Source organism: Exiguobacterium sp. UBA6309, assembly GCF_002439205.1.
Taxonomy (GTDB): Bacteria; Bacillota; Bacilli; order Exiguobacteriales; family Exiguobacteriaceae; genus Exiguobacterium_A.
In genome coordinates this window covers 90,468-146,620 of record NZ_DJTL01000005.1, presented here as the reverse complement: position 1 = coordinate 146,620, position 56,153 = coordinate 90,468, and the positions used below count along the sequence as shown (strand labels likewise).

General features: G+C 47.9%; 62 protein-coding genes, 3 pseudogenes and 1 riboswitch. Of the genes and pseudogenes, 15 read left to right on the top strand and 50 right to left on the bottom strand.

Going from position 1 to position 56,153, the window contains the following annotated elements; translation table 11 throughout:
* Positions 1-50: 50 nt before the first annotated feature.
* From B3M90_RS00885 to B3M90_RS00870, 4 genes and pseudogenes are all read right to left on the bottom strand, one after another.
* Positions 51-212, bottom strand: a pseudogene (locus tag B3M90_RS00885) (ATP-binding cassette domain-containing protein); the annotation flags it as partial.
* Between the two features lie 106 nt (positions 213-318).
* On the bottom strand, positions 319-600 hold the full coding sequence (locus B3M90_RS00880; protein ID WP_290782181.1) for a hypothetical protein: 282 nt from the start codon (positions 598-600) through the stop codon (positions 319-321).
* Positions 601-703: 103 nt separating this feature from the next.
* On the bottom strand, positions 704-1,501 hold the full coding sequence (locus tag B3M90_RS00875; protein WP_214855541.1) for a transporter substrate-binding domain-containing protein: 798 nt from the start codon (positions 1,499-1,501) through the stop codon (positions 704-706).
* A complete protein-coding gene (locus B3M90_RS00870; protein WP_290782179.1) occupies positions 1,494-2,324 on the bottom strand; it encodes a transporter substrate-binding domain-containing protein in 831 nt (276 codons plus the stop codon). The genes B3M90_RS00875 and B3M90_RS00870 overlap by 8 nt, the downstream gene beginning before the upstream one ends.
* 262 nt (positions 2,325-2,586) lie before the next feature.
* Here B3M90_RS00870 and B3M90_RS00865 point away from each other — a divergent pair, with 262 nt between their 5' ends.
* Complete coding sequence (locus tag B3M90_RS00865) at positions 2,587-3,225, top strand: SDR family oxidoreductase (RefSeq protein ID WP_290782177.1); 639 nt, start codon at positions 2,587-2,589, stop codon at positions 3,223-3,225.
* A gap of 59 nt (positions 3,226-3,284) precedes the next feature.
* Here the strand turns inward: B3M90_RS00865 and B3M90_RS00860 are convergent, their stop codons facing one another.
* The 3 genes from B3M90_RS00860 to B3M90_RS00850 form a co-directional block, all read right to left on the bottom strand.
* Positions 3,285-4,295, bottom strand: coding sequence for an ABC transporter permease (locus B3M90_RS00860; protein WP_290782174.1), 1,011 nt, complete (start codon positions 4,293-4,295; stop codon positions 3,285-3,287).
* 70 nt (positions 4,296-4,365) lie between these two features.
* Positions 4,366-4,788 carry a MarR family winged helix-turn-helix transcriptional regulator gene (locus B3M90_RS00855; protein ID WP_053453045.1) on the bottom strand — a complete coding sequence of 141 codons (423 nt, stop codon included), beginning with the start codon at positions 4,786-4,788 and terminating at the stop codon, positions 4,366-4,368.
* A gap of 75 nt (positions 4,789-4,863) precedes the next feature.
* On the bottom strand, positions 4,864-5,589 hold the full coding sequence (locus tag B3M90_RS00850; RefSeq protein ID WP_290782169.1) for a nuclease-related domain-containing protein: 726 nt from the start codon (positions 5,587-5,589) through the stop codon (positions 4,864-4,866).
* Between the two features lie 138 nt (positions 5,590-5,727).
* On the opposite strand from B3M90_RS00850, the gene B3M90_RS00845 reads away from it, so the two are divergent.
* A complete protein-coding gene (locus tag B3M90_RS00845) occupies positions 5,728-6,033 on the top strand; it encodes a hypothetical protein (RefSeq protein ID WP_290782202.1) in 306 nt (101 codons plus the stop codon).
* Between the two features lie 52 nt (positions 6,034-6,085).
* Here B3M90_RS00845 and B3M90_RS00840 read toward each other — a convergent pair whose 3' ends face one another.
* From B3M90_RS00840 to B3M90_RS00780, 13 genes are all read right to left on the bottom strand, one after another.
* On the bottom strand, positions 6,086-6,625 hold the full coding sequence (locus B3M90_RS00840; RefSeq protein ID WP_290782166.1) for a class I SAM-dependent methyltransferase: 540 nt from the start codon (positions 6,623-6,625) through the stop codon (positions 6,086-6,088).
* Positions 6,626-6,730: 105 nt separating this feature from the next.
* Complete coding sequence (locus tag B3M90_RS00835; protein ID WP_290755621.1) at positions 6,731-7,468, bottom strand: Bax inhibitor-1/YccA family protein; 738 nt, start codon at positions 7,466-7,468, stop codon at positions 6,731-6,733.
* A 57-nt stretch (positions 7,469-7,525) separates the two neighbouring features.
* Positions 7,526-8,317, bottom strand: a complete 792-nt coding sequence (locus B3M90_RS00830; RefSeq protein WP_290755619.1) for an aminoglycoside N(3)-acetyltransferase — start codon at positions 8,315-8,317, stop codon at positions 7,526-7,528.
* A 13-nt stretch (positions 8,318-8,330) separates the two neighbouring features.
* Positions 8,331-11,336 (bottom strand): AAA family ATPase, encoded by a 3,006-nt coding sequence (locus B3M90_RS00825; RefSeq protein WP_290782165.1) that lies wholly within the window; start codon positions 11,334-11,336, stop codon positions 8,331-8,333.
* Entirely contained in the window at positions 11,318-12,439 is a 1,122-nt protein-coding gene (locus B3M90_RS00820; RefSeq protein WP_290782163.1) for an exonuclease SbcCD subunit D, read from the bottom strand. Before B3M90_RS00820 ends, B3M90_RS00825 begins: the two co-directional genes overlap by 19 nt.
* A 136-nt stretch (positions 12,440-12,575) precedes the next feature.
* Positions 12,576-12,932: a hypothetical protein gene (locus B3M90_RS00815; RefSeq protein ID WP_290749475.1), complete on the bottom strand. Its 357-nt coding sequence runs from the start codon at positions 12,930-12,932 to the stop codon at positions 12,576-12,578.
* A gap of 122 nt (positions 12,933-13,054) precedes the next feature.
* Positions 13,055-14,062 (bottom strand): ThiF family adenylyltransferase, encoded by a 1,008-nt coding sequence (locus B3M90_RS00810; RefSeq protein WP_290755613.1) that lies wholly within the window; start codon positions 14,060-14,062, stop codon positions 13,055-13,057.
* Positions 14,059-14,823 carry a thiazole synthase gene (locus B3M90_RS00805; protein ID WP_290782160.1) on the bottom strand — a complete coding sequence of 255 codons (765 nt, stop codon included), beginning with the start codon at positions 14,821-14,823 and terminating at the stop codon, positions 14,059-14,061. Before B3M90_RS00805 ends, B3M90_RS00810 begins: the two co-directional genes overlap by 4 nt.
* 2 nt (positions 14,824-14,825) lie before the next feature.
* Positions 14,826-15,026, bottom strand: coding sequence for a sulfur carrier protein ThiS (thiS, locus tag B3M90_RS00800; RefSeq protein WP_056060674.1), 201 nt, complete (start codon positions 15,024-15,026; stop codon positions 14,826-14,828).
* Positions 15,023-15,967 carry an FAD-dependent oxidoreductase gene (locus B3M90_RS00795; protein ID WP_290782157.1) on the bottom strand — a complete coding sequence of 315 codons (945 nt, stop codon included), beginning with the start codon at positions 15,965-15,967 and terminating at the stop codon, positions 15,023-15,025. The genes thiS and B3M90_RS00795 overlap by 4 nt, the downstream gene beginning before the upstream one ends.
* Entirely contained in the window at positions 15,964-16,557 is a 594-nt protein-coding gene (locus B3M90_RS00790) for a thiamine phosphate synthase (RefSeq protein ID WP_290782154.1), read from the bottom strand. The genes B3M90_RS00795 and B3M90_RS00790 overlap by 4 nt, the downstream gene beginning before the upstream one ends.
* A gap of 82 nt (positions 16,558-16,639) precedes the next feature.
* Positions 16,640-16,742: riboswitch (TPP riboswitch) on the bottom strand.
* Between the two features lie 56 nt (positions 16,743-16,798).
* Positions 16,799-18,019, bottom strand: coding sequence for a beta-N-acetylhexosaminidase (gene nagZ, locus B3M90_RS00785; protein ID WP_290782152.1), 1,221 nt, complete (start codon positions 18,017-18,019; stop codon positions 16,799-16,801).
* Positions 18,016-18,441 carry an OsmC family protein gene (locus B3M90_RS00780; protein ID WP_023467853.1) on the bottom strand — a complete coding sequence of 142 codons (426 nt, stop codon included), beginning with the start codon at positions 18,439-18,441 and terminating at the stop codon, positions 18,016-18,018. Before B3M90_RS00780 ends, nagZ begins: the two co-directional genes overlap by 4 nt.
* Positions 18,442-18,631: 190 nt before the next feature.
* On the opposite strand from B3M90_RS00780, the gene B3M90_RS00775 reads away from it, so the two are divergent.
* Both B3M90_RS00775 and B3M90_RS00770 read left to right on the top strand, forming a co-directional pair.
* Complete coding sequence (locus B3M90_RS00775) at positions 18,632-19,816, top strand: MFS transporter (protein WP_290782150.1); 1,185 nt, start codon at positions 18,632-18,634, stop codon at positions 19,814-19,816.
* 127 nt (positions 19,817-19,943) lie between these two features.
* On the top strand, positions 19,944-20,432 hold the full coding sequence (locus B3M90_RS00770) for a DoxX family membrane protein (protein ID WP_290782147.1): 489 nt from the start codon (positions 19,944-19,946) through the stop codon (positions 20,430-20,432).
* Between the two features lie 28 nt (positions 20,433-20,460).
* Here the strand turns inward: B3M90_RS00770 and B3M90_RS00765 are convergent, their stop codons facing one another.
* The 8 genes from B3M90_RS00765 to B3M90_RS00730 all read right to left on the bottom strand — a co-directional run bounded on the left by B3M90_RS00765 (position 20,461) and on the right by B3M90_RS00730 (position 25,581).
* A complete protein-coding gene (locus B3M90_RS00765; RefSeq protein ID WP_290782144.1) occupies positions 20,461-20,754 on the bottom strand; it encodes a hypothetical protein in 294 nt (97 codons plus the stop codon).
* An 80-nt stretch (positions 20,755-20,834) separates the two neighbouring features.
* On the bottom strand, positions 20,835-21,926 hold the full coding sequence (locus tag B3M90_RS00760) for a hypothetical protein (RefSeq protein WP_290782142.1): 1,092 nt from the start codon (positions 21,924-21,926) through the stop codon (positions 20,835-20,837).
* Between the two features lie 10 nt (positions 21,927-21,936).
* Complete coding sequence (locus tag B3M90_RS00755) at positions 21,937-22,752, bottom strand: hypothetical protein (protein WP_290755597.1); 816 nt, start codon at positions 22,750-22,752, stop codon at positions 21,937-21,939.
* A complete protein-coding gene (locus B3M90_RS00750; RefSeq protein ID WP_035408568.1) occupies positions 22,749-23,426 on the bottom strand; it encodes an ABC transporter ATP-binding protein in 678 nt (225 codons plus the stop codon). The genes B3M90_RS00755 and B3M90_RS00750 overlap by 4 nt, the downstream gene beginning before the upstream one ends.
* Positions 23,419-23,799: a GntR family transcriptional regulator gene (locus B3M90_RS00745; protein WP_290755595.1), complete on the bottom strand. Its 381-nt coding sequence runs from the start codon at positions 23,797-23,799 to the stop codon at positions 23,419-23,421. Before B3M90_RS00745 ends, B3M90_RS00750 begins: the two co-directional genes overlap by 8 nt.
* Before the next feature lie 155 nt (positions 23,800-23,954).
* Positions 23,955-24,143, bottom strand: a complete 189-nt coding sequence (locus tag B3M90_RS00740; protein ID WP_035408570.1) for a hypothetical protein — start codon at positions 24,141-24,143, stop codon at positions 23,955-23,957.
* 13 nt (positions 24,144-24,156) lie between these two features.
* Positions 24,157-25,032, bottom strand: a complete 876-nt coding sequence (locus B3M90_RS00735) for an SDR family oxidoreductase (protein WP_035408573.1) — start codon at positions 25,030-25,032, stop codon at positions 24,157-24,159.
* 87 nt (positions 25,033-25,119) lie between these two features.
* The gene (locus B3M90_RS00730; RefSeq protein ID WP_214855495.1) at positions 25,120-25,581 is read right to left on the bottom strand and encodes an NUDIX hydrolase; all 462 of its coding nucleotides are present in this window, start codon (positions 25,579-25,581) and stop codon (positions 25,120-25,122) included.
* 334 nt (positions 25,582-25,915) lie between these two features.
* On the opposite strand from B3M90_RS00730, the gene B3M90_RS00725 reads away from it, so the two are divergent.
* Both B3M90_RS00725 and B3M90_RS00720 read left to right on the top strand, forming a co-directional pair.
* Positions 25,916-26,656 (top strand): peptidoglycan DD-metalloendopeptidase family protein, encoded by a 741-nt coding sequence (locus B3M90_RS00725; protein WP_290755592.1) that lies wholly within the window; start codon positions 25,916-25,918, stop codon positions 26,654-26,656.
* 256 nt (positions 26,657-26,912) lie between these two features.
* Positions 26,913-27,857 (top strand): peptidoglycan DD-metalloendopeptidase family protein, encoded by a 945-nt coding sequence (locus B3M90_RS00720; protein WP_290782140.1) that lies wholly within the window; start codon positions 26,913-26,915, stop codon positions 27,855-27,857.
* 42 nt (positions 27,858-27,899) lie between these two features.
* Here the strand turns inward: B3M90_RS00720 and B3M90_RS00715 are convergent, their stop codons facing one another.
* Both B3M90_RS00715 and brnQ read right to left on the bottom strand, forming a co-directional pair.
* Positions 27,900-29,009 carry a glycerol dehydrogenase gene (locus tag B3M90_RS00715; RefSeq protein ID WP_214855490.1) on the bottom strand — a complete coding sequence of 370 codons (1,110 nt, stop codon included), beginning with the start codon at positions 29,007-29,009 and terminating at the stop codon, positions 27,900-27,902.
* A gap of 154 nt (positions 29,010-29,163) precedes the next feature.
* Positions 29,164-30,504 carry a branched-chain amino acid transport system II carrier protein gene (gene brnQ / locus B3M90_RS00710; RefSeq protein ID WP_290782137.1) on the bottom strand — a complete coding sequence of 447 codons (1,341 nt, stop codon included), beginning with the start codon at positions 30,502-30,504 and terminating at the stop codon, positions 29,164-29,166.
* Between the two features lie 279 nt (positions 30,505-30,783).
* On the opposite strand from brnQ, the gene B3M90_RS00705 reads away from it, so the two are divergent.
* Positions 30,784-31,716 (top strand): DUF2268 domain-containing protein, encoded by a 933-nt coding sequence (locus B3M90_RS00705; protein WP_290782135.1) that lies wholly within the window; start codon positions 30,784-30,786, stop codon positions 31,714-31,716.
* Positions 31,717-31,773: 57 nt separating this feature from the next.
* Here the strand turns inward: B3M90_RS00705 and B3M90_RS00700 are convergent, their stop codons facing one another.
* The 6 genes and pseudogenes from B3M90_RS00700 to B3M90_RS14515 form a co-directional block, all read right to left on the bottom strand.
* On the bottom strand, positions 31,774-32,964 hold the full coding sequence (locus B3M90_RS00700; protein WP_290782133.1) for an acetyl-CoA C-acetyltransferase: 1,191 nt from the start codon (positions 32,962-32,964) through the stop codon (positions 31,774-31,776).
* Between the two features lie 13 nt (positions 32,965-32,977).
* On the bottom strand, positions 32,978-33,754 hold the full coding sequence (locus tag B3M90_RS00695; protein WP_290782131.1) for a 3-hydroxybutyrate dehydrogenase: 777 nt from the start codon (positions 33,752-33,754) through the stop codon (positions 32,978-32,980).
* 5 nt (positions 33,755-33,759) lie between these two features.
* A complete protein-coding gene (locus B3M90_RS00690) occupies positions 33,760-34,422 on the bottom strand; it encodes a 3-oxoacid CoA-transferase subunit B (protein ID WP_290782128.1) in 663 nt (220 codons plus the stop codon).
* 13 nt (positions 34,423-34,435) lie between these two features.
* Positions 34,436-35,137 carry a CoA transferase subunit A gene (locus B3M90_RS00685; RefSeq protein ID WP_290782125.1) on the bottom strand — a complete coding sequence of 234 codons (702 nt, stop codon included), beginning with the start codon at positions 35,135-35,137 and terminating at the stop codon, positions 34,436-34,438.
* Between the two features lie 25 nt (positions 35,138-35,162).
* Positions 35,163-35,870, bottom strand: a pseudogene (locus B3M90_RS14520) (GntP family permease); the annotation flags it as partial.
* A gap of 86 nt (positions 35,871-35,956) precedes the next feature.
* Positions 35,957-36,602: pseudogene (locus B3M90_RS14515) on the bottom strand (GntP family permease); the annotation flags it as partial.
* 237 nt (positions 36,603-36,839) lie between these two features.
* Here B3M90_RS14515 and B3M90_RS00675 point away from each other — a divergent pair.
* From B3M90_RS00675 to B3M90_RS00660, 4 genes are read left to right on the top strand one after another with little or no spacing between them, the layout of a single operon-like run.
* Positions 36,840-37,397 (top strand): LytS/YhcK type 5TM receptor domain-containing protein, encoded by a 558-nt coding sequence (locus B3M90_RS00675; protein ID WP_290782124.1) that lies wholly within the window; start codon positions 36,840-36,842, stop codon positions 37,395-37,397.
* Between the two features lie 17 nt (positions 37,398-37,414).
* A complete protein-coding gene (locus B3M90_RS00670; protein WP_290782122.1) occupies positions 37,415-37,954 on the top strand; it encodes a GGDEF domain-containing protein in 540 nt (179 codons plus the stop codon).
* A gap of 55 nt (positions 37,955-38,009) precedes the next feature.
* Positions 38,010-38,177: a hypothetical protein gene (locus tag B3M90_RS00665; protein WP_197026221.1), complete on the top strand. Its 168-nt coding sequence runs from the start codon at positions 38,010-38,012 to the stop codon at positions 38,175-38,177.
* Between the two features lie 13 nt (positions 38,178-38,190).
* Positions 38,191-38,595, top strand: a complete 405-nt coding sequence (locus B3M90_RS00660; RefSeq protein ID WP_290782119.1) for a DUF350 domain-containing protein — start codon at positions 38,191-38,193, stop codon at positions 38,593-38,595.
* A 613-nt stretch (positions 38,596-39,208) separates the two neighbouring features.
* Here the strand turns inward: B3M90_RS00660 and B3M90_RS14510 are convergent.
* From B3M90_RS14510 to trhA, 5 genes are all read right to left on the bottom strand, one after another.
* The gene (locus B3M90_RS14510) at positions 39,209-39,499 is read right to left on the bottom strand and encodes a DUF4306 domain-containing protein (RefSeq protein ID WP_414655220.1); all 291 of its coding nucleotides are present in this window, start codon (positions 39,497-39,499) and stop codon (positions 39,209-39,211) included.
* Between the two features lie 429 nt (positions 39,500-39,928).
* Positions 39,929-40,189 (bottom strand): hypothetical protein, encoded by a 261-nt coding sequence (locus B3M90_RS00655; RefSeq protein WP_214855450.1) that lies wholly within the window; start codon positions 40,187-40,189, stop codon positions 39,929-39,931.
* A gap of 21 nt (positions 40,190-40,210) precedes the next feature.
* Positions 40,211-40,909 (bottom strand): ribose-5-phosphate isomerase RpiA, encoded by a 699-nt coding sequence (gene rpiA, locus B3M90_RS00650; protein ID WP_290782117.1) that lies wholly within the window; start codon positions 40,907-40,909, stop codon positions 40,211-40,213.
* A gap of 42 nt (positions 40,910-40,951) precedes the next feature.
* Positions 40,952-42,676 (bottom strand): M3 family oligoendopeptidase, encoded by a 1,725-nt coding sequence (locus B3M90_RS00645; RefSeq protein WP_290782114.1) that lies wholly within the window; start codon positions 42,674-42,676, stop codon positions 40,952-40,954.
* A gap of 119 nt (positions 42,677-42,795) precedes the next feature.
* Positions 42,796-43,443: a PAQR family membrane homeostasis protein TrhA gene (gene trhA / locus B3M90_RS00640; protein ID WP_053453003.1), complete on the bottom strand. Its 648-nt coding sequence runs from the start codon at positions 43,441-43,443 to the stop codon at positions 42,796-42,798.
* 112 nt (positions 43,444-43,555) lie between these two features.
* On the opposite strand from trhA, the gene B3M90_RS00635 reads away from it, so the two are divergent.
* The gene (locus B3M90_RS00635; protein WP_214855441.1) at positions 43,556-44,071 is read left to right on the top strand and encodes a DUF1836 domain-containing protein; all 516 of its coding nucleotides are present in this window, start codon (positions 43,556-43,558) and stop codon (positions 44,069-44,071) included.
* 54 nt (positions 44,072-44,125) lie between these two features.
* Positions 44,126-45,091: a DUF4003 family protein gene (locus B3M90_RS00630; protein ID WP_290782111.1), complete on the top strand. Its 966-nt coding sequence runs from the start codon at positions 44,126-44,128 to the stop codon at positions 45,089-45,091.
* Positions 45,092-45,169: 78 nt separating this feature from the next.
* On the opposite strand, the gene B3M90_RS00625 is transcribed toward B3M90_RS00630, so the two are convergent.
* From B3M90_RS00625 to B3M90_RS00610, 4 genes are all read right to left on the bottom strand, one after another.
* Positions 45,170-45,439 carry a hypothetical protein gene (locus B3M90_RS00625; protein WP_035408622.1) on the bottom strand — a complete coding sequence of 90 codons (270 nt, stop codon included), beginning with the start codon at positions 45,437-45,439 and terminating at the stop codon, positions 45,170-45,172.
* Between the two features lie 61 nt (positions 45,440-45,500).
* Positions 45,501-47,255 carry a bifunctional diguanylate cyclase/phosphodiesterase gene (locus B3M90_RS00620; RefSeq protein ID WP_290782108.1) on the bottom strand — a complete coding sequence of 585 codons (1,755 nt, stop codon included), beginning with the start codon at positions 47,253-47,255 and terminating at the stop codon, positions 45,501-45,503.
* A gap of 32 nt (positions 47,256-47,287) precedes the next feature.
* Positions 47,288-48,922 carry a sensor histidine kinase gene (locus B3M90_RS00615; protein WP_251137916.1) on the bottom strand — a complete coding sequence of 545 codons (1,635 nt, stop codon included), beginning with the start codon at positions 48,920-48,922 and terminating at the stop codon, positions 47,288-47,290.
* An 82-nt stretch (positions 48,923-49,004) separates the two neighbouring features.
* Positions 49,005-49,436: a YaiI/YqxD family protein gene (locus tag B3M90_RS00610; RefSeq protein ID WP_214855434.1), complete on the bottom strand. Its 432-nt coding sequence runs from the start codon at positions 49,434-49,436 to the stop codon at positions 49,005-49,007.
* 124 nt (positions 49,437-49,560) lie between these two features.
* On the opposite strand from B3M90_RS00610, the gene B3M90_RS00605 reads away from it, so the two are divergent.
* Both B3M90_RS00605 and B3M90_RS00600 read left to right on the top strand, forming a co-directional pair.
* Positions 49,561-51,306, top strand: coding sequence for an ABC transporter ATP-binding protein (locus B3M90_RS00605; protein ID WP_214855431.1), 1,746 nt, complete (start codon positions 49,561-49,563; stop codon positions 51,304-51,306).
* Positions 51,303-52,184 (top strand): NAD(P)-dependent oxidoreductase, encoded by an 882-nt coding sequence (locus B3M90_RS00600; protein WP_290782105.1) that lies wholly within the window; start codon positions 51,303-51,305, stop codon positions 52,182-52,184. Before B3M90_RS00605 ends, B3M90_RS00600 begins: the two co-directional genes overlap by 4 nt.
* A 52-nt stretch (positions 52,185-52,236) precedes the next feature.
* On the opposite strand, the gene B3M90_RS00595 is transcribed toward B3M90_RS00600, so the two are convergent.
* The 5 genes from B3M90_RS00595 to B3M90_RS00575 form a co-directional block, all read right to left on the bottom strand.
* Positions 52,237-52,866: a DUF975 family protein gene (locus tag B3M90_RS00595; RefSeq protein WP_214855425.1), complete on the bottom strand. Its 630-nt coding sequence runs from the start codon at positions 52,864-52,866 to the stop codon at positions 52,237-52,239.
* A 186-nt stretch (positions 52,867-53,052) separates the two neighbouring features.
* Positions 53,053-53,715 (bottom strand): copper homeostasis protein CutC, encoded by a 663-nt coding sequence (locus B3M90_RS00590; RefSeq protein ID WP_214855422.1) that lies wholly within the window; start codon positions 53,713-53,715, stop codon positions 53,053-53,055.
* Between the two features lie 25 nt (positions 53,716-53,740).
* Positions 53,741-54,505 carry a DeoR/GlpR family DNA-binding transcription regulator gene (locus tag B3M90_RS00585; RefSeq protein WP_056060593.1) on the bottom strand — a complete coding sequence of 255 codons (765 nt, stop codon included), beginning with the start codon at positions 54,503-54,505 and terminating at the stop codon, positions 53,741-53,743.
* A 192-nt stretch (positions 54,506-54,697) separates the two neighbouring features.
* Positions 54,698-55,312 (bottom strand): glycerol-3-phosphate 1-O-acyltransferase PlsY, encoded by a 615-nt coding sequence (gene plsY, locus B3M90_RS00580; RefSeq protein ID WP_035408639.1) that lies wholly within the window; start codon positions 55,310-55,312, stop codon positions 54,698-54,700.
* Positions 55,313-55,329: 17 nt separating this feature from the next.
* The coding region (locus B3M90_RS00575; protein WP_290782102.1) for a M15 family metallopeptidase at positions 55,330-56,153 on the bottom strand (824 nt) is incomplete at its 5' end.

Below are 56,153 nucleotides of genomic sequence, written 5' to 3'. Positions count from 1 at the left end.
AATATGAACGGATTCAATCGTTTCCTGCTCGTCCTAATCGGTATTCTCAGTTTAATCAGCGTCGTCAGCATCTGAACAGTCGTCGATTTCCCGGCACCGTTTGATCCAAGAAAGGCGAAGATTTCCCCTGCTTGCACGTCAAAGGAAATCCCTTTGACGACATCCTTTCCATCGTACGTCTTCGTCAAGTTCACGACATGAATCATCTTCATTCCTTCTTTCCATGAATTCAAAGTCATGTCCAAGATTTTCCTATTTTATCTGTTCGAAAAATCAAAAAAGACACCTGAATCGGTGCCTCGATTCAATCACTAACGATTACGCTACAATCTGGTATACACCATATACGGCACCTGCAGACAAGGCAAGCGTTACGACTACCGACACCAGCATCATCTTAAACTTAACTCCTTTTAAGCGAACGGCTCGCGCTAACACGAGACTAAACGATAGTACCGCGCCACTCGTAAATACAAGTGCTCCAGCAAACAATAACGTAGGATTAATCCAAACATCTCCGATGACGAGCCATGTGTAAGTGACACAGGCTAAAAGAGCGGTCATGATGAGCCATTGTTTCGATGTTCTCTTTTTCAACATATCGGTTTCCTCCTGGTTTGCTTCTACATACTTGTTCGACTTTTCCCATCAGATTCCTGTCATTAAAAAATCGTGCCTCCTGCTATCAGGAGGCACGATCCACTTATGACGCCACTTGCCATTTCTCTTTTAATTGCTCCATCTCTTCCTGTCCTTCGTACGACTGCATCCAGAGGTTAAAGACATCGACGACGTCCGCTTCTGACTCCCGGACGAGGTAGCTTTTCTCCGCCGGAATCCACTTTTCTTGAATTCTTGGTGCCGCGAGTCGTTGATCGAGTGCTTCATAATGAATCGCCTCGACCGTATCAGTGATCATGACATCAACTTCACCTGAGGCAACCGCATGCGGGATGTCGAGGTTTTGCTCATACATGACGATGTTCGCCTTCGTAAACGTCTTGCGGACGAATTGTTCATTCGTTCCGCCTGGATTTAGACCAATCGTCACGTCCGGTCGATTGATCTGTTCAATCGAAACGAGGCGTCCGGCATCTTCTTTACGGACGAGCGGTGTCTTTTGGAATGACAGGTAACTTGACGTGAAGTCGCCAATGATCTCGCGCTCGATGTTTTTCGTCACTCCCCCGACGACCATATCGAATTTCCCGCTAGCGAGATCAGCAGACAGCGTCGGCCATGTCGTCGGGACGAACTCCACATCGATGCCGGTCGTCTTCGCGAAAGAACGGATCACTTCGATATCGAATCCTTCGTACTCGTTCGTCTTCCGGTTCAAGTAGGTGAATGGTTTATAATCGCCGGTCGTTCCGACGACGATTTTTTTCGTCGCAAAGACGTTCTTTGCTTGTACACGTCGTGGTTGCTCCGTTTGCCAAAGTGTTAGTAAGCTGGCAAACAAGACGCCACCTCCGACGACGATCCATCCCCATTTACTCATGTGCTCCCGCTCCTTTCGCTCCGACCGTCTCCCGCGTCGAGACGATGTTCCATATTTTCTTTAGTTGTTCAACCTGTTCTTGCCCCTCTGCACTTTCAATCCAGACCCGGAAAACATCTCCAAGCTGTTTTTGGTCCGGTTTCATCAAATACGCCATCTCGGCTGCTTCCCATGCTTCAGTGAGTTTGGGCACCGCAAGATTCAGTTCTGTTGCGTAATGCAACGCTTCGATGTCGTCTGTTACCATGACGTCGACTTGACCGCTTTGGACGGCTTTTGGAATGTCCAAGTTGTTCTCAAAGACGGTCACATTCGCCTTCGGGAAATGCTTCTTCACGAACGCCTCGTTCGTCCCACCCGGATTGACACCGATTTTGACGGATGGATCATTGATTGCATCAAGCGAATTCAAGCGTTCGACATCTTCCTTCTTTACGAGCGGTGCTTTTTGAAAGGAGAAATACGACGATGTAAAGTCTCCGACGACCTCGCGCTCGACTTTCTTCGTGATGCCACCGACAGCGATATCAAACTTCCCTGATTTCGTATCTTCCGATAATGTCGGCCATGTCGTCTTGACGAACGTCACGTCAAGATCCGCTGCTTTGGCGAACGCTTGGATGACATCGATATCAAAGCCTTGATAACGATTCCGTTCCTCGTTCCAGTATGTAAAGGGCTTATAATCCCCCGTCGTCCCGACGACCAGCTTGTGGTCTTCGAAGATGTCATGTGCTTCGGCATCCGTCTGTTGATTCCAGATCATCCAAGCGGCAACGCCTGTCAGGACAAGTCCAGCTAATAGCCATGGTTTCTTTCTCATCGTATCTCTCCTTTCTGTTTCGTCGTTGCCCATTCTCCGAATATTGCCACAATTTAACCTAAACGATTTTCGGTGTGGGTAATAGTCATTATCCTACCACACATACACGTGATTTCAAGATAATTTGACGATTTTATGCATAAAAGTGTTAAAAAGATGTTTTGATGACGGTTACAGTTCCATAAGTCGTCTCTTTACAGAATCCCCTCGTCTTTTCCATACTGAAACAGAATCATCAAATCGTGGAATGGAGGAATGGAACATGAGTCAGATTTTCATCATTGGTGCAAATGGTAAAGTAGGTCGTCACGCTGCTCGCTTACTGCAGGATTCGGAGCACGATGTCAAAGTAGGATTACGTTCCAAGGACCAATTCAGTGATTTTGAGAAACTCGGTCATACCCCGGTCTACCTTGATCTTGAAGACGATGTCGCGACAATCACGGAAGCATTACAAGGATCAGATGTCGTTATCTTTACCGCAGGATCAGGTGGTCATACAGGAGCGGACAAAACGATGCTGATTGATTTCGACGGTGCCGTCAAATCGATTGAAGCAGCGGAAGCAATCCATGCGAAACAGTTCATCATGGTCAGTGCCTTGAATGCCGATTCGCCAGAAACATGGTCCGACAGCATGAAGCCGTATTACATCGCGAAACGTTATGCGGATCGTGTCCTGAAGGAATCATCACTTAACTATACGATTCTTCGTCCAGGTGGACTGTCGGATGAAGCCGGAACAGGAAACGTCACGACGGATCCGTCCGAGCAAGCGACTAAAAAAATTCCACGCGAGGACGTCGCCCGTGTTATTTTAGCTGCGATCGGTCATGATAAAGCATCGAAACAAGTCGTCACACTACTCGAAGGTGACACACCAATCAACGAGTTGTTCTAATACAAAAGCTCACGTCTCGGAAATTGAGACGTGAGCTTTTTTTGAAACTATACTTTTTCTCAAGCCATGGCTTGCTGCCTAACGCCCTCTCTTTTCCAGACTGTAATGAGACACGTCACCAAGAAACTACCAACAAATAGTAAGGATAGATGAAGGACTTGCGTCCCGACTGATCCATCCATGAATAATAATCGACCGAAACCAGAGACGGCATTTGGAACAGGCAGGAACGTTCCGAGTGATTGATAAAATGGTGCCAGCATCTTCGCTGGAACAATGTTTCCTGCGGTCATTAACTGGAACGGGATCAATGCGACATTAACGAGTGGAGCAATCGGACCAAATAAGGCAAAGTTCATCTGTGTGACAGCGATACAGGTCGCAACGACGAGGAGCTCGAACGCCCACAATTTGATGAATGGCGTATTGATATCTGTCAGTAGATGCGCCATTGAGACGAGGAGCAATGGTACGACAAGTAAGACGATGCCGTGCAGTAGTTGTCGACTCCAGAAAAGATCCCATTTTGTGTGACGACTCTTTAAAATCGTACTGACGAGATTGAATTGTATCCCCATCGTCATCGTCGCGATGTAAATGACAAATCCGAGAACGAGCGGAAGCATTGATAAAGCAAAATCCGAGACGGCATGTTCCGTAACGATTGACGTCGTGAACGTCGGCTCTCCATTCAACTGTTTGCTGATCGTTTCCGTTGCTCTCTCGAGGATTGCATTTGCGAATTCCGCATTCGTCTGACTGACGTGTGCTGTCAATCGATGCGTTGCATCATCTTTTTGTAAGACGAGATCGACTTCATTCGCATCAAGTGCTTGCAACCCTTTTGTTTCTGTTGCAACCGTCTGAACCGTGAACGGTGCTTGTTGCAACGACTGGATGAACGGATCATTCGCTTCTGCGACGACCCCGACATTTAATTGATCAAGACGTTCCGTCGTTCCTTGGTAACCCGTCATCCAGACAACGAGGAACACGAGCGGGACGACGATTGCGAAGACGAGCCCGACTTTCGTTTGTGTCATTGACCAGACATCTTTCCATGCTTTCATGTTTCTATCTCCTTTTTTATATGCATTACTTATAATATCATGTGCAACTATATATCCGAGAGAAAACCATTCACGTCACATTCCGGTGAATGGTCTCGAGTGTTTCCTTCAATTGCTCGATTTGCTGTCGCGATAATCCACGGAACGCTTCGAGCTGTAGCTGATCGAGCTCTGGTCCGAGGCGATCGACGATGTCGCGTCCTTCTCGTGTCATCAAGAGTAGAACCGCTCGTCGGTCCCGAGGATCTGGCGTTCGAACGATCAGCTCTTTTTTTCCTAGCTTATCAAGAATCTTACCAATCGTCGTTTGATCACGTTCTGTCACAAGTGCTAGTTGCTTTTGCGAAACACCATCTTGTTTTGCGAGTTCGCTCAGGACAGAAAATTGTTCCGGCGTCAGTCCGAATGCTTCCATCCGTTTAGCAGCGGCACGTTTGAATGCGTAATAACTACGGGATAATTGCATCCCGAGTGACCATTCCGATTCCTTCATCCCATCATCTCCATATAGTTGCACTACTTATTATTCATTCACTATACCTGAAGGAGAATGAGCTCGTCAACGGTCTCATTTTGCCTGTCGTTGACGAATCCCATCGATATGCGCTTGTTGCGTGGCACGATCGACTTGTGAATGAACCCCGAGTTTCCCTGCAATCGTATCAACTTGACTCGGTGTCAACGGCTTTTCTGTCGCGAGTTGCTCGATCGTCTTACGTAAGACATTTCGTTTCAAGACACGGACATGCGCTGAATCGACCGTGATTTTTTTGAGTTCGCAGCGTTCGCTGAAAACGATCAAGGAGTGAAAGAGTGCAGGATCCGTTCCTTCCAAGAAGCGTTGCATGCTTTTGAGATGCCCTTCATTTTGTTTGATCGGATTATAAAACCGTTGTTTGAAGCGATTCTGGAACTGCTGCGTCCACTGACGGTCCTGCTCGCGTCCAAAAATCCAGCCGCTGTAGTTTTTCGATTCGAGTACATAGATGCCACTTTCATGAATGAACGTCACATCGATTTCTGTCGTACCTTCACCGCGTGCACGTGGTAAGTATGTATTAAAGACATACGTGCCGTATCCGGACACTTGATCGAGTTGACGTGTCGTCAAGTACTCGCCCCATTTTCCTTTATCACGAACGATCCGTAAAAACGGCTCGCGTGTCAGTCGGTAATACCGGCTATTGTGATATGAACTTCGTTTGACGAAGAAGAACAAACCGAACGTTCCGAAGAAGAACAGCACCATGAGCAGTCCAACTTGAATCAAGAATGGCAAAAATGTCACTAACACATTGTCCACTAAATTAATCTCCCTTCCATATTAACCTTTATTTTCCACTATATCAGCATAATCAATTTCTACATCATTTTCCACTATTTGTTATGATTCACCTTCTATGGTACGGTGGAACAAAGGAAGGTGTTCTCCATGGATTCTGTCGTCACGTTCGCACCACTAATCGTCTTATTCTTCATCTGGATGTCCTTATCTCAAAAAGCAGACGAAGCGAAACGCCGCCAACAAACGATTCTGAAGAAGCTACAACGGATCGAAGAGCACCTCGGTCTGAATGATGTGTCACTAGAAGAAGCAGCGTTACAAGTCGAACTGGTTCAGTTGCTTCATGAAGGAAAGACGGTTGAAGCTGTCAAACGCGTTCGAGAGACGCTCGGATCGTCTTTGCTCGAAGCAAAACAATACGTCGATCAACTAAAAAGCGAGCACGGAATATGATCAAAAAGACCATCTGACAGCGAAGTTCAGATGGTCTTTTCCAACTATGTATTCATTTATGTGCATCAAGTATCAACGAAGGAAATTTCATCTGTTCTGCATTTCGGGGATCGTATCGTTTCGAGCGGAAAATGATGCCGTCATCTCCGTTCCAATCTGCTTGATGAAACAATCCGTTCTGATCGAAATATTCTAGAAGGCGCACTTGAAATCCAGCTTCTTTAAATACTTGCTGTAACGTTTCATATGTATAGACGATTTTATGACTCGCCGCCGGATGGTCAGCAGGACCGGGGCCACCGACTTGAACGATTGCTTGGTATGCCTCATCTCGAAAATTACCGTCCGGCACTGCACAACGAACGTATCCCCCTGGCGCAAGATATGTATAACAATGACGTGCCGCATCAATCCCTTCTTCAAACGTTAAGTGCTCCCAGACGTGTTCAGCAAGAATTGCTTGCAACGTGTCGTTCGAACACAACCGTTCCCAATCGGACCGATTGAGCAGATTCAACTCATCTTCCTGTGTATGATACCAGCCGGGATTGTTGTGGTACGGTCCGGCTCCAATAACGATACGTTCTTTCATACGAGATCCTCCTTCTTATTTCACCATTCTATTAATTCTCATTTCATACATTTATCCCTGCTTGCGACAAAAAACAGACGACGGAGAATCCGTCGTCTGTTGCTGTTAATCCCGCGCCGCGAGGCGATATAAGAGATCGAGTAATTCGATATAGAGCCAGATGATCGTCACGATCAATCCGAATGCTGCAACCCACTCCATCGATTTCGGAGCACCCGCACGAACTTGTTGCGAGATAAAATCGAAGTCCATCACGAGTGACAGGGATGCCACGATGACGATGACGAACTGAATACCAATCGCAAGCGGTGAGCTACCTGTCATGAATGGGAGGTCGACACCAAATAACGAGAGAATCAAGTTGACTGCATACAAGACGAAGATCGAGAGAATCGCTGCTGTTACCGCAGAACGGAAACGTTGCGTCACTTTAATCATGCCAGTCGAGTAGACGAACCACATCGCAAATGCAACGACGAATGTCGCAACGACTGCCTTCCCGACGATTCCTGGATACATGCTTTCGAACATGAGCGATAACGCTCCGACTGCCACACCTTCAACGATCGCATAGACCGGTGAAAGAACCGGTGCCGTCGCCGGTTTGAATGTGATGACCAAGGCAAGAATTAGACCGATGACTAGTCCACCAATCAAGGCTGGGAACAACAACCCTTGGTTTTCTGCGAGGAAGAACCAACTTCCTCCAGCTGCTGCCGTGACGAGAGCGAGCAGTAAGAAAATCTTACTCATCGTCCCACTTTTCGTCATCGGTCGTTCTCCGACACGTGCTGTATCGAACCCACGACGCAATGCCGGGTTAACTTTAAAACGTGAAGCCATTGCATTCACTCCTTTTTATGATTCTGCTTTGTATTACGAAAGCTTCCCGAAAAAGTTTCAAAATAACCATTGATCGAGTGCTTTTAATTGCAACATGACGACCGGGATCGAGGCTTTGGCATCGATGCGGTGTGATTTCGCTTGCCCAATCAAACCGGACGTCACGAAGTCCGACCCTTCGAGCGCTTCCCCGATCGGACCAAATGCATCACTATCGACTTGACGGTGTCGGTAATGGATGAACCGTTCCGTCGTTCCTTCTCTGACTTTACAACCGTCCTCGACGTCCGGGCGATTCAGTCCGTATTCGGCATAATGCCAGACGGTCGTCGTATCCCACGGCGAACCGATATGGAGAATTTGACCGTCCGCTTCAATAAAGCGTTCAATCGGTGAGCCAGGACCGAAACCGTTTTCCAGTGTATGATCGGCAACGAATGTCGCCGCATCCTTCCCCCATGCGGTCACCGACCACATCGGATGCTCGCTTCGGACTACACCTGGATACGTTCGAAAGACTTCCGGTACACGACCGATACCACGTGTGACCGTTTTTGCCGGGTCATATGCCGGCATCTCCCGACGGATCGTTTCCCACCATTCTTCAGGTACAGCCGGTTGGCTCCAGTTCTTCGGATCTGAATTATCCGTACTTTGCGCCGGCATCATGATCAACCCTTCCGTCGTGACGACCTCCTGCAAGGCTTCGATCAATGCTTGTACCCCACCAGGAATCCAGCCAATTTGTTTGAGTGACGTATGGACGAACAGTTTCATACCGGACGTCACACCTAATTCGCGTAACGCTTCTTTGATTTGTGATTTCGTGACCATGTTTCGTGTTTCCATCGTTCTGATCTCCTTACTCGACGACTAATGCTATCGTCGACCCCGTTTTTCCTTGCTTGACCTCGATTTTCGCATCAACACGTGACTTCAGCTCCTGCACATGACTGATGATTCCGACCATACGGCCGCTCGCTTGAATTGAAAGCAACGTCTCGATCGCTTGTTCAAGCGATTCCGGATCAAGTGTTCCAAATCCTTCATCGATAAACATCGTTTCAAGCGACACTCCTCCACTTGCTTCTTGCACGACTTCCGATAGTCCAAGCGCAAGTGCAAGGGACGCCTTGAAGCTTTCACCACCGGACAACGTCTTGACGTGACGTGTTTGCGACGTGTAAGCGTCAAAGACATTTAAATCAAGTCCGTATTTTTTGAGTCCTTTTCCTGCCTCCGTTTTTCGCTCGAGCTGAAAACGACCCGATGTCATCTCATGCAGATGTCGGTTTGCGGCGAACAATATTTCATCGAAGTAAGCCGTCTGAACGTACGTTTCGAATGTCATTCGTTGTGCGTTCTCGCCGACACCAACGCGAGCGAGTTCGCCGATGACTCCGTATCTCGCATCCTCGTCCTCAATCTGGCGTTGCAAGCTTTCCCAAGCCGTTATCAACTGATCAATATGTGCCCTTTCCTTCTCGAGCCCGACACGTCGATCGGTCCGTTCCGTCAGTTCGAGTGACGCCGTCTTCAAGTCCATCCGCAACAGTTCAAGATCCGGGCGCACTTGACCTTCCGTCTTCAAGCGAGCTTGTTCCTGTTTCAGCTTCAATTCCTGCCGCTCTAGGCGGTCTTGTTCCAGCCGTTCATGGAGGAGACGAATGTCTTCTCGTGACCGTCTCGCATCGCGGAAGGCTTCAATCGTCGGAAACGCTTCTTCTGCCAAGACTGCGTGTAATTCGTTTTCGCGTTTCGTTAATCGGTCGCTTTGTTCAGCAGATGCCTCAGTCAATTGACGGAATCGACCTTGGTGTTCCGCCAAGTCACGATCGAGCTGTTCCTTTTCACGTAACTGGCGCTGTTTATCTTGCTCGAACTGCTCGATGCGTGTTTCTGCCTGTTGTTGTTCTTCACGAAGTGCTGATAACGATTTTACGAATTCTCCAGATTGACTCAGGCGACCAGTCAAGTGTGCCAATTCCGATTCGATGACAGTTTGGTCTTTTACCACCCTATCAATCTTCAACTGTAGTTGCTCTAGCGATTGTTCGAGTTGTTGAAGACATGTTTCAAGACGTTCTTTTTCCGTCTGTGCTGACGCTAATCGGACTTCCGTCTGTTCGACTTCCCGAAGCTGTGCTAAAACTTCCGCATGAGTTGACTCGTTTTCACTCGTTTTTTGAATCTCGATCGTCAGTTGTTGCAGACGCTCTGCAACCGTCCGGTACGAGGCTTGTAACTCTTGATGCGCTTGTTGTGCTTCTAAGAACCGTTGTTGTGCTACATCGACCGATAGTTCCTGTGCGACGGCGACAGCATGTTGCGGATGCGACGTACTGCCACAGACAGGACAAGCCAGCCCGTCCGTCAATCCCTTGGCAAGTTCAGCAGCCAGTTGTTCCCGTTCACTTTTACGAGCTATTTCATACGCACGCGCTGCCGCCTCTTTTTGATCCCGGACGCTTGTACCGCGGACGATCAACTGTTGTCGCTCTGCTTCCAACTTGTCATACTCTGCGAACTTCGTCGCCAACTGTTGCAGGGTGAAGCGTCGTTCTTGCGCCTGTAAGCGTTCTGCTCCGACGTTCTGCACTGGCCGTAGCTGTTCCTGAACGGTCTTTCGCTCCGTCCGCGTTTGTTCGAGTTGTTTCCTGAACGGTTCCGGATCAAGTTGCTTTAAGCGTTCTGTCAGCTGTTGCTGTTGTTGCCGTAAGAGGGTCTCCGCTTCCAACCGTTCGCATTCTTCTTGAATTTTCTCAAGACGACGACTCAGTTGTTCAATCTGCGGTTCTTCCGCCAGTAATCGATTTACTTTGTCTTGAACGGTGCCTTGCCGCTCTGTCAAGCGCGTGACGTGCTGTTCGGTTTCTTGCTGTTGCCGTTTAAGTCGTGTTAGCTGTTCTTGATCTTGTTGCCATTGATCAAAAAATGGTGCGACGATTTGAGCACGTTCGGCAGCCGTTGCTTCTTCTTGCATCCGCTTAATGTCGGATGATCGTTCAAGCAACAACTGCTCCGTCCGTTGAAGTTGCTCTTGCTCTTGGAAAGCTGCTTCGAGTTGTTCGCCCTGTTGCAACCGTGTCGTTTTGCTCTCGACGATCGTACGTGTTTGTTGCTCCGCTTCTTGAGCCGCTGTCAACCACTCATCCCGTTCCGTCGTCAACGCTTCCATTCGTAACCGGATGTCCGCTTCAGTTAATTCACTCCAGTTTGCTTGCAGGGGTAACTCCTCAAGCTTGGCCCATTGTTTCGTCTTCGTTTCCTTGATGCGTGCCGCAAGATCGAGCGCTTGTCGGTGCAAGCGTTGTTGGAACTCACCATAATGTTCCGTCTTGAACAGTTGTTTGAGAATCTGCAATTTATCTTTTGACTCTGCCATCAACAGTTCCCGGAACTTATTTTGCGGCAACAGGAGAATTTGTGAAAACTGTTTATGGTCGAGCTGGATCAATTCTTGAACGCGCTGCTTGATTTCCGGAATCTTGATGGCAAGTGGTTTCCACGCCACGCCGTCGAACCGAGCGAACTCTGCTTCATGCGAATAGCCGGTTTTATTGACCGGATGCGGTTGACTCGGTTGCCGGATGATGCGATACCGTTCCCCTTTGAGCGTAAACTCCAGTTCGACTTCCGTCTTTTGTTCAGGTACGGCAAAATGACTTCGCAACTCACTCATTTCCCGCTCACCACCGGACGTCTCACCATACAGGGCGAACGTCAATGCATCAAAAATCGTCGTTTTCCCAGCCCCTGTATTCCCGGAAATGACGAACATCGTCCGTCCAGCAAGTGCCGTGAAATCAATCGTCTCTTCACCAGCAAACGGACCAAAGGCGCGTAATGTCAGTCGTTCTGGGCGCATGTCGCTTCCTCCTTCAAGACGGCTCGCATCGCTTCCGTCGGCTTCTTCTCACGAACTGCTTCATAAAATTCACTGAACAGATCCGCAACAGAAGCATCCTTGACCTGCTCACGCGATGCTTTGACCGCCCGCGTACTCTCGCGGACGAATCCGATTCGCTCGAGGTGCAGGATGTTCGGATAGATTTTTTTCAGCTTGCCCATCGGATCCATCAAGGCTTCGCCGTCCGTTAGGTTGATTTTTAAATAATCATCCGTGACTTGCGTCGCAACGAACGCAGGATCCGTCAATTCATCGAGACTACCAGTCAGTTCTCGCAAATCACGTTTTGGTGCAAGCGGTTCGAATCGACGATCGAACGTACCAGTATCGTTCAACGTCAATACATCGACGCCTTTGACGTGATGTGCTTCTGAAAACGAATATTTCAAGAGCGATCCGCTGTATCGGACCGTCTCGGATTGAATTGCAAGCGGGTTGTGCAAATGACCGAGTGCTGTATAGGTAAACGGTGCAAATTGGCTCGCACTGACCTGTCCTGCTGTTCCGACGGACAATTGCCGCTCCGAATCCGTCTCGAGTCCACCGATCACAAAGGCATGACCGACGAGGACACTCGGTCCGTCCGGACTACATCCAGCAAGGATCGTCCGCATCGCGTCATCATGTGTCTTGATCGTTTCGTCCTTGTGCACGTACCGAACGGTCGCTGGATCGGCAAATGGCACCGGATAGAACGACACTCCTTTAATCGTGACCGGAGTAATGACCGGCGTTAGTTTTCCGACGAGATGCAGACCCGCCCGTTGGAGTAACGTTGTTCCGAAACTTAACCGTTCGGCCGAATCGTGATTTCCGCTGATCGCAACGACCGGGATATCCCGATCAAGGATCAAAGTAGCGAGCGTCTCGTCAAGCAGTTCGACGGCTTCCGTTGGTGGTACGGCGCGGTCGTATAAGTCACCCGCAATGACGATCGCATCTGGTTGTTCGCGGTCGACGAGTGCCAAAAAGTCGGCTAGGACCGCCCGTTGGTTCTCGAGCATCGACTCGCCATGAACGATTTTGCCGAGATGCCAATCGGCAGTATGTATCCATTTCATCTTCATCACACTCACTTTTTAAATATAGTAGCTTAAGTGTAGCATGCGAGCGTTCGTTCTGCGACGAACATCCGTTTGGAACACAAAAAGCAGGAGGCGAATGCCTCCTGCTTTTTGCGCTTTCACAACGAGCGTATTACTTCGTCCGTTGCTTTCTAAAACGTTGGACGGAACGAATCACAGAAACTGATCCGCCGATGATCGCACCAACACCGACGACGATGCCTGTTTTAAATTTTTTGCCCGTTGGTTCGGATGTATGCGTTGCTTGATTGTGTTCAAAAAGTTGTTGGAGGGGCGACGACGTCTCGACTTCGAGAATCTTCGATGCATCCTGATGCAAATCTTCTCTACGTTCGACACTACAAGGTGACAGATAGAATGGGTTCAAGTTCGTCCGGTACCGGTCCGGATTCCAGTTGGCTTGCTGGACAACCGCCTGTGTTTCTTCCGTCTGTGCTTGATCCTTCATCGGATCGAATTCTTGTTTCATCTGAATCACTCCTCTTCACGTTCAAAACCTGTAGACCGATTTATGTCTGAAGTCTTATTTACCTGTTTTTTAAACATTTAAAACATATATTTTTAAAATTAGTTTTACTGTTTTATGAACGTTTATCCGAAATAGGCGTGATACAGTCGTTTTGCTTTAACGAGATCCGCCTCGCCATGAATCAAGACACGACCATCTCGAAAGGCGACCATTCGATGCTCATCCGTCGTAAACGCCAGCAAGTATGGATTATGGGCGGAAATCGACGCAACCGGCTGGAGGCGTTGTTTTAATTGTTCGAGATCCCGCTGCCCGTCTCCACGGATTTGAACGGCATCGCGACCGCACAGTGCCGTGAAACGCACCGTTTGATTCGATAAATAAGGATAAGACGGCTCGATGCCGCACGAGGGGCACTCTGTTTGCTTCAGTGACTGGACGTTGATTTGTTGGAATGTATTCGACCACACGTCAAAGGCAAGTAGACGTGTCCGCAACGCGTCCGTCTTACCGCTCAACCACTTCAACGCTTCCGTTACTTGTAGAGAGGCGACCATCTGAACAGCTGGACCGATGATTCCCGCCGTATCACACGTCTCCTGATCACGTGGTAATTGATCGAGCAGACACTGCAGACATGGCGTTTCTCCCGGGCGAACAGTGAAAGTAATCCCGTAACTGCCGATGCAGCCGCCGTAAATCCACGGAATCGAGCGCAACAATGCCATATCGTTCATCAGTAAACGAATATCGAAATGATCCGTCGCATCGATGATGAGATCGATATCATCGAGAAGCCATGTCAGCGCTGCCCGGTCGACATCTAATACATGTGCTTCGATCGTCACCGTCGAATTAATCGCTTCAAGTCGCGCTTTTGCAGCAATCGCCTTCGGTACGCTGTGCCGTGCATCATCCTCCGTATAGAGTTGTTGCCGTTGTAGATTACTCCACTCGACATAATCGCGGTCGACGATTCGGACGACGCCGACACCGGCGCGAACGAGTTGTTCTGCCGATGCTGTTCCGAGTGCCCCCATCCCGATGATCAGTACCTTTGCTGTTGCGAAGCGTGCTTGTCCTGCTTCTCCAATCGGTTGAAATCGAGTTTGACGTGAATAACGTGTCATCGAATCAATCCACTCGTTGGACTACTCGCGACTGCATACTGTTTCTTTTCGATTCTTCCCGCTTCGTAGCCGAAGCGCCCTGCTTCGACAGCTAGTCGCATCGCGTGCGCCATCTTGACCGGATCCTGGGCATGGGCGACAGCGGAGTTCAATAAGACACCATCCGCTCCCAGTTCCATTGCATAGGCGACGTCAGTTGGAGAACCGATGCCGGCGTCGACGATGACTGGGACCGACGTCTGCTCGATGATGAACTTTAGGTGGAGCGGATTGAGGATGCCTTGCCCGGAACCGATCGGTGACGCAGCCGGCATGATGGCATGACAGCCGAGTTCCTCGAGTCGTCGTGCAAGGACGACGTCGTCCGATGTATACGGTAAGACGATGAATCCTTCTTTAAGTAGCTCTTCAGAAGCCCGTAACGTCTCGATTGGATCAGGTAGTAATGTCTTATCGCACCCAATCACTTCGACCTTGACCATGTCGCACATATCGGATGCCCGCGCAAGTTTTGCTAGCCGAACCGCTTCTTCCGCTGTCTTCGCACCAGCCGTGTTCGGTAGTAAATCATACTTCGTTAAATCAAGCGACTCCAAGAAATTCGGTTGTTGTTTGTCGAAGAGATCGAGCCGCCGGACGGCGAACGTCAAGATTTGTGAAGCGGACGCATCGATGGCCTCTTGCTGTACCGTAGCATCCGTATATTTCCCCGTTCCGAGTAATAACCGTGATTCGAATGTCTTTTCTCCAATTTTCAACATCTTTATCCTCCTCCTACGAAATGAACGATTTCGAATGTGTCATTGTTCCGAACGACCGTTTGATCGTAAGCTCCGCGGTCGATGATCTGTCGGTTCTGTTCGACGATGACGAGTTTTTCCCCTAAGCCAAGTTGCGTGAGCATGTCCTCAATCGTCTCAATCTGTTCAATGGTATGGTCGTTGCCGTTAATCGTAATATTCATCGGACTTCCTCCTTTAGGATCAACCGTAATGTGTTTGCCAAGACTTCCGCTGTCGCCGGTGCGAGTAATATGCCATGCCGATGATGCCCCGTCGCTATAAAGATCCGACGGGATGAATCGGCGACTCCGATATATGGCAAGCCGAACTCTGTTTGTGGTCGTACGCCTGACCAGACTTCTTCGATGACAGCATCACGGATCGGTGGATAGAGACGCTCTGCTGCTTGAAGCAGTGACGTGACTCCTGCGACACTAACACCGATCGTCTCGTCGTGCGGTAGTTCGGTCGCACCGATCAATATCCGTCCGTCCGCTTTCGGTACGAGGTAGACGGCGTCATCAAACAGGATCGAGCGTAACGGCTGACCCGCGAGACGGACTGCGAGACACTCCCCTTTGACACCGTGCGTCGCTATCGAAATGCCAGCTGTATCGAGCAAGGCTTGGGACCCGCGTCCGGCAGCAACCGTCACCGTTCGTCCCGTCCACGTTCCCGTGTTCGACTCAACCCTAATGAAATCATTACTCTCCTCGATTCGCGTGACGTCCACCTGTTCTTCGATTGGTACCCCACGATTTCGTAAGACATGCATCAATGCAGTCGTTAGTCGTCGCGGATCGATTTGACCGACCGATGGAAATAAGTATTCTTGCTCATTTTGTTTCAATAAAAATGGTTGTTCCCGGTAGCCACAATCGATCCCGGTCTCGCGCGTGAGGCGTCGCGCAAGTAACGGATACAGACGGCGACTTCGCGCAGCAAGCGTATGCAATTCTTCTCTCAGCTCGATGTCCGTCGCAAGCATCCCGGCAGCCGCCCGACTCGTCCCTTGTCCGCATGTTCCGCGATCAAGGACAAGAACGGATTCGTTCTGACAAGCGAGACTGTAAGCAAGCGTCAAACCGATGACTCCACCACCGATGATGATGTGATCCGTCATACCCGTACCCCCTGATAACGCTGAATGGCAGCATGCGGGTCCGCTTGACCGAGAATACCCGATAAGACGGCGACTCCGCTTGCACCGGTCGCTGCGATTTCAGGAATGCGATCAGGAGTGATCCCGCCGATTGCGATGACTGGTTTCGTCGTGAAAGTGACAACTTGCTTCAAGGCATCGATCCCTCGCGGTGGCACGTTTGGTTTCGACGCTGTCGGATAAATATGACCGTACAGCAATCGATCAGCTCCTTCCGCTTCTGCTGCGAGCGCCTCTGCCAGTGAATGGACGGATTTCCCGATGATGAGATTCGGAAAGTGTCGCCGAACATCGCGGACACGTAAGGAACGTCGCGTCAATTGCACACCGATGCCAGCGACATGGGCGACGTCGGTCCGGTCGTGAACGGTTAATTGATCAGACGAATACCCTTGCGCAAGGAGCGCGTCAATCAGTTCTAGCAATTCTGCTGCCGACAAATTCGGTTCTCGAAGATGAAGCTGATCCGTATATGGTTGAAGCGATTGAAAGGTTTCCACTCCATCGCGTGGATTGATGGATCCCGTCGAAATCAGATGTAAACGCATCATGTTCTTCCTTTCCATACGAAAAAGGACCACTCCCGATGTTGAAAGGAGTGGTCCGAAAATGCGCTGAAGCGCTAAGGATATCTAAGGTTTCGAGCCACTTCCCTCCGCTAGTACGAACTAGATCAGGTTCAAAGGGTCCGGATACTTCCGTCTCAGTCTGCTGGGAGACTCCCCTAGTGTCTTTTCGTGTTTAATTGGCTTGCCCCATTAGTCTAGCATGAGTTGCTTTACTTCGCTAGTCCTAGTTGAGCGCTTCCACTTGCTGAATAAGCTCCGATTTCGTCGGTCGCTGTTGCTTCTGGCTGTCGGCATAGGTCTGCTTTAGCTTCAGGATGCGCATTACTTTAGCATCGAGCATCGCAGGCGTCAGCGTTTTGTCTTTAACGGCTTGCATCACTTCGGTGTGGACCTTCGGATAGGCACCTGCTTCCGAAAACATCGCCATATCAGCTCCATTGACAAGTGCTTGCCGTGCCGCTTCCGCGAGACCATATCGTTTCGTGATCGCCCCCATGACAAGGTCATCCGTGATGATGACACCCTTGAATCCGAGTTGTTGACGCAAGAGGTCAGTCAAGATCGGCTTCGAGAGCGAAGATGGATTTTGGTCGTCATACGCGGGATAGAGAATATGGGCGACCATCACCATCTCGGCGCCCTCTTGAATCGCTTCTTGGAACGGTAACAGTTCCGTTCGCTTCAGTTCTTCCTTTGATGCTGTCACTTTCGGCAAACCGACATGGGAATCGACACTCGTATTGCCGTGACCGGGAAAATGTTTGACGACCGGAATCGTTCCCGTCTCTTGCATCCCGTGCATCAGGGCCGTACCGAGAGTCGCGACGGTCTTCGGATCAGCACTTAACGCACGGTCGCCGATGATTGGATTGTTCGGATTGCTATTGACGTCAAGGACCGGTGCGAAGTCCATGTTGAACCCATAAAATCGTGACAGGTGACCGAGTTTACGTCCGACATCTTCCATTTTTGCAGCATCTGCACCTTGTGCCATCCGTTGACTCGTCGGGAGACGTAACCGTTGATCCGGTACTCGGCTGACCCGTCCGCCCTCTTCATCAACCCCGACGAAAACATACGGTTTTTGGTTCGTTTCTTGAATGGCACGCGTGAACGTCAAGAGTTGATCTTCTGACGTAATATTCCCACCAAGCAGTAAGACCCCACCGATCGCATGCGTCTGCAACAATTTCCGGTCAGCTGCTGAAAGTTCCGTGCCGGCAACTCCGATATAGAGCAATTGATCGATCTTTTCTGACGTCGACATCGCTTCAAGTTGCTGCTTTAATCGTGCTTGTTGTCGTTCTTCCTTTGTCGGCTCAGGCTTTGATTTCTTCGCCTCCGTCGGTTGCTTCGTTGCTGGTTGTGATGGTTTCGTTGGTTCCGTCGTCTCCTGCGCACACCCTGCAAGCAACAGGCAACCGATCAGTGCTACTTTCTTCACAAAGGATCCTCGCTCCGGACACCATTGATGGAATAATAGACGGAAATCTCAGCGTTCAAGGATTGCGAAACCGAACAATATTTATCTTTTGATAACGAGATGGCGCGACGGACCTTATCTTCCGGGAGATCACCTTCAAGCCGGTAATGAATCGAGATCGACGTAAAGCGCCGCGGATGATCCTCTGCCCGTTCCCCTTCGATATCCATTTCGAAATGAGTGATCGTCAAGCGCATCTTCTCTAAAATCGAGACGATGTCGATTCCAGTACAGCCGGCAACGGCATGTAGCAGCAGTTCAGTCGGTCGTGGTGCTTGATTTTCGCCACCGTTCTCCGGTGCTGCATCCATCGCAAGATGATGCCCTGATTCCGTCTGTCCACTAAACCCCATCTGTTTGTTCCATGTCACTGTCGCTTGCATCGTTTCCACTCCTTTGTCAGTAGTCTTCTTCTGTAGTATACGCAAAAAACAGCAAGCCTGGAAATTCACACGCTATTTCGAATAATGGTTCTTTTCCCGAATTCTCGCTTTGCGATACCCGACGAAATCGTTTCATGCTATCCTGTTACTCATAGTTTCGCGCGCAAGCGCCAGAATTGAGGAATCATCCATGTCACCTACTACTCGTTTAAGTCGACGCGATTGGCTGTTGATCGCCACGTTGTCGCTCCTGACGTTCGTTCTCGGAACAAGCGAATTCGTCATCGTCGGGATCCTCGCTGAAATCTCCTCAGCTCTTAATATCACGATCGCAACAGCCGGTACGCTCGTCTCGGCCTTTGCCATCTCCTTTGCGATTGGTACACCGATTGTCATGTCGCTGACCGGTCACTTGGAACGGCGTCGCCTGATTCTACGTCTGTTACTCGTTTGGGTCTTACTGAACCTTGCCAGTAGTTTTGCTCCAAGTTACGAAGTATTGCTCGCCACCCGCATCCTGACAGCCATCCTGACCGGTGTCTTGATCTCGCTCGCAATGGTCGTCGCAAGCGATGGCGTACCTGTCGCGAAGCGCGGTGTCGCCGTTTCGTTCATTTTCGGTGGTTTTACACTCGCGAACGTCCTTGGTGTTCCGATCGGTACGTTCATCGGTCAACACGCTGGCTTCGCAGCCACGTTTTGGCTGACGACAGTCATGGGAATGATTGCGTTCCTCGCTGTGTGGAAGATCGTTCCCGTCCAGCAATCGACGGGCTCCGGTTCAATCAAGGAGCAGCTTGGATTGCTCGCTAATCCACGGATCCTGATCGCCTTCTTCATTCCGTCGTTCGGCTTCGGAGCAACTTACGTCGTCTACACGTACCTCGTGCCGATCCTGCAAACGGAACTCGGCATCGCAAAGACATGGATTAGTCCGATCCTGCTCGCTTACGGTGTCGTCTCGATCTTCAGTAACATCCTTGCCGGCAAGATTGCTAGTAAAAATCCGATGGGACGCTTACGGTTCGTCTTCGTCGTGCAAGCAGTCGTTCTTGCTGCGTTATACTTCACGACAGTATCCCTTCCGCTTGGTCTGTTCAACATCGCCTTGATGTCGTTGATGTCGATTCTACTAACGACTTCGACACAGATCTACTTGATCGACCTTGCCGAAAAGTTCAATCCGGAAGCAAAAGGACTCGCCGCTTCCTTGATGCCGGTTGCGAGTAACGTCGGGATTGCTTTTGGTTCGGCACTCGGTGGCATCGTCTATGCGAACGGTCCGATGATGAACACGGCACTCGTCGGTGGACTGGTTGCGCTTGTCGCTGCTTTATTAACTGCAATCAGTCATCGCCTCGATCAACGGTCATGAAACCGTTACCTTATCCTTTTTTGTAACAGGTCGATGACGGTTCGATGACGTTATGATGATAGTCCCTATCTTACTGATGATTTTTCAGTATGATGGGGACTATGTTGTAGTAGAGGAGTGTCTGAAAGTGAAAGCATTACACATCATCGGTCTTGGTCTATTGACGATCATCCGACTCTGGCTCGGAATTCAGTGGTTCATCGCTGGAATCGGTAAGTACATTAATGGCTTTGATGCACGGTCGTTTCTTGAAGGAGCACTCGCGAAGTCAACTGGCGAAGACGCACTCGTCAGTTCGTGGTACGCGACGTGGATCGAGCAACTTGCCTTACCGAACGTCGGGCTGATCAACGCCTTGATTCCGTTCGCAGAACTCGTCATCGGGATCTTGTTGATCCTCAGTCTGTTGACGGTTCCTGCACTGGTCGTCGGAAGCATCATGAATCTCAATTACTTACTTGCTGGAACGATTGCGTTAAACCCGTTGTTCTTAGCAACCTCAATCGTCTTACTTGCTGCAGGCCGCTTTGCGTATCAAATCGGTATTGATCACTGGATCATCCGCTGGTATCGTTCGTCGCAACAACCACATCCCCTTGATCGGATTCCGGTCTAACGCAAAAACTCTCCCAAACGCGGGAGAGTTATTTTTTTTGTTGCTCGAGAATCGTCTGCTGTGTCGGAACCCCGCCGACTGGGACTGTCCGCTCGAGGAACAGATAAGGTTTGCCATCGACTTCAAAGCGACGGTCACCGAGATAACGCGCTGAACGTCCATCCATTGCAAGCTTTTGTTCGATGGCTGCGACATGTTCGTCGAGTGAATAAAACCGATCGTCAAACGTCAGCGTGATGTTTTTCTTACGGTACCCCAGTAAGAAGCTGTAGTAGAACCAATACAGAGCACCTGCGAAGACAACAAAAATCAAGAATTGCATGTGAGTTCCCCCCCTTGTATAGTCTTTATACGTTGGAAGAAAACGGGAGGTTTCAAGTGATTGAATGAAATTTCTATAACTTACTTCAATCGCATATCACTTAGTGATAACTTAATCTTTGGATTTTTATTCGTAATGTTTCCTTCATATTCAATATTTGCTGATGTCGGATTGAAAACCAATACTCTGTAATCATCATTTTTTAGCTGATAAGAAAAATAAATGCGTCCATTTTCCAAAATAGAGGCCGGGAATCCACCTCCATCTGTGATTTTTTTACGATCAGGAAGTGGAACTTGATGTACTGTATATTTTTCCGACTCCATATCGAACGTATTCCAGCTTAACTGTGTATCATCATTTTCATTTATCGTCACGATTAATTTGCCTTCATTTAAAATTCGAGTGTTAAAATCTTCTCCTTCCAGTTGTTTTAATCGTTTCGTCTTTTTTCCGTCTGTCATAAGCAGACGCTGCTGTTCAGTATCGGGGTTATTCTTAGGAAAATATGTTTGAGAAAAAAGTAGTTGTCCTTTATAGAACGACTCAATGTATTCATTCTTCTTTAATTTGATTGGTAGTTGTTGTTTACGTACGCTATTATTTTTTAAGTCAATGACATAAATAAAGCTTCTTATGGTCTGCTCATCCATCGAATTGCGCTCCACATAAAGTAGATCTTCTGTTCGTTGAAAGGGTGAGTAGGCGTACTTTTTATTATTAACTTCTGAGGGAGTGCTCAATTGTTTTGTAGTCAATTTTTTAGTTTTAAGATCCCAGTATTGCAACTCCCAACTACCGTCTTCTCGACCTTTTAATCCGTAAGTTACGGAATCTTGCATGAGAGTATACGTTTCCTCTTGCATGAACTGTTTAAATGACCGTGGTGCTTCATCATTTATATAAACACGGTCGAGATACATATTATTTAGATAAGATGATTTTGATTCAGAGACTTGTCCATCTTTAATCGAGACTGAGAAGTCTGTTGGTTGACGCACTACATCGATTAAGTTGATTTGTAGATTTTGAAGAGTGCTTTGCTTCGGGCTACCGCTCTTTGTTTCAACTACTAATTCAGGTTTTTCTAAATTTAAGACGTATCCTACATAAAAAGCTAGTGATACGACACTGATTAGTATAAAACCAATGAAATATTTATATGACCGCATATTATCCCCCTTAGACCGAGATTTTCCATTTCAGAAGTCGCAAACTTCTCCAACAAGCATAAATCATGTAGACAAAGACAAATCCGATGAATAAAGCGTCTTTTTCTGAACTTAGTAATAAATGTGTTTGATCCAAAAAATAAATACAGACGAACGCATACGATACAAAAATTGTCGTTTCAATCGCGACTCGAATCAATCCTTTTACTTTTCGATGTGACCGCTCCAACAAAACGAGCAAAAAGATTAAGCAGACAATCATTGTAGAAATAAGGATGATAAAAATCATATTAGTTAAATTCGTCGTATAAAATTCTTCCAATGAACTACTGAATATATTCGTATTAGAACTTTTTTGATACTCCGCTTGGATTGACCAATCAAATAAATAAGATCCAGCCTTAAGAAAACACCATTGCAAACCAATAAAGCTAATCATGACCAGAAATACAGCAGTTAATTTTGAAAAGAAAATGCTATATCTTCGCCCTGGAAGCATTAATAGTCGATAGATGTATTTTGTTTCCCCAAGCCAATCACGATACCAAATTTGAAATGCGTAAATCACAACGAATACAATTCCTATCAAAGTCATAAATACGAAAAAAGATGTCGTATCTGCATAATCTAGCTTTCCGATTTGTTGAAGTGCCTCTGATAATGTTGCACGATTATTTTCCATGAAATTCTTGATATTTTGCTCATGAAGCATCACTTGCGCAACGACCGACACCAGCTCAATTGCTACCATTGCAAGCACGACGATCATATAAAGCTTAAAACTCCGCTTAATCTCTTCATTCGTCAATTGTATGTATTGTTTCATCGCTGATAGACCTCCCGCATCCGGTCCTGAACCGACTTCCCGTACAGTTCTCGCATCTCTTCTGTCTCATGTTCATCGATGATCCGACCGTCCTGTAAGAAGACGACCCGGTCGATCAAATGCTCGATTTCCTGAATTTCGTGTGTCGTCATCAGGATACCGCGCCCTTCCATGAAGTGGCTTGAGAATAATCCTGCAATCTGTTCTTTCGTAAACAAATCAATTCCGGCGAACGGTTCGTCGAGTAATAAGTACGGACGATCGAGAGCAAATCCAAGAATTAAGCTGACCTTCGCCTGGTTTCCTTTTGATAAATCGGTAATCTTATCTGTTGAAAGTAGCTGGAAAATTCGCATCAATTCATTCGCAGTCTCCTGGTTCCAATCGGAATAATAATCCGCCATATATGTCAGCGCATCACCGACCGTCATGTAGCCGGGCATCGTCTGAATATCTGGAACGAAGGCGATCTTATTTCGGTTGATCTCGCCATCGACGAGAACCGTTCCTGCGTTGACTGGAACAAGACCTGCGATTGCCTTCAGGATCGTCGATTTCCCCTCACCGTTCAAACCGATCAGACATGTCAATTGATCCATTGGAACGGAAAACGAGACGCCTTGAAGGACTGGTTTTTTTCCGTACTTCTTTTGTAAGCCATGGACTTCAAGCATCGACCTTCCTCCGTTCCGTTTCCTGATAGACGGTCTCAACTTTCGAGACGACCTCATCAAGTGGAATTTGAATCGCCTTGACGGCATCGATGAATTCAGAGACTGCTTCTTCAAGCATCTCAGCACGTACTTTTTGGACGACTTGTGGATCGCGTGTAATCTTACTCGGGACATTCCGTTCTGTCGTAATCAATTGCTGCTCCTCCATCTCTTTGTATGCTTTTTGTGCGGTATTCGGATTGATTCCGAGCTGTGCGGCGATTTCGCGGCGGGACGGGATCTCTTGCCCGCTTTGCAATTCCTCGGTCGCGATTCGTTGTTTGAACCAACGGACGACCTGCAGGTACACCGGACTTCTTTGGTCGAACTGCATCGGTAGACCTCCCTTTCCTGTGCAATGTATTAAAACATTAATACACTTCTCTTCTGTATCATACTCATCATACAGTTTGTCTGTCAAGCTGGTTTGTCTTCTTCATCACGAAAAAGTCACCATCCGATTCTTGGATGGTGACTACGGTCAGCTTATTAATAGGGATTTGGATCTTCCTGCGGTGTATCGGGAATCTCAGTTGGTTCCGGGAACGTATCCGGTTCCGGTTGACGGACAGGATCTTCCTGTGGTGTATCTGGTACCTCGCTCGGTGGTGCTTGCGGAACTTCGTCCGGTTGATGATCCGGTTCACGTTCAGGCACTTCATTCGGATTTTTCTTCATCATGTTTTCCCCCTTAAGACGTGATGTAATCGCCGCCGTTGATATGAATCGTCTGACCCGTGATGTAACTCGAATCACGAGAAGCCAAATAGACATAAGCCGGTGCATTTTCTGACGGTTGTCCCCGACGCTTCATTAACGTGTCTTCCCCATGCGACTCGACTTTCTCCTTCGAGAACGTCGCTGGAATGAGAGGCGTCCAAATCGGTCCCGGTGCGACGGCATTAACGCGAATTCCTTTCTCGATCAAGCTTGAAGCAAGCGAGCGCGTCAATGTCGTAATAGCGCCTTTCGTCGCTGAGTAGTCGATCAGCGACGGTGCTCCACGATACGCTGTCACCGATGATGTATTGATGATTGCATCTTCTTTATGCAAATGTGGAAGCGCAGCCTGAATCAAATAGAACATCGAAAAGACATTCGTCTCGAATGTTTCCTTCAATTGATCTGGTGTGATCGCAAGGAAATCATCTTGCGGGAATTGTTTTCCGGCATTGTTAACGAGAATGTTCAATTGACCGAATTCTGCAATGACGGTATCGATGATCGCTTGCGCATTTTCCGGTTGACTGACATCTTTCGCGATTTTTAAGGCTTTGACCCCGTAGCCTTCAATCAACGATTTCGTCTTTTCTGCGTCTTTTCCCTCATTTAGGTATACGATTGCGACGTTTGCCCCTTCTTTCGCATAAGCGACAGCAACGGCTCGACCGATTCCACTGTCTCCACCTGTGATCAGTGCAACCTTTCCCGTCAGTTTTCCTGAACCGACATAATCCGGATCATCGTAGATCGGTTCCGGTTTCATGGCGTACTCGACACCGGGTTGTTGTTCCTGCGTCTGCCCTCGTGCTTCTTGATGCATCGCTTCGAACTGCTCTTCTCTCATGAACGATCAGCTCCCTTATCATTGTGGAATGAACTACCTGATTAACCATTCCCTTGCGATACATCTATAAACGTTTTTCTGAAAAAGTCAGATGTCATTCGTCAATAGCGTTGGAAATACATTGGTTTGAAGCATTTTTGATAATTCGCTTGGATACAATGTATATTGATCCAGTTTATCGAACGGAACGAACCGGTACGTCAATTCTTCACCTTCAGGACCGTAAAAGTCTTCCGTTGAAAGTGGTAGTGGTTCTCGACATGTTACTTCATAAAACATCCCCAGTTCATGAAACTGATGGTCTGCGTAATTAAAGAAATTTTCATGCAGGAAACGGAAGACCGGTGGCTCGATTGACTGTCCTAATTCTTCTAATAATTCACGTTCAATCGCTTTGGCACCACTTTCACCAAATTGTACCCGTCCTCCCGGTAATGACCAAAAATCATCTTCTCCTTGCCGATGAATCAAGAGATGTTCATCTTGAATCAACAGCGCCACTGCGCGAATGTTAAGCTTTTTTTGATTTACTGCAAACGTCAAATCCATCTCATTACCTACTCTCTTTTTATTAGACTCCCATACTTTCTCATCATTTCCCACGATTGCGTTTTGTCATCAAATTCATCTCGTTGTAACACGGATTCATCTTGATTTTAAGGGATTCTGAGATTGAATATGTATTCAATATTACAACATTTGTTATTATAATATATTTAAGCAATCGAATTGAAATACAAACGTCTGACTTTTCAATGCTATACTCTCGTTAGTCAAATGACGACAGCATCATCTACTTCAATTCACCACACTTTACACCACACACATTCTATATACATGTCATTTCCGACAAGATTTCGATTTACATCAAGGAGGAACATTCATGAAAAGAACAATCACGACACTTGCAATGAGCGCGCTCGTTGTTTCAGGTTTTGCAGCTACGGGTACAGGTAAGGTTGACGCAGCTACGAAATCTACGTACAAAGTAAAAATCAAAGCAGACGGACTTCGCGTTCGTACTGGCCCATCTCTTAAATACCGGATCGTCGACGGCGTCAATTCGGGACAGACTTTCAAATACTTGGGGCATCGCGGAAACTGGACAAAAATTCTTCATAAAGGACATAAGCGTTACGTCTACTCAGGTTATGTGAAAAAATATCGCGTTTCTGGTCATACAGCGAAGAAAGCCTCATTCTCGACTTCATCAAATGGCTTCTCGCGTCCGACAAGCGGTCCAGTAACACAAGGTTATGGAAAAACGAGCGGCATCTTCGGCTACACATTCCATAACGGCGTCGACTTTGGTGCACCAATCGGAACGCCCGTTCGTGCAGCAGCGGCAGGTAAAGTTGTCACATCGTCTTACCAAGGAGCATATGGAAACCATGTCATGGTCAAACATAAAGTGCACGGTATTTCGTACACAACGGTCTACGCTCACTTAAGCAAACGCTCTGTCTTCGTCGGTCAAACGATCCCGAAAGGCGCAACGATCGGTGCAGTCGGCAGTACAGGAAACTCGACAGGTGCTCATCTTCACTTCGAAATCCATCGCGGTAACTATGTCTATAGCGGTACTTCTGCAGCAAACAGCGTCAATCCACTCGCCTTTTTATAAGCATTTAAGGTACCTCAACCGGGGTACCTTTCTTATTTTTAATGGACATTTCATCATATCCAATTCCATCCAATCTTGTCAAAGGAATTTATGGATAAATGGAAAACAAACAAAATTAATGTCTTTAAATATAATTTATTGAAATAATATCGAAATGTGAATGTAACATTTAAACATTTTCGTAAATGTTATACTCATCTATGAAATTTACATAACGGTTTAGTCACACAAATTACATATTCAGGAGGAATGAATCATGCATGGTTTTTGGAAAGGTGTTTCAGCGACAGCCATCGCTGTGGCAAGTTTTGCTTCGTTTGCCATCCCACGTGCGGATGCAGCAACGACGTTCTATAAGGTGAAAGTCATGGAGGACGGTTTGCGTGCTCGAACGGGTCCTTCGACATCATACGGTACGATCACGAGCTTTGAAAAAGGTGATACATATAAGTATCTCGGACGGACAGGCAACTGGACGAAAATTCTGTACGGTTCAAAAAAAGTCTATGTTTCTTCTACATATGTTAAAAAATATTCAGTAACACGTATCTATAAGATTAAAGTCAATGTCGACAACCTTCGTGTTCGTAGCAGCAGTTCGACGAGCAGTACAGTCGTCGGAAGTGTCGATAAAGGCGAAACGTTCCGCTACCTCGGTCGTACAGGCGATTGGATCAAGTTCTTATACGGTGGAGATAAACGATTCGTTCATGCGGACTATGTCTCGAAATACGCTGTTTTGACACTGACGGATAGCAGTGGCGCATCAAAAGCGTCAACGTCGACATCAAAGAACTTCGCGACGCCAACGAGCGGTCCGATCACACAAGGTTATGGACCTTCTAGTGGTGCTTATGGTTACACATTCCATAACGGGATCGATTATGGTGCAGCAAAAGGTACACCAGTCTATGCGACAGCAAGCGGTAAAGTCATTACGTCTCAGCTCAAAGGCGCGTACGGCAACTATGTCATGGTTTCACATACGATCAACGGATCGCCGTTCATCAGTCTGTATGCACATATGAATAGCCGCTCGGTCTCGGTCGGTCAAACCGTCACGCAAGGTCAAAAAATCGGAACAGTTGGCGAGACAGGTAACGCTTTCGGAACACATTTACATTTTGAACTCCATAAAGGATCGTACGTCTACAGCGCAACTTCTGCCGGTAGCAGTGTCAATCCACTCGATTATCTGTAAAATGACAATAACCCTCGCCGTCTCGGCAAGGGTTATTTTTTCTTATTGTTTTCGCTTTGCTTGATACGCTTTTGAATAGCGATCGGCAGCGATGATCGCATCAGCGACTTCGTCCGCCGTGACGTTGAATCCGCTGTGGATCGTCTCACCTTCAGCGGTCGCTGCCTCTCCGACTTTGACGATATCTTCACGTGACGCATCCTTTAGCTTGACGTCCTCGAGTGTCACCGGTAAACCAAGATCCGTGTAAAGCGCGATATAGCGCTCGATTTCTTCTTGTGGATGTTCTTCGAGCGCTAACTGGACAAGTGTACCAAAGGCGACCTTTTCTCCATGCGTCAGGTGGTGAATCTCACCGTCAAGTGCCGTAAAGCCATTATGAATCGCATGCGCCGCTGCTAGTCCCCCACTTTCAAAGCCGAGCCCACTTAACAGGGTATTCGCTTCGACGACGGCTTCGAGTGCTGGTGTGACGACTTGTGCCTGAACGGATTCGTACGCCAGACGCCCGTGCTCGAACAAGACTTCCTCACAACGTTTGGCAATCGCTTGTGCCGCAATTGTCGGTCGTCCTCCCGCCATCGTCTGTCCACCAAAGGCGACGACACTTCGAACTTCGACCCATGTCGCGAGAGCATCGGCAATTCCGGACGCGAAGAAACGCGCTGGCGCTTGGGCAATCAGTTTTGTATCGACGAGAACAAGATCGGGATTCTTCTTATAGAAACGATAGCTTTCGAAAATCCCTTCGTCGGAATAGATGACGGACAGAGCACTCGTCGGTGCATCGGTCGAAGCAAGGGTCGGTACGATGACGACGGACACGTTCAGCTCATCCGAGACGGCTTTTGCTGTGTCGAGCGTCTTTCCACCCCCAACTCCCATGACGAAACGAACATCCGCTGCTTTTGCTTGCTCAGCGATTCGTTTTACTTCATGCCGTGAGGCTTCACCACTAAAGTCTGCCTTCTCGATGCTGACGTTTTCGCCGGACAGCGACTGCTCGACACGTTCCTTTACGATTTTCCAGACGACATCGTCCGCAATGACGAGCGCTTTTTCACCGAACGGGCTCACATATGTACCGAGCCGGTCAATGACATCCTTTCCTTGGACATACTTCGAGGGACTAATGAAGACACGTTCTGACATGTTTCAACATCCTTTCTGTAAGGGACACGATGGTCAATGATATACAGTAGAGGAATTGCCGTTTCCGCTTATGCTTAAACCCACAATCGAGTGAACAAAAAAAGCGGACTTTGATCATACGATCAAAAATCCGCTTTCCTTTATACATGACAACTTAAGCCACACGTGACGATGATTGTGTCTGTGCTGTTTTCTTACCAACGATTGCCCCGATCACCCCACCGATGATGGCTGGAACGACCCATCCGAGACTGACGGAAGTAAACGGTAATACCGCGTCGAACACTTTCGTGACGGCTGAGACGTTAATCCCTGCTGTCTTTAATCCATCAAACAAGCTGACAACGAATGTCATCCACAGCGCCCCTTGATAAACGGCTGGTTTGCCTTTAAAGAGTGGATGCAAGAACGTTAAGAAGATCAGACAGATCGCGAGTGGATAAAGCGTCATCAAGACTGGTTTTGAGACGGCAAGCAATTGATTCAGACCGATGTTCGCGACGAGTGCGCTGAAGACTGATAGACCAATCGTCCATTTGACGTACGAGATTTTTGGCACGAGTGCCGAGAAAAACGCGGCACACGCCGTGATCAAGCCGACACTTGTCGTCATACAGGCAACTGTAATCATCAGACCGAGTAAAATCGCACCGTATTCACCGAAGTAATGATCCGACACAGCCGACAAGATCTCTGCTCCGTTCGCCAGTTGTCCGATTTCCGAGACACTCGAAGCACCCATGAAGGCAAGCGCCGAGTATGTGATTGCAAGCAAGGCTGCGGCAATCAACGAGGCTTTCGTACAAATCAGCAGCAACTGCCGCTTCGAAGTGACACCTTTTTCCTTGATCGCTGCGATGATGATGATACCGAAGACGAAGGCACCGAGCGCATCGAGTGTCATATATCCTTCTTGGAAACCGTTAAAGAAGGCATTCGTCTGATATGTCTTCAAAGGATTCTGAAAACTTCCGATTGGATGCAAGACGGCAACGACAATCAACAGACCGATGAACGTGATTTTAATCGGTGTCAGTACCTTCCCGACGACATCGACGATCTTTGTTGGGTTTAAGGACAATAGACAAGCAATCGTGTAAAACAAAATCGTGAAGATCAGTAACGGCAAATGGCTCGTCGATTCACTGAAGAACGGCTTGATTCCAATCTCATACGAGACCGTTCCGGCACGTGGAATCGCGAAGAATGGTCCAATCGCAAGATACAAGATGACCGAGAACCCGATTCCGAAAGCAGGATGAACACGTGACGCCATCGCTTGTAGATCGCGTTCCCCTGAAAACGCGAATGCGAGAATCGCAAGCAATGGTAGACCGACACCAGTGACAAGGAATCCGGCATTGGCAACCCAGACATGCTCCCCTGCGAGCTGTCCGAGCATCGGCGGAAAGATGAGATTTCCTGCCCCGAAGAACAAGGCGAAGAGCATCATGCCGATGACGATGATAAATGATGTTGGAACAGTTTTAGACATAATAAACCCCCACTGATGATTTCCGACTTCATCCGCTCCCTAAGCAGATAAAGTACTTCGTTCGAAAGAATACCATACGTTTGAGACCTCGTGCTAGGAGTTTATCTGGAGAATATTCTGAAAATTACGCAGAAAGTTTGGCGGAACTACGGTCTACGGATTTTGTTACTGCTGTGCGTCGAAGCATGAAACCGGATTCATAAGTTCATTTGACGTAGTAGGAAAATGATATTCTTTAGAGAAAGTAAATATATGGATAATTAAACAGGAGGTATTTTCATGAAATCGATTTATCTTCTTAGCGCCACCCTTTTACTTGCCAGTTGTTCTCCCGCTGCCGAAAAACCAAAGACGTATGACATTACGTTTACGCATGAGAAACAAAAGATTCAAATCGTTCCTTTGTATAAGGCGTATGACGATTACATTCAAGCGGTTTCGAAACATCCAGAGGACAATGAGGAACTATTTAAAAAATATGTATTGGGAGCTAAAAATAAGATCATCAAAAAAGAACAGCTTCAAGCTAATTTTGATTCTTCACTTCTAGAGCATCCATCTGAGAACATCGAAGACTTAAGACAGATGAATACATATCTAAAAAAGCATCATCAGCGCATCATGAAACAGATCAAGTCCAGTCTCCTGACTTCGATGAAACAACTTCCACGGGATGAGAAGCTCGTCGTCTTCGTCTCCCCGACGACACCAAATACTCACGATGGTGCCAAACGTTATGGTGGTGTCAGCGGTGTCGCTCAAGGAAACAATTCGATGACTCTGTTCTTCTTGAAGGATTTTTCGGAAACATCATTACGCAATACGACAGCGCATGAGTACCATCATACTATTGCTCTCAATGAACCAAGCCGCACGACGGTGCTTGATCATATCATCTTTGAAGGGGAGGCAGAATTTTTTGCCCACAAGCTCTATCCAATGGAGTCATCGGAATCAATCATCCCATTGTTAAATCACACCTTAGAGCATGTGATTTCGGAGCTGAATTCGGAGCGATTGACGACGGATGATTTGATCCTTGGAAATTATAAAAAAGATATTCCAGCGTCCGTCCAATACAGACTCGGCTATATGATTGTCTCCGACTTCGTGAAACAACATCCCGAGGTCTCCTTGAAGGAGTGGTCACGGATGTCATCTGTGCAAATTCTTGAAAAAAGCAGTTACAAAGACATTTTAACGATTCGCTAAAAACAATAAAGCACGAGACAACGGGAGCAAACATCTCCTTCGACTCGTGCTTTATTGTTAACCTTCGTATTTTTTGACGATCGTCGCTACCCCTTGACCGCCCCCGACGCATAACGTCGCAAGACCATGCGTCTCACCCGTTCGCTCGAGTTCATGGATCAACGTAACGAGAATCCGCGCCCCACTCGCACCGATTGGATGACCGAGCGCGATTGCACCGCCGTTGCGGTTGAGCTTCTCATGCGGGAACTGTAGCTCCGCATCGACCGCGAGAGATTGTGCCGCGAATGCTTCGTTCGCTTCGATGACATCGATCTCCTCAAGCGTCAGTCTCGCTTTATCGAGTGCCTTTTGGACCGCTTGGACGGGACCGATTCCCATGATGCTCGGATCGACACCGGACGTTCCATTCGCGACGATCTCAACGAGTGGTGTCACGCCGAGTTCTTGTGCCTTTGACGCGGACATGATGACGAGTGCCGCAGCCCCGTCATTGATGCCAGATGCATTGCCTGCCGTGACCGTTCCGTCCTTCTTGAATGCCGGTCGCAAACGACTGAGTGTTTCGACAGATGTTCCGGCACGCGGAAACTCATCTTGCTCAAAACGGATCGGGTCGCCTTTTCGTTGTGGAATCAGAACCGGCGTGATTTCCGAGACGAACCGTTCTTCCGCCAACGCCGTCTGCGCTTTTTGCTGACTCGTCGCCGCGAACTGATCCTGGGCTTCGCGGGAAAGTTCATAAGCGTCTGCCAAATTTTCTGCTGTGATTCCCATGTGATAGTCATTAAACGCACACTCAAGTCCATCCTGGATGATCGTATCGACAAGCCGTTGGTCACCCATCTTCAGTCCAGACCGTGCGCCCGATAAGACATAAGGCGCTTGGCTCATGTTCTCCATCCCACCGGCAACGATGACATCGGCTTCGCCCGACTTGATCGCCTGATACGCGAGATGGACGGCTGAGAGACCGGATCCGCAGACCTTATTGACGGTCATCGCAGGGCATGTCTCCGGTAATCCGGCAGCGAGTGCCGCTTGCCGTGCTGGATTTTGACCAAGTCCTGCTGAGAGGACGTTACCGAAAAAGACTTCATCGACGTGATTCCCAGCCACACCTGCTTTTTCAAGTGCTGCGCGGATGACTGTCGCACCGAGTTCCGTTGCTTTGACGTCCTTCAAACTTCCATTGAAATTTCCGATCGCCGTGCGCGTCGCACTGACGATGACGACTGCTTCACTCATCTGCTCCATCTCCTTATTGAATCGTGTATCCACCATCAAGGACGTTCGCTTGTCCAGTGATACCTTTTGCTTTGCGGCTCGCAAGGAACAATGCATAATCCGCGATCTCCTCGACAGCAAGCAGACGTTTTTGCGGAACGAGCGGATAGATGACTTCTTCAAGTACCTTCTCAAGCTCGACGTGTCGCGTTTTCGCTAAGTCTTCCATCTGATTGCGGACGAGTGGTGTATCGACGTACCCCGGGCAAATCGCGTTGACGGTGATCCCGTACTCCGCTCCTTCAAGGGCTGCGACCTTCGTTAAACCGAGCAATCCATGCTTCGCCGAGTTATACGCTGCTTTACCGGCAAAACCGATCAAGCCATTGATCGATGCCATATTGAGAATGCGGCCATATCCTTGTTCCTTCATGATTGGAAAAGCATGTTTGATAGCGATGAACGGCGCCGTCAACATGATCTTGATCATCAATTCGAACTTCTCCGTCGGAAACTCTTCAATTGGCGAGACGTGTTGAAGACCCGCGTTGTTGATCAAGACGTCGAGTCGACCGAACTGCTCGACCGTTTGCTTCAAGACGGCTTCGACCTGTGCTTCATCGGTGACGTTTAACGTCATGCCGACCGCTTCATGACCAGCTGCCCGAATCGATGCCGCCGCCTCATCTGCTGCTTCCGCGCGAACGTCCGTTACGACGACCTTCGCTCCTGCCGCAGCGAACGCCTTTGAGATTTCTAGACCGATTCCGCTTCCTGCACCTGTGACGAGTACGATATCTCCTTTTACCATCTGCTTCACTCCCCTGCCGTCACGCGCTCGAGTTCCGGACTGACCGTGAATCGTGCTTCCGTGACTTGTTTGACATCTTCGACCGTTTGACCATTCAGCGTCTCAATCAAGACCATCCCGTCCGGCGTGAAATCAAAGACGGCCCGGTCCGTGATCAGACGATTGACGACGGCGCGTCCTGTCAACGGCAAGGTACACGCCTGTTTGACTTTCGATTCGCCGTGTTTGTTGACATGCTCCATGATGATGACGACGCGTTTCGCTCCATTGACGAGGTCCATCGCTCCGCCCATGCCTTTGACCATCTTGCCCGGAATCATCCAATTCGCGAGGTCACCGTTCTGATCGACTTCCATCCCGCCGAGGATTGCGAGGTCGATGTGCCCGCCGCGAATCATCGCGAACGATTCGGCACTGTCGAAGTAAGAAGCTCCGGATTGTGCCGTGACTGTCTCTTTGCCAGCATTGATCTCGTCCGCATCAACTTCATGATCAAGTGGATACGGTCCGATGCCAAGAAGTCCGTTTTCGGATTGCAGCATGACATGCATATCGTCCGGAATCGCATTGGCGATCAATGTCGGAATTCCGATTCCGAGGTTGACGTACATCCCGTCTTCAACTTCCTGAAGCGCGCGTTCAATGATGATCTCTCGTGTCGTTTTCATATCAATCTCCTCCTCAAGCTTCCCGGACAGTCCGGCGTTCGATGCGTTTTTCATAATCCGTTCCAACAACGATGCGCTGGACGTAGACAGCAGGCGTGTGGATCTCGTTCGGATCGAGTTCGCCGACCTCGACGAGTTCTTCGACTTCGACGATCGTTACTTTTCCCGCTGTCGCGACGATCGGGTTAAAGTTGCGTGACGTCTTCCGAAAGACGAGATTCCCGAGTCGATCTGTTTTCCATGCCTTGACGATTGCAAAATCGCCGACGATTCCTTCTTCGAGTAGATAGGTTTTCCCGTCGAACTCCTTTTGTTCCTTTCCTTCAGCAATCGGTGTCCCGACGCCAGTCGGTGTATAGAAACCAGGAATACCAGCACCACCGGCACGGATTCGTTCCGCTAGCGTACCTTGGGGGACGAGATCGACTTCGATCTCGCCACTGAGATACTGTTGCTCGAACGTCTTGTTTTCCCCGACATACGATGAAATCATCTTCTTGATTTGTCGTGTCTGCAAGAGGAGACCGAGACCGAAGTCATCGACACCACAGTTATTACTGACGACGGTCAAATCCTTGACGCCCTTCTCTTGCAACGCGGTAATGGATTTTTCCGGGATTCCGCAGAGTCCGAAGCCCCCTACGACTAGCGTCGCCCCGTCAAAGATGTCTGCTGTCGCTTCCGCGAATGATGCGTATACTTTCCCCTGTTTCATCTGATGATGCCCCCTTTAAAAATCCTTAGTACAAGCCAGTCAAGCTATACAATCCAATCATCAAGAAGACCGTCACTGTCTTGAGGATCGTAATCATGAAGATGTCCTTATACGACTGACGGTGCGTCAGTCCCGTGACCGCTAGCAACGTGATGACGGCACCGTTATGCGGTAACGTATCCATCCCACCGGACGCCATCGAGATGACGCGGTGCATGACTTCCGGTGGTACGCCACCCGATGTGATGGCTTGCGTATATTTATCCGACATCGCACTTAACGCAATCCCCATTCCACCCGATGCGGAACCGGTGACGCCGGCAAGCGTCGTCGTCGTGACGGCTCCGTTGACGAGCGGGTTCGTAAACGTCTCCGAGATCCCGCTTGAGACGGACTTAAATCCTGGGAGTGCCGCGATGACGCCACCGAAGCCATACTCAGCACCTGTATTCATGACCGCTAGGAGCGCACCACCGATACTGACGTTCAGACCAGCTTGGAAGTTCGTCTTGATCTTTCGGAAGTCATAGAGCATCGCTGCGAGAATTCCGATCAACAACGCCATTTGGACGGACCAGATCGCAAGAACAGCGGGTGTCTCGATCTTTCCGAATGCTTCTAGACCGATTGCTGAAAAATCGAATCCTTCCGGATACCATTTTGGAATCGAGAGTGTAAAGACTTTGTTCATAACGGCAACAAGGACGAGTGGGACAAAGGCAAGGACTTGGCGATAGACTGGTTGACGATCCGTCTCGAGCGTCATTTCTGGTTCGTTCTTTAACTCCATTTGCGGTGCAGTACTTGCCGCTGTCGCTTCGAATCCAGCGTACCCTTCACCCGCTTGATGCGCTTTTTTCTTGCGTGACTCGAGATACCACATGCCGACGACTAAGATGAACAAGCCACCGACTGAACCCATGATCGGAGCAGCATAGATATCTGTTTTGAAGAACGTCGTCGGAATGACGTTTTGAATCTGAGGCGTTCCTGGTAAGGCATCCATCGTGAACGTGAACGCACCAAGTGCGATCGTTCCCGGAATAAGTCGTTTCGGGATGTTTGCTTCGCGGAACAAGTTCGCAGCGAACGGATAGACAGCAAATACGACAACGAATAAGCTGACACCGCTATATGTAAGAATGGCGCCGAGTAAGACGATGGCAAGGATAGCGCGCTTCGCACCAATCATACGAATGATTGTCTTTGCGATCGACTCCGCGATACCGGACATCTCAACGACTTTTCCGAAAATCGCTCCGAGGAGGAAGACCGGGAAGTATGCTTTGATGAAGCCGACCATCTTTTCCATGAAAATATTCGAGAAGAAGGGTAACACCCAGTCCGGGTTCGTCAGTAAGACGGCGAACAAGGCACAGATTGGTGCAAATAGGATGACCGAAAAACCACGATAGGCAACGAACATCAATAAGGATAAGGCAAGTAGAATGATGACGAGTTCCATAAGTAGATCTCCTTCAAATTTAGTAAGCGCTTTCATATCGCTTCTTCATCATTTAACAATGCAGCGTCGAGGAGGTCAATCAAATCCCTAAAACCATAAGTACAGCTTATAGAAATCATAATTTCACATTATAGACACAATTGATGGAAAGGTTTTATTTTTTCGATAAACAGGAGTTAGTCCGTTTATGGCGTATATTTCTTAAGTACGTACTTTTTTCGAAAGGATGGACGATTCATGAAAAGCATCCATTTTGACGTCTTACATAACGTGACGCTATTAATGGCTGGTTTTTATCTACTTGGAAAATTATCACCGCTTCCGATCACGCGAGAATCTCCACGTCTCACCCGCGTACTATATGGTCTTGCCCTGAGCATTATCTCCTTACTGCTCATGCAGATGACAATCGAAGCAGCCCCCGGCGTCATGATTGATTTGCGCCATGTTCCGGTCATTGTCGCCGCCTACTTTGGAGGCGTTATTCCAACAACGATCGTGACGGTCGCGATCATTGTTTATCGCTTTAGTCTGGGAACGAACTTGGCTGCATTCACTGCATTTGGTTTCATCGTCGCTGTCGCCCTCGGAACGAGTCTGATTGTTCGTGAAATGCCTCCTTACGCAAAACGGACTTTCACACTCGTGACGCTCTATGCGACGGCTTTGCACGCCCTTGTCTTATGGATCGTCTTACCGAAACAAATCCTCTTACTCGAGGTCATGTCGGTCGTCATTCCCGCTTCTTTGTTAGCAGTTGGCTCGCCCTTTTGCTCATTCGTGATATCCGCCTGACGAAACAGTCGTTACGGGTGCTTCGGCAGAAAGCACAACTCGACTTTTTGACGGGATTGAATAATTCACGTGCTTTTAACGAATACTTCACGGATCTCAAACAACTATTGATCTTGAACAAACAGTCCATCGTGTTATTGACGATCGATATTGATCATTTTAAACGGATCAACGATACGTATGGACATGAAGCGGGTGACGAAGTGCTACGTCAGTTTGCCAGCCGACTGCGTGATGGCGTCGCAGAGAGCGGGTATTTATCTCGTAACGGCGGTGAAGAGTTCTCCGTCTTGTTTGAAGGCGTTCCGCTCTCTGAAGTGATTCCTTTAGCAGAGCAATTACGTGAACGTATCGCCTGCAGCCCATTTCGATTGACGACGACCGATCTGCCACTTACAGCATCATTTGGTTTAGCCGCTTTTGATGAGACGACATCTCAAATCGACCATCTCTTACCGGATGCGGATGCTGCGCTTTATCAAGCAAAACAACAAGGACGGAATCAAGTCGTCCTGTTTTCTCCTAATGCAGATTCTGCCGTCAGCTTCAAAGAATAACGATGGACGTCACCTCTGAAATCCGCTACCTTTAAAGTAGAGGCAGGTGATTGATATGAAGTTAACAAAAGGTCCTTATATCCTGATCGGTCTTCTCTTAGGACTCGTGTTCGGATTCATTGGTGACAACTTCTATTTGTATGTATCAGCAGGCATTCTCGTCGGAGCACTGCTTGAATTGTATGTCGCATACGAACAACGCAAAAAAAATAAAAAATCATGATGGAGGTACCAACATGACATTCAGTAATCTATTCCTTTCAACGCTCTCGTATATCGGTGTCGCGACCGTACTCCTTGCCATCGGTGTCGTCCTGTTCGAGGTGACGACGAAATCGAAGGAGCTCGAACTCATCCGTAACGGGAAGAAAGCGGCCGTCTACGCCTTCGGTGGACGTATTCTTGGTCTTGCCATCGTTCTCTATTCGAGTATTTCGAACTCCGTCAGCATTCTCGATATGGTCTTATGGGGTACACTCGCAATCGTCTTACAAATCGTTTTGTTCTATCTCGCGGATTTATTGATTCCACGTTTAAGCATGACGAAAGAGATTGATGCGAACAACGAAGCAGTCGGCTTGCTGCTTCTCTTCTTATCGATTTCGATCGGTTTGATCATTGCAGGATCGCTTACATATTAAAACACATGAAAACAGCCCTGGATCATTAGGATCTAGGGCTGTTTAGATTAAAACTCCACTTCGTAATAAGGTATCGCTAGCTATTACGATTACTTCAAGAACGAAGCCAAAATGATCATATGATGTATAGCATAAATATCCAAATTACTTTTCCTTTGCTTCTCAACAACTACTCTCCGAATCTGTCGTATTATCTTTAAATTCGTGTTATTTGTCTTTTTTTATTTTTGAGTTACGAGTTTTTCTCTAGTCAAAACCTGATTCTTGTCGATTCTTTAATTAAAGTTCTTTGTTTGTAGTGTTACGCACTATTTCGAAAAATGTCTTTTTGTAATTCCAATTTATTACGTTCAATTTGGTGTGGATAGATTTGATGACTAAGACTGAAGGGACTATGAACTACAAAGAAGATGATAACTACTATTTAAAAACTCACTTGTGATAATACCTAATTATCACAAGTGAACCAAAAGGAAATCTACTCCAAATATCATTGTTATGACAAATCGAATAGAACAATCCGAACATCGGAGAGAGAATAGTAGAAACACTGTGAACGGTCTCGTTCATTCCGTTTCATCCTCTCTTCTATATGAAGCCATCGCTTGAGTATTCAATTCTTTTTCTTCACTTTTTGATAAATGAAGTAACTCATGAACCCAACTATGTAGAGTCCTGAAGCAACGCAAACGTAAGCGAGAGGTTGTGTCTTCAAACTGATGAGAAAGATGTCTATAGGATAAATGTCGCTACAATAGGATACATCTTGAGGCGTAAAAATAAAACGCGGCTTACATTCTTCTTGAGGCAAAATGCTAATCTTGCTTGTTATGAAAAACGAACCGATGTATGAAATCAAGAAAACGGGGATGCTAACAGCCCACAACGTAATCCATCTCTTCATCATGTCTCTCCTTCCTATTTTCTTGATTGTATCATCCCCTTTCTTGATTCACCCTCATTTAGAAATTATTAACTTTTAAGTAATTAAAATATACGTTTCTTTATAGAAGTATCTTTCTATTCATCCTATCAAGGCGAGACGTAATTCGCCGAAAGTTAATTTTAGAAGTTTTTATGTACCGAATATACTCAGTTTTTTTGTAAGAGTCTCCTAAAACTCGTCCACAGATTACGTGATCATTGAAGATAAGCAAATAAATACAGAAAAAATAGGTATCCACGATTTGCTTGGTATCTATTTGTATCGATTAAGTAAAGAAGTAAGACACTTCTAATACATTCCTCGTGGAACGATAAGCTTTTTCTCTCGTCGGTTACCTCTAAGTCAAACAGCCTTGATTCATTGAATTCAAGGCTGTTTCATGTTCTTTTATTTTTCAAGCTCCTCTAGCTCCGTCCGCGAACGCGGGAACCCATTCGCTTGCCACTCAGCTCGATAGATGGAATCGAGTTTCGTCAATCCGACCTCATCCGGGTCCTTCGCAGCATCTGGACTCGGATCCTGATCGAGATGGGCTAAATATTCACGTAGTGCATCTGTTTGTGTGCCCTGTTCCCGCTTCCTTAACAAAAGTAGACTCGTTCCGGCAATGATGCCAGCTCCGAATAAATACCGTTTTTTCAAGCCCATACGGTTTCCTTCTTTCTTTTCTTAAACCAACCCACCACCGTCACGCAGGCGAGGATGCGCGATGCGTTTGACCTTTCCCTCTTCGACCGTCAGGACATGATCAGGTTGTCGCTCGAAGTAACCGGTCTCAAGCACTCCAGACCAGCCCTTCACTTCTTTTGCGAATACTCGGACGTCCGAGATGGCTGATACATCGACGTCAAGAATCACGTGACCTCCATCTGTAACGAAGGGACGATCGTCTTTCACGCGTAGCGTTGCTAAGACATGCTTATCACGCAACCGTTGCCGCACATACGGTAACGCAAACGGATCCAGTTCGACCGGTAACGGTCCGCTTAAATGATGAACGAACTTCGAAGAATCGGTCAGATAGAGCAATTCCCGACTCATCAGTGCGACAATTTTCTCGCGAAATAGTGCACCGCCACCACCTTTGATTGTTTGGAAGTGTCCGTCAATCTGATCGATCCCATCGATCGTCACATCGATTTCCATTCCCTCTTCCAAGTCGATCAACGGAATGTGTAACTGTTCCGCGAGTCGGACCGTCGCAAGCGACGTTGCCACGCCTTGAATCTGTAGTCCCGCCTGCACAAGTGGACCAAGCGCCTCGATGAACCGTTCCGTCGTCGAACCCGTCCCAAGACCTACTATCATCCCATCTTTCACGTAAGTTAGTGCTGCCTCAGCGACTAATTGTTTCTCCTGTTCATACATCCGCATCCCTCCCTACATTTCTGTTCCCGTTTCGATTCGTCTTCAATCGACGGAGAGAGAGGACTCCGTTAACGTCAGATACTGCTCAATCGCCTGGACGAGCGGTTGCTGAGCTTCGACCCAAAACGCGACAGATGTCGGATCAGCATCGAGATGACTTTTAACGATCTCATCGATCGTCGCTTGACCGGAATCATGCATGACCGCTTCAAAGACTGCCGAAAATTGACTCGGATCCGCTTGAACCGTCTGATACAGACTATTGCTGAGCAGATAACCGATCGTGTAGGGAATGTTGTAGAACGCAAGATTCGGATTGAACAAGTGACTGATGTACATCCATTTATAGCGCGCCGGTTCAGGCAATACCGGACCATAGGCTAACCGTTCTTCCTCTTGCAGGAGTTCACTTAACCGTTCGGCACTGACCGTCCCTTGCTGACGTTCCGCATAAAAACGTTGCTCGAACCGGAACATTCCGGGAACGATGCTGGCATATTTTAGGCCCTCTCGAATCTTGACTTCTAGAAGAGCAAGTACTTCCTCCCGCTCCGTCGTCTCTTTGATGGCAGCATCGAGGACGAGATTCTCCATGAACGTTGAAGCCGTCTCTGCAATGCTCGTTCCTTTGACTTGGTTTAAATACGGTTCATCTTGCAGTACATAATTATGATAGGCATGACCAAATTCATGGGCAAGTGTCGCGACGTCTGGATAACTGTCACGGTACGTCATAAAAATCCGGCTCTCTTTGGCAATCGGAAAGGCAGCGCAGAATCCGCCTTCCGCTTTTCCAGGACGATTCTCCGCATCGACCCATCCCTTGTTAAACACGTTTTCAGCAAAAGCACCGAGCTGTGGATTCAACTGTTTGAATTGTTTGCTTACGATTGCCTGTGCCGTCTCAAACGGAACATGCCGCGCAGAGCGGTACGTGCTCGTCTCAAAATCATGCCATTCTCCCGTCACCCGCTCTGCCTGGACAATCTTGCGGGCATAATAGGCGTGAAAGAGGTCGCGGTGCTGATCGAGTGCTTCGATCATCGCTTGTAAGCTCGCTTCTGAAATTCGGTTCTGCTCAAGCAACTCTGTCAATGGTTGCTCCCAGTTCCGCATCTTGTAGGATTGCAATCTGAAGCCGGAGATCCGGTTCAAGATCGTCGCAAACAAATCAGCTTCTTTGGCACAAGCGGCGTCAACTGCAGTTGCTGCCGCTAGACGAGCCGAACGACCAGGCGCGAACATCGCTTCATGCAATCCTTGACCGATCGTGACTTGCTTCCCGTTCAAGTCGACCCGTAACGCCATGAAGCGCTGATCGTAAAGTTGTCCCCAGCCTTGGAACCCGTCCACACCGAGATCCTGTAACAATTGTTCTTGAACCAGTGGTGCACGACGGGACTGGATGTCACGGCGTTCGTTTAAGAAAAAGGCGTACGGTGAATCCGTAACGAGCGCTTCCCACTCTTCTTGTGACAGTACTGCGATCTTTGTATCGAGTGCTGCCACTTCGCTGCGTACCATCGCTTGGACGACTTCGATCTCTTCAAGCAATGGATGGACTTCTACGCGCGTGACATCTTCAGCGTACAGACAATAAATGAAGTCGCTCCATTCTTCGACGTCGCGCGCGACTTGCTGATAACGCTCGACCTGTTCTGCCACATCAATCGGCCGATTCGACAATGCTGTTTGTATGGAAGTGATGCCTGCTTTGACGTCATCAATCGTATAGAGTGTTTCTAATTGCCATCGTGTGTGTTGCATGTGATTTCCCCCTTTTCGTGATCTTTCCGTTCTTTCATTCGGGAGGACACTCGACTTCTCCTGTATTTTCCATATAGATACAAAAAACTCCTTCAGTCATTGACTAAAGGAGGACATCATCACAACACGAAGAAGTAGACACATAGGAAATGCGCTAGACTACCGAGTAGTACGAAGATGTGGAAGATTTCATGGAATCCGAGATGTTTAAACGATAAGACACGCGGCTTGAGTCCATAGATGATGCCACCGATCGTATAGAAGATACCACCAAGGAATAATAGACCGATGCCGAGCGGTGATAAGACTTGCGCGAGTGGTGTGATCGCAAATACCATGATCCAGCCCATTCCGATGTAGAGCGTCGTCGATAACCAGCGTGGACTGTTGAACCAGACTAATTTGAAGGTAATTCCGGAAACAGCAATCAACATGACGATGCTAAACAAGACCCAACCCGTCGGACCATTCAGACTGACAAGACAAAACGGTGCGTAGGAACCGGCAATCAACAAATAAATCATCGAGTGATCCAATCGTCGCCAGATCGCAATCGCCCGGTCGCTCGCAAGGACCATATGATACGTTGCCGAAACAGCATAGAGTGCCATCATGCTGACCCCAAAAATAATCGCTGCGACGATGGCAAGTGATGCTCCACGTTCTAACGATGCTTTAATGACGAGTGCGAGTAATCCGACAAAAGCAAAGACAGCCCCTCCCAGATGTGTTAATCCATTAATCGGTTCTCTCATATAAGCTTTCACTTTCGTTCCTCCTCTGATATGTAGTTTTGAATACTACATGGCGTTATATACATATTCTATCATATGATGAAGAAGTAGAAAGTCCTATTTTAACGATTTTGGAGGTTTTTTTATGACACGTTCTGACGACACGAGACATGATCGTCAATTACAGCTTGCAGATATCCCGAACATTGATCTTTATATGGATCAAGTCATCCAACTGTTTGAGCGGACATTCGAGGAAACGACGCGGAACACGGATGAGACAATCTTGACGAAGACGATGATCAACAATTATGCCAAAAAGAAATTATTTTTTCCGGTCACGAATAAAAAGTATACGAAGGAGCACTTGATTTTAATTAGCTTGATTTATCAGTTGAAAAGTTCGTTTTCGATCAATGATATCAAGACGATCCTAACGCCCTTGAACGAAGGCATCGAACAGAATCAACTCGATCTTGAAGACTTTTATCGCACTTACCTTGAACTGACAGAACGAAATACAGCCCGTTTCGTCACCGAACAAGATGCTCTTACCGCCTCGACGACCGATCCACTGGAACAGATTTTAGCGCTGGCTCATATGAGTAATCTGTACCGGCGTGCAGCGGAACAATTGATCGATACCCAACTAAAAAAATAAGATAACGCTTTCACTGCGTGATACACTATAAGAAAAAACAGAGGAGGAACAGTCATGGAGATGGCGACGACTTTCTTGCGACAACTGAATCATATCGCCCCAGAATTCAGAACGTATCAGGACGGTATTCTCATCGAATTGGCATTCGACCGGACGATCGGAACGGAGCAGGTTTCCGCAAGTGTATTGCTTGAGACAGCAGATGACTTAAAAATACGCTTGCGTACACAAACCACCCAGGCATTATTGCTTGCTTCGAAGATTCATGCCTTTGACGCCCACACACCGAGCCGCATCGCCGAGATGATGTCGCTTCACGGCTATTTTAAATCGCATCGCTTGTCGCATCCCTTGAATGCCTACTCTACTGCCCTGTTCATCAGCCGTCTTACTCCACAGGACGCGGTACTTGAACGAACGGTACAATTATACACACGCCTCAAAAAACAACATCGGTTCATCGTGTCACCGCTATTGATTTCTTTCGTCTATTTTCACGCTACGACACGCGGTGAGTTAGACGAACTCGCCTCGCGTATCGAAACGGTCTATCAACGACTCAAACGACGGTTCGGACGCGCTCAACAGACGTATGTCGTTGCCTTGATATTCGCTTTATTGCCTGAAGACGATTGGGATCGCTATATCGCACAAGTGGAGTCATCCCGTAAGATATATCGTAAGCAGCGTGTCCCGCTGTCATTCCACGGCATGCTTGCGTTACTCGGTGATCCCAATATTCATGCTTCGGCACTCCAACAGATGGCAGAGGCGTTACGCTCCGATTTACATTTTAAATACCGGAAAGACATAGTCTATTTGACAGCAATCCGATTGTATTTAAGTCAACAAACGATCCTGCAACAGCTCTTCCCATCTTCGATTCTCCCACCGGACGGCACCGACGCGATTCCGTTCTTACTCTTCCCTGTTGATTTGACCGACACGTCCCATGCGACAGACGGCGGGATCGACGGAGGATTTGATGGTGGAAGTGACGGCGGTGGGGGTGGCGAGTAATCTTTTACTCCATCAAAAAAAGGCAATCGATATCCAGCATTTCTGCCGGACATCGATTGCCCTTTATTTTAGTCATTCTTAACCTTGTTGGTTCTCTTCATCGGATGGTTCAACATCGCCATCTTCATCAGAAGCGTGCGACAAATCGGGTGCCTCTTCACTTGAAGCTTCGTCATCTGGTCGTTCTGTTTTCTCAGCTTCTTGATCTTGATGCTTCGTTTCTTTTTCATCCTTCGATTTTTCCGGAACCTCCGTATTGTCTTGCGGGTCACGTCCGGCAATCTCATCCTTCGTCATCCGGTTTCCTGAAGTAATCGGGTCCGTCTCTTTATCATGTTGATCAGCCATTTGGCATCCCCCTTAAAATGTACTTGTTCCACATTTTAATGTATTCCCGACTGAAGAAGGGTTAAACCTCAGCACGCCCTCGAACGATGTCCTCGATGAGTAATTGTTCAATCGGCTGAGGGTGATGGACCTCGTAGCCTTGCACATAAAGTTGCTCATCCAACACTTGAATCTGTTGCAATTGCGACGCGGTCTCGACTTCCTGAATCACGAGCGCGATGTTTAACGTCGACGTCAAGGAATGAACAGAGCGAATCATCGAACGCTCTAACTGATTTTGAACGAGTCGACGTGTAAAGATTGGATCGAGCTTGACTGCTTGGACCGGTAAACGCAATAACGAATTAAGTGACGCGTAGTGACTACCGAAATGATCGACCGTCAGACGGTAGCCTGCTTGGCGCAGCTGCTCCAAACGTTTCATTGCAAAACGACGACGCGTCTGCAATACTTCCTCCCGGATTTCAAGAATGAGTCGTTCGCCCGGGAAATACGATTCTTCTGTCAGTCTAAGTAATTCTGAAAAGAGTTGATCCGACTCGAACTGGCTTGCCGATAGATTGACGGCGACGGAAATCTTACGTCCAAATGTCTCCTCCAAGCGCCGTTGATCCAGGATTGCCTGACGGATCGTAAATCGACCGATGTCTGGGAAAATCTCCATCTTCTCGGCAATCGGAATAAAATCCGTCGGACTGACGAACCCAAGCACAGGATGATTCCAGCGTAGAAGCGCTTCAACCGCGACGTAGCGTTCTTGTTTCGCATCAACGATCCATTGATAGTAGAGCTCGAATTGTCCCCGTTCTAGTGCATGCGAAAGCTCTGATTCAAGAACTGATGCAAATGGATGCTGTTCCGCCTTCCGATTTGGATTAACAAATGAGGTTCGCTGTTTCCCCTCGTGTTTGACTTGTTGCATCAAGGCTTCTGCTGCATAGATTTGTATCTGGCGACTTGCCATATCACCGGTCAGAAGACTGACGCCAGATGATGCCGTCACCTGAATCGGTTCGGCTGCAACACCAACGATCGGTTGCTCAATCGCTTCCGTGACGATGCGAGCGTAATCTTCCGCATATTGTTCGAATTCCTGTTCCTGTTCAAGTGCTGCTAAGACGACGAATTCATTCCCATCCATTCGACCGACGACATGATTCGGTAAAGGAACATATTTCAGCCGATTCGCGATTTCGCGTAGCACTTCGTTCCCTGCCCGGTATCCATGCGTCGCATTGATCGCATGGAAACGATCGAGGTTCAACACCATTAAGAAAGCAGGATGAATCGTCACACTTGAGATCAGTCGATTCATGTACCGTTCGTTATAGACATCTGTTAGCGCATCCTTGATGACATACGTTTCGACGTTAATCGATTTACTAATGATATCCGCATACCGCTCGACGAGCGCGATATCCTGCTCCTTGAAGTCGAATGGTTGATCATCAAAGGCACATAATGTCCCGATTTTTTCATTTTCCGCATTTTTGATCGCTACTCCCAAAAAGCTACCGTTCCCAAGAGCTTTCGTGACCGGATGATTGACGGTCAATGGATTGTTGAGCAATTCATTGATCGAGAGCTTCCCGTCTGTCTCATCGACTACCAGCTTACAGAGGACATGTTGGAAGACATGAGTCGAGCCTTCTTCGATCAACTGACGTTCTTGATTGATTGCCTTGACGACAAAGTTGCTATATGAATCATTTAATGCAAAAAACAACGTGTTGACGCCAATCCGTTCACTAAGTTTTTCAAGAATCTCTTCGACGAGCGGATGCAATGCTTCATAACGAATGTGTGAATTATTCACCGTGTCTTCCTCCTTTCTGAGTCTGTAGTCGGTCATGCGTCGAGCGGGAGTTGAATGATGAAGGTACTGCCCTCTCCTTCCGTTGATTGGACGGAGATAGCTCCACCATGATCAAGCACGATCATCCGACAAATCGCGAGTCCTAAGCCCGTTCCACCGATTTTACGTGTATCCGAGTTATCTGCTCGGTAAAACTTATCAAAGATGTAAGGAAGCGCTTTTTCTGGAATACCAAGCCCTTCATCTGAAATCTCAATTCGTAATTGATCTGACTGGTTTGATCCTTTGATCCGAATCTCGCCGCCTTCGGGCGAATATTTAATCGCGTTCATGATCAAGTTCGTAAACAGTTGTTTCATCTTCTCACTGCTGGCTGAAATCGTATAGGATCCCGGACTAAAATGGACACTGATGCGATGTGCGAGACTCGCAAGATCGAACATCGGCTTCATCTCGAACATCAATTGTTTTAAATCAAGTAATTCTTTTTGTGTTCCATGTGTCGAGTCTTCCCCTTTTTGAATTTCCAGGATGTCATTGATCAATTCCGCCAATCGAACGGTTTCCGAATGAATCGTCTGCAAATAGCGTTTCTGCCGCTTCGGATCGACTTCTCGTTTCATCAATAACTCCGTGAAGCCCATGATCGAAGAAAGCGGTGTCCGCAACTCGTGCGAAACGATCGAGACGAACTCTGCCTGCTTAAGATCGAGCTCCTTGTCTTTCGTCACGTCACGTAAGACAAGCATCATCCCCCATTCAACGTTCGCAATTGCAATCCGCTCAGCATAGGCACTGAGCAACAAGTTCCCCCGGAATGCCGATAACTCGATCGTTTCTCCCGGAATATCCCCGTTCATCAGTTGACCGATGTAATCATGAAGTGCTTCCGGCTGATCGACATGTTCAAACAGAGACGTCGCCCGTTCATACGCGTGACGGAACCCTTGCGCCTGATTGACGAGCTTTGGTGGAAACATATTCAATAAGGCCTGGTTCGCATAAATCTGCTCCCCACTACTCTCGATATATAGGACAGCTTCCCGAATCGAATCAAGTAGCTGATACGTCTTGATTTTTTCATGCTCCATTTGATGGAACAGGAGATGGCGTTCAAGCGTCATCCCAAGTTTTCGTGATAGATCAAGTAAATCCCCGACTTGTTCTAAATTGAACTGGGCGAAGGGATGGCGGATGTATAGCAGTCCGACGACTTGTCCGTTGCTTGGAGACTGTACGGGAATTGCTGACTCGAACTGGTCGCCGAGTGGCAATTGGACCGATTTACGCATGACGAATGCGCGACGCAAGACCGAATATTGATCGAGATCTTTTTCGATCAGCTCCATATCGTCGATCCCTTGTGCGACGAAATGATTTAACTGCTCCCGCCGGTACAAAAGGATAGCTCCTTCTTCTACCTCAAGCAGTTGCAACAAGATCATCAAGACAGTCTCGCAGGCTGCTTCAACATTTTGTGTCGCCAACGCTTCCATGATTTCATTGCGTTGCTTCAATTTCACTTCGACTTTTCGTAAATCCTGTTGTAATCGATTGATTTCACGTTGATCGAGTGATGTGAGTCGTGCCTCAGTTGATTCCGGAACCGTTCCTTGGCGCAATCGGTAAGGACGATCCTTCGAGTGGTCGCGTAAAATTCGTTTCAACGTGTATCCTCCTTTCTGATTTCATTCATGCTTCAAATTATATCACGGTCCGTACCGTATCAACAGTCCAACACTACCTTCCTTACATGCTGGTTAGCACTAATGTACGAAATGATTCTTCAAAGGAACGGTCCGCATCGCGCGTCCGTTTTTTCGGTCCTTTCGTACGCCCGCCTGCTCGTCGGATTTGTTGTCCGACATGGCGAGTGTGGAGCAATAGATCGATATTGTCGTTCGTGAACTGGCGACCATTTTGATCGATTGCGAGTCCGCCTCGTGCTAAGATGAGTGCTGCCAAACCAAAATCCTGGGTCACAACGAGATCGCCACGTTTCATCCGATTGACGATCGCATAGTCGACGGCATCTGGTCCTTGTCCGACGGTAATCGTCGTCGCTCCTTCTCGGATCACCTGGTGTGCCGTATCACAAACTAAAAAGACGTCACGTCCCTGTCGGTGTCGAATGACGAGATCGACAACGGGACATCCGTCCGCATCTACGAAAATAGACATTTGAATCCTCCCTTATTGTTTCCACTATCAGTGTCACAAATCGAAAGATTTTTTGTCAAGTCGCGCTTCCCATTTGACCGTCTCTTCGTTCTTCAGGACAATAGAAAAGAGAGGATGTGTTGAAATGAACGCTGCGACGTTCCAATCTTTTTACCTGTTATTGAAAAAAACGAAACCACCGGTCGGTTTATTATCTGCCGCTGTTTCCGTCTCTGTCATCCAAGCGCTGGCTGCGCTCGCCATTCCTTGGTTCTTAAAGACGTTGATTGATGGTTTTACTGTCGATCGACTGACACCACAATTGATCAGTCTATTTGTAATCGTTTTCGTCGTTCAAGTCGTCGCGAACGCTTTATCGATCTATTGGTTACAGATCGTCGGTCAACGGATCGTCGCCAATTTACGAACGCTTCTATGGAAGCGTCTGTTAACGCTATCGATTCCGTTCTATGATGAGACAAAATCCGGTGAGCTCGTCTCACGACTTAATAGTGACGCAACGACACTCCAGCAATTGCTATCGGAACAACTCGTTCGTTTGCTGACGTCACTCGTCTCAATCATCGGAGCAATCACGATCCTATTCTTCCTCGATTGGCAAATGACGCTTGTCATGGTCATCGCTGTCCCCGTGACCTTGTTGATCATCATTCCGCTCGTCCGCAAACTACACAAGATTTCTCGTGAGACTCAGAAGGAACTTGCAGGATTATCCGGTTTTTTTGCCGAGATGCTCGGTGAGGTCCGACTCGTCAAATCACAAGCAACAGAAGACTATGAGCTGGGGCGAGGAAAAACTCGGATTGAGAACTTATACGGGTATGGTGTAAAGGAAGGACGAATTCAAGCCCTCTTGTTGCCGATCTTTAACGTCACTCTAACGACGATGTTGATCCTGATCATCGGTTTTGGTGCCTACCGCGTTTCGACGAACCAGATCACGGCGGGTGAACTCGTCGCCTTTTCGCTCTATTTGTTCCAAATCATGACTCCGCTCGTGACGATGACTGAATTCATCACGAAGTTACAGAAAGCACGCGGTGCGACAGAGCGAATCATCGAGCTTCTCGATGAATCACCAGAAGCAGCTGGAACGCTTGTAGCATCTCGTCCGTTTACGGACGTGACGGTCGAACACTTGTCATTTGGATACAATGAGACGTCGATCTTACAGAATGTCAGCTTTACGTTACCACGCGGCAAGACGACAGCGATCGTCGGTCCGAGCGGCTCTGGTAAAACGACATTATTTGCGTTACTTGAGCGATTTTATCAACCGACGTCAGGACAAATCCGACTCGGAGATCAACCCATTTCTGATTTGACGTTATCGTCTTGGCGACAGGCAATCGGATATGTCGCGCAGGATTCCCCCGTCTTATCAGGAACGATTCGTGACAATCTCGTCTACGGTCTGACAGATGACATCAGTGAAGACAAAATCCGTGCGGCTGCACGGATGGCGAATGCCGATACGTTTATCGAACGATTCCCGGAAGGTTATGCGACTGAGATTGGAGAACGGGGTGTCAAACTGTCCGGTGGTCAACGCCAACGAATTGCGATTGCACGTGCACTCCTCCGTGATCCGGAAATTCTGTTGCTTGACGAAGCGACATCCAGTCTCGACTCCGAGTCGGAACGTGTCGTTCAAGAAGCACTCGAGCGATTAATGGTCGGACGGACAACGTTTGTCATCGCCCATCGTCTCGCGACGGTCCGTCATGCCGATCAAATCATCGTTCTTGAAGATGGTCAGATTTCAGGTATCGGGACACATGATCGACTTGTCGTCGACAATCCATTGTATAATAAGCTCGTAACGCAACAATTCATCGGCACGGAACGTGCAAGGGGGAATCACGTATGAAGACAGTCGGTTTCATCGGATTAGGTGTCATGGGACAAGGCATGGTCCGCAATCTGCGTAAGGCAGGTTTTACAGTCAAAGGATACAATCGCACGAAAGAGAAAGGACTCGTCCTTGAAGCAGATGGTGTCGAAATCGTCGATACGATTCAAGATGTCGTCACGGATGTCGACGTCGTCATCTCGATCGTCGGTTATCCGCAAGACGTCAAGCAGATCTACTTCGAAGACGGCATACTCGATCATGCGACACCAGGAACGATTCTGATTGATATGACGACGTCTAGTCCGGCTCTTGCTGAACGAATCGCGCAGGAAGCGACAGCACGCGGTCTTCAGGCACTTGACGCACCTGTCACGGGCGGTGATCTCGGTGCGAAGAACGGAACACTCGCGATTCTCGTCGGTGGTGAAGAAGCGGCTTTCGCACAAGCGAAGCCATTATTCGAGGCGATGGGGAAATCGATTTCACTCTTCGGTGGTCCTGGTAAAGGACAATCGGCGAAGCTCGCGAACCAAATCGCAATCGCCGGATCGATGATTGGAACAGCGGAGATGTTGTTGTTCGTCACACGATCCGGAATCGATCCGACACAGTTCATCGAGACGATCAAATCTGGTTCTGCCGGTAGCTGGAGTCTTGAGAACTTGATTCCGCGCGTCATCGCCGAAAACTACTCACCTGGTTTCTTCGTCAAACACTTCATCAAGGATATGCGCCTTGCCCTCGAACGCGGCGCTGAGATGGGTATCGCGACACCTGGTCTTGCACTCACGAAAGACTTATATGTACAACTTGCTGAGCTGGGTCACGCCGATTCCGGTACACAAGCGCTTTATCTATTGCTCGCTGAGCGTTCACGCGCTTCGGTGGAATAAGCAAAAGCCTGTACGCTACGTCTACTGACGTAATGTACAGGCTTTTTTACGTTCATCCCTTAACGGAACGGGTTGGTTTCAAGCGTTCATAGAAGTGTGCCATCGTCGTATCGAAGTATGGCGTCAAGAAGATGACACCGACTGTACTAAGTAGTGCGAGGATCCCCCAGCCGATGAAACTCAAGTAAAGTATGATCAGTTCACGCTTATGCCCTTTCATCATCCGGCGGCTTTCACCAAGTACTTGCCAAAACGATAATTCCGGTCGATCGACTAAAATATACGGAACGAGACGATATGCTAGGTAGAAGTATAGTGCCGGTAAGATCAAAAATGATCCAACATAGACCAATACCGTTACGATCGCATATGCGGCAATCGTCCGGAAAGCACGTCGAAACGAAGAGAATCCTTCGAACAGTGTTCCGATTCCTGCAGACTCCCCGCGGGTGAAGCGTAAGTAAGCAATCGTTCGACCAACTGTCACTGGAGCCAGGACGATCGTGACGACCATGTTCAGTGCGATGAATCGAACCATACTATCAATGTCATCTTGGTCAAATGACATCCGGCTTGCAGCGAGCGCAAAAATAAGGAAGTAGATGATCGAGATGCTTAATCCGACCAACCATTGTCCTTTTAACGTACCAAGAGCAGCTTGTTTCAATTGTTTAGGGTTCATGTCGTACTCCTTTATATCCACTATTTCCACTTTTGATTTTAGCCCAGTTCCTTTGAAAAACCTAGTTCTCCCACTCTGCTTTTCATCTGCTTGAAGCGAATCGTCGAAAAGTCGTCACGAGCGCATGAAAAAAATCCATTTCCCTCATCTCAACAGATCAGAAAAATGGATTGATTCACTCGATGATCATCCTAGGAGTCGTGTCAACGCCTCAACGTGTTCTTTTTGAATGGCACCGTCTTGTAAGACCGCCGATCCTACATGCAGCTCGGACGCCTTCGTTGCTTCAAGAAGTGCCTCTGCATTTTCAAGTGTGATGCCGGATCCTGGTAAGATGATCAAGTCCGGATAGTCTGCAATCAAACGTGCGATCGTCTCTTTACCTTCTAGTGCCGTCGCTTGACCACCTGACGTCAAGATCCGGTCGACTTCTGGAAAATCAGCGAGTACTTCTGCCGCTTCAAGAATATCACGACTACTGTCGATTGCTCGGTGGAACGTCAATGACAGTTCCCCTTTATGTTTGATGATGCGACCGAGGAAACCTTCGTCGACACGACCGTCTGCTGTCAATGAGCCGACGACGATCCCGGCTGCACCGAGTTCACGGATCAAGTCAATATCCGTGATGATTGTCTCCTCATCTGATTTCGAGTAGACGAACGATTTGCTATGTGGTCGCACGAGGACGTGAACCGGAATCTCGACCGTCGAGACGACTTGACGGATCAGTCCGTAGCTCGGCGTCAATCCCCCTTCGGATAATGCGGAAACGAGCTCGATCCGGTCCGCTCCGGCTTGTTCTGCTGCGACCGCTTCTTCTACGGTCGATGCAATGATTTCTAACATGATACATCCCTCCCGCATCAGTGTATCATGAGACGACCATCCAGTTCACGCGTTCGTTGAACAGTTTCATCTCCCATGATGGCGGATAGGAAGCTGGGCTGAGGACGATTTTCGCGCGCCGGAACTCTGCCACCTTATATTTTCGGTTTCCTTGGAACTCGTCATTGGCTAAGAAGGCGTAGACATCTTTTGTGCAACTAATGACCGCTTTTTGGATAAGTGACGATTCGATATCATCACTGACGAAGCCTCGCTCAATCTCAGCACCATCAAACGATAGGAAACAGGCATCAAAAGCATAGGCATCCAGTGCTTGCAATACCTCGACCCCGACCGTCTGTCCGTATGCATCGACTGTTCCGCCTAACAATCGAATTTCCCCAGTGAACGGTCCCGTCTTACGGCACTGCTCCAAATGACTGGCGACGATTAGTGAATTCGTGACAATCGTCGCGTTTCCCGTTAAATAAGGTAACAAATGCTCGACCGGTTCTCCCCGTCCGAGAAAGATACAGGAATAGTCACTGAGCCACCCTTTCGCATAGCGCGCTAAACGGCGGGACAGCTGATCCGTTCGCCGTGAGATCGGCGTCTCCCGTTTTCCTCCTTGATAGATAGCACCGCCATAGACACGCTTCAATTGACGTTCGCGTTCCAACTCCTCTAAGTAGCGTCGTACCGTTTCTCCCGAGACATCGAGACGTTCGATCAAATCCTTCGTCATGACTTTCCCTTCCTCTTCCAGCCATTCCATGATGCGTGATTTCCGCTCTTCTCCTAACAACGACACGTGCGCTTCCCCCTTTACAGACCAGTTCTAGTTCTAGTGTAGCGAACGTCTGTAAAGATCTTGTAAATCCGATGTAAATAAACGTGTAGTTCCTATGAAATGTCGTTGAATTCGTCCGTTATCCGACTCTTTCATCAAACGAAAGACGCGCCTGTCTCTCAATGAGTGAGAGGCAGACGCGTCATTAGTCGTTCATTCAGACGATTTCTTTGCAAAGAGTGGAATCTTAGACTCTGTTCCTTGGCGAATCCGTTGGATGTTATCACGGTGCTTGAAGATGACGAACAACGCAAGAACCGTAAAGAACGTCGGAACGATCCAATCGTTCGTCAAGACGCCGATCGTGATCGACACGACAATCCCGACACTTGCTGCGACGATCGAACTGAGCGAGACCATCCGGCTCAGGCGAAGTGTCGTCAAAAAGGATACGAGCAGAAAGATGAAGAGAATCGGGCTCGTCACGAGCAACATCCCACCAGACGTCGCGACTGCCTTTCCGCCCTTGAACTTTGCGAAAATCGGATAGATATGACCGACGACAGCAGCTAATCCAGCAAACAGCGGATGCACATCCGCGCCCATTAAGATCGGAACAAGGCTCGCGACGGCTCCTTTTCCAAGATCACCGATCAAGACGATGATTCCTGCCTTTTTCCCCAAGACACGGAACGTATTCGTCGTTCCGAGATTCCCGCTACCTTGTTGACGAATATCGATTCCGTGTCCCCATTTCCCAACAAGTAATGCGAACGGAATCGAACCAAGCAGATAGCCAAGAACCAAAATCCCTATGATTTCAATCATAGTCAACCTCCAACCTCTTAGTGACCGACTTTCATATATTCCTCAAGAGTCTGTCCGTTATTTTTAATTTGTGTCGCGACATCGACTCCGACATAACGAATGTGCCATGGCTCATACGTATAACCCGTCCGTGACTGGAAACCACGGTCGTAACGAACGATGAAGCCGAACTTCGCTGCGTTATTCGCGATCCATTTTCCTTCTTTCGTATCACCAAGAGCGGCTGTTAATCCATTACCTACACTTGGTGACGAAATATCAAAAGTGAGACCTGTCTGGTGTTCACTGTGACCAGGGCGTGCTGAATATTGATTAGCAGCTGCCTTGCCGTCACGTGCGACATAATTATTATACAATACTTTTTGACGTGCGCCGGAACGGAATCCGCTGACAGCGTTCAATGTTACGCCTTCTTTTTTAGCAGCAGCGAACATCTTTTCCATCTGTTTCGCAGCTGGTGCTCGCATGTAGCTTTGTTCAAGTACACCCGAATAGGAGAAGCTGACGTTTGGAACGACGAGATCCGACGGCTTGTAGTCGATTGGCAAGCTATACTTCTTGTTGACGACGACGAGCATTCCAAGCGAAAGATCGGCTTTGGCATCTGCTGATTTATCGACGTCTGGCGTCTCATCTTCTGGTTTCGATGGTTTTTCCTGCTCTGGATCCTGAGACGAACTATCCGGTTTATCCGTCGATTCGTCCTTTTTGTCTTCTGTTTTGTTCTCTGCTGCAGGTGTATCATCTTTCTTTTCTGTTTCATCCTTCGTTGCCTCATCCGAAGATCCTTGGTCCTCTTGTGTCGTCTCATCGGATGATTTGTCTTCAGATGACTTGTCTT

Bases quoted from the DNA above. Each gene is read 5' to 3' on its own strand.
- B3M90_RS00820 (WP_290782163.1), bottom strand. From the start codon at position 12,439: ATGAAATGGATACATACTGCCGATTGGCATCTCGGCAAAATCGTTCAT.
- B3M90_RS00595 (WP_214855425.1), bottom strand. From the start codon at position 52,866: ATGAACCCTAAACAATTGAAACAAGCTGCTCTTGGTACGTTAAAAGGA.
- B3M90_RS00605 (WP_214855431.1), top strand. From the start codon at position 49,561: ATGAACGCTGCGACGTTCCAATCTTTTTACCTGTTATTGAAAAAAACG.
- B3M90_RS00840 (WP_290782166.1), bottom strand. From the start codon at position 6,625: ATGAAAGAACGTATCGTTATTGGAGCCGGACCGTACCACAACAATCCC.
- B3M90_RS00730 (WP_214855495.1), bottom strand. From the start codon at position 25,581: ATGGATTTGACGTTTGCAGTAAATCAAAAAAAGCTTAACATTCGCGCA.
- B3M90_RS00685 (WP_290782125.1), bottom strand. From the start codon at position 35,137: ATGAAACAGGGGAAAGTATACGCATCATTCGCGGAAGCGACAGCAGAC.
- B3M90_RS00665 (WP_197026221.1), top strand. From the start codon at position 38,010: ATGAAGTTAACAAAAGGTCCTTATATCCTGATCGGTCTTCTCTTAGGA.
- B3M90_RS00645 (WP_290782114.1), bottom strand. From the start codon at position 42,676: ATGCAACACACACGATGGCAATTAGAAACACTCTATACGATTGATGAC.
- B3M90_RS00745 (WP_290755595.1), bottom strand. From the start codon at position 23,799: ATGCAGTTCGACCAAAGAAGTCCGGTGTACCTGCAGGTCGTCCGTTGG.
- B3M90_RS00875 (WP_214855541.1), bottom strand. From the start codon at position 1,501: ATGAGTAAATGGGGATGGATCGTCGTCGGAGGTGGCGTCTTGTTTGCC.
- B3M90_RS00860 (WP_290782174.1), bottom strand. From the start codon at position 4,295: ATGAAAGCATGGAAAGATGTCTGGTCAATGACACAAACGAAAGTCGGG.
- B3M90_RS00810 (WP_290755613.1), bottom strand. From the start codon at position 14,062: ATGACACGTTATTCACGTCAAACTCGATTTCAACCGATTGGAGAAGCA.
- B3M90_RS00700 (WP_290782133.1), bottom strand. From the start codon at position 32,964: ATGAGTGAAGCAGTCGTCATCGTCAGTGCGACGCGCACGGCGATCGGA.
- B3M90_RS00600 (WP_290782105.1), top strand. From the start codon at position 51,303: ATGAAGACAGTCGGTTTCATCGGATTAGGTGTCATGGGACAAGGCATG.
- B3M90_RS00835 (WP_290755621.1), bottom strand. From the start codon at position 7,468: ATGGCTTCACGTTTTAAAGTTAACCCGGCATTGCGTCGTGGGTTCGAT.
- B3M90_RS00825 (WP_290782165.1), bottom strand. From the start codon at position 11,336: ATGCGCCCAGAACGACTGACATTACGCGCCTTTGGTCCGTTTGCTGGT.
- B3M90_RS00705 (WP_290782135.1), top strand. From the start codon at position 30,784: ATGAAATCGATTTATCTTCTTAGCGCCACCCTTTTACTTGCCAGTTGT.
- B3M90_RS00740 (WP_035408570.1), bottom strand. From the start codon at position 24,143: ATGAAGAAAAATCCGAATGAAGTGCCTGAACGTGAACCGGATCATCAA.
- B3M90_RS00735 (WP_035408573.1), bottom strand. From the start codon at position 25,032: ATGAGAGAAGAGCAGTTCGAAGCGATGCATCAAGAAGCACGAGGGCAG.
- B3M90_RS00805 (WP_290782160.1), bottom strand. From the start codon at position 14,823: ATGTTGAAAATTGGAGAAAAGACATTCGAATCACGGTTATTACTCGGA.
- B3M90_RS00725 (WP_290755592.1), top strand. From the start codon at position 25,916: ATGAAAAGAACAATCACGACACTTGCAATGAGCGCGCTCGTTGTTTCA.
- B3M90_RS00765 (WP_290782144.1), bottom strand. From the start codon at position 20,754: ATGCAATTCTTGATTTTTGTTGTCTTCGCAGGTGCTCTGTATTGGTTC.
- B3M90_RS00720 (WP_290782140.1), top strand. From the start codon at position 26,913: ATGCATGGTTTTTGGAAAGGTGTTTCAGCGACAGCCATCGCTGTGGCA.
- B3M90_RS00750 (WP_035408568.1), bottom strand. From the start codon at position 23,426: ATGCTTGAAGTCCATGGCTTACAAAAGAAGTACGGAAAAAAACCAGTC.
- B3M90_RS00690 (WP_290782128.1), bottom strand. From the start codon at position 34,422: ATGAAAACGACACGAGAGATCATCATTGAACGCGCGCTTCAGGAAGTT.
- B3M90_RS00790 (WP_290782154.1), bottom strand. From the start codon at position 16,557: ATGATGCGTTTACATCTGATTTCGACGGGATCCATCAATCCACGCGAT.
- B3M90_RS00775 (WP_290782150.1), top strand. From the start codon at position 18,632: ATGTCACCTACTACTCGTTTAAGTCGACGCGATTGGCTGTTGATCGCC.
- B3M90_RS00635 (WP_214855441.1), top strand. From the start codon at position 43,556: ATGACACGTTCTGACGACACGAGACATGATCGTCAATTACAGCTTGCA.
- B3M90_RS00880 (WP_290782181.1), bottom strand. From the start codon at position 600: ATGTTGAAAAAGAGAACATCGAAACAATGGCTCATCATGACCGCTCTT.
- B3M90_RS00590 (WP_214855422.1), bottom strand. From the start codon at position 53,715: ATGTTAGAAATCATTGCATCGACCGTAGAAGAAGCGGTCGCAGCAGAA.
- B3M90_RS00855 (WP_053453045.1), bottom strand. From the start codon at position 4,788: ATGAAGGAATCGGAATGGTCACTCGGGATGCAATTATCCCGTAGTTAT.
- thiS (WP_056060674.1), bottom strand. From the start codon at position 15,026: ATGAATATTACGATTAACGGCAACGACCATACCATTGAACAGATTGAG.
- B3M90_RS00625 (WP_035408622.1), bottom strand. From the start codon at position 45,439: ATGGCTGATCAACATGATAAAGAGACGGACCCGATTACTTCAGGAAAC.
- B3M90_RS00815 (WP_290749475.1), bottom strand. From the start codon at position 12,932: ATGAAACAAGAATTCGATCCGATGAAGGATCAAGCACAGACGGAAGAA.
- B3M90_RS00660 (WP_290782119.1), top strand. From the start codon at position 38,191: ATGACATTCAGTAATCTATTCCTTTCAACGCTCTCGTATATCGGTGTC.
- B3M90_RS00780 (WP_023467853.1), bottom strand. From the start codon at position 18,441: ATGCAAGCGACAGTGACATGGAACAAACAGATGGGGTTTAGTGGACAG.
- B3M90_RS00845 (WP_290782202.1), top strand. From the start codon at position 5,728: ATGGATTCTGTCGTCACGTTCGCACCACTAATCGTCTTATTCTTCATC.
- rpiA (WP_290782117.1), bottom strand. From the start codon at position 40,909: ATGTATGAACAGGAGAAACAATTAGTCGCTGAGGCAGCACTAACTTAC.
- B3M90_RS00695 (WP_290782131.1), bottom strand. From the start codon at position 33,754: ATGGTAAAAGGAGATATCGTACTCGTCACAGGTGCAGGAAGCGGAATC.
- B3M90_RS00870 (WP_290782179.1), bottom strand. From the start codon at position 2,324: ATGAGAAAGAAACCATGGCTATTAGCTGGACTTGTCCTGACAGGCGTT.
- B3M90_RS00675 (WP_290782124.1), top strand. From the start codon at position 36,840: ATGAAAAGCATCCATTTTGACGTCTTACATAACGTGACGCTATTAATG.
- B3M90_RS00610 (WP_214855434.1), bottom strand. From the start codon at position 49,436: ATGTCTATTTTCGTAGATGCGGACGGATGTCCCGTTGTCGATCTCGTC.
- B3M90_RS00715 (WP_214855490.1), bottom strand. From the start codon at position 29,009: ATGTCAGAACGTGTCTTCATTAGTCCCTCGAAGTATGTCCAAGGAAAG.
- B3M90_RS00755 (WP_290755597.1), bottom strand. From the start codon at position 22,752: ATGAAACAATACATACAATTGACGAATGAAGAGATTAAGCGGAGTTTT.
- B3M90_RS00865 (WP_290782177.1), top strand. From the start codon at position 2,587: ATGAGTCAGATTTTCATCATTGGTGCAAATGGTAAAGTAGGTCGTCAC.
- brnQ (WP_290782137.1), bottom strand. From the start codon at position 30,504: ATGTCTAAAACTGTTCCAACATCATTTATCATCGTCATCGGCATGATG.
- B3M90_RS00630 (WP_290782111.1), top strand. From the start codon at position 44,126: ATGGAGATGGCGACGACTTTCTTGCGACAACTGAATCATATCGCCCCA.
- B3M90_RS14510 (WP_414655220.1), bottom strand. From the start codon at position 39,499: ATGAAGAGATGGATTACGTTGTGGGCTGTTAGCATCCCCGTTTTCTTG.
- B3M90_RS00760 (WP_290782142.1), bottom strand. From the start codon at position 21,926: ATGCGGTCATATAAATATTTCATTGGTTTTATACTAATCAGTGTCGTA.
- B3M90_RS00795 (WP_290782157.1), bottom strand. From the start codon at position 15,967: ATGACGGATCACATCATCATCGGTGGTGGAGTCATCGGTTTGACGCTT.
- B3M90_RS00830 (WP_290755619.1), bottom strand. From the start codon at position 8,317: ATGGAAACACGAAACATGGTCACGAAATCACAAATCAAAGAAGCGTTA.
- plsY (WP_035408639.1), bottom strand. From the start codon at position 55,312: ATGATTGAAATCATAGGGATTTTGGTTCTTGGCTATCTGCTTGGTTCG.
- B3M90_RS00655 (WP_214855450.1), bottom strand. From the start codon at position 40,189: ATGGGCTTGAAAAAACGGTATTTATTCGGAGCTGGCATCATTGCCGGA.